The following is a 57,671-nucleotide window of genomic DNA, read 5'->3' as shown; positions in this document are numbered from 1 at the left end:
CACATCCAGGACGAATTGATGAATCGTAAAACAAGGGGTTTCGGCCGGTAGCGCCAGGCTGTCTAGGTCTTCCGCTGGCGCCGCGCTTTGCAAATTGACGTTCGGCGCCTGCAACTGGCGCTGACGCTCTTGCGCCTCGGCCTGGCTGCGACGGCGCTGCTCCTCACTGTCCGGCGTTTGCACAGATTGCGCATGCACGACAGACATAGCGCCAGCCAACAGCAAAATCGGGCTCATGCTTTTGGCATAGCCCAGCAGATCCCCTTTACGAAAGTATTTCCCCATTTTCACTGCTGCCTTATTTTTCTTGCTGTCAGGGAAGCAGTGTAAGCAGATACCTAATTGTTAAGGTTTGTCATACTGTTAAATCCATGTCGGATTTTGCAATGGTTCACAAACCGTAGCTAATTAGCATCGAATCTGGGCGTTGACACTCGTTGCCCAGTATTTGCTGTGATTAGAATTGAGTCTGCACCGTGCCAGCGTCATGGTTGAATGGGCCTACAGTACCGCTCGCTGCCTATTTTGTTTCACAGGCAGCGGACAAAAATGATATCGATGCCCTGGTCGACGAAGGGAATGTTGCGCGGCGCGTCGTTTTATTACCGATTCGATGCACGCGGCGCAAAAGGATGCGGCTCCCCTTATCGCATACCTAAACGAGCGGATTGAAACGGGTAGCAGCCAGAGATTTTTTGGATTGCCACCAAATGCCCGGAACAGCCATACCGCGGCGAGGACTGAACTAAGGGAGGATTAAGTTGACACATCACCGCTGCTTCCGGTTTTCGTAAAGAAGACAGAAATAAAAAAACGCAGCCTTTTCAGGGGCTGCGTTAGGTTTATTTACAAACTTAAAAAAGTATATTTTAGAACGGAATATCGTCATCCATATCCGAGAAATTCGGCGCCGGACGCGAAGCGGGCGCCGGACGGGACGCTGCCGGTGCGCTGCCGCTGTTCTGGCGTGCCGGCGGCGCGCTGTTGTAATCACCGCCACCGTCCATCGGCGCACTGCCGCCCTGGCCTTGGCGGCTGCCGAGCATCTGCATGGTGTCGGCGATGATTTCAGTGGTGTAGCGCTCGGCGCCGTCCTTGTCTTGCCATTTGCGGGTCTGCAGGCGGCCTTCGACGTAGATCTGCGAGCCCTTCTTCAGGTACTGGCCGGCGATTTCCGCCAGCTTGCGGTAGAAGGTGATGCGGTGCCACTCGGTTAATTCTTTTTTCTCGCCGCTGTTCTTGTCTTTCCAGCTTTCCGTGGTGGCAACGGCAATGTTGGTGACTGCTTCGCCGTTTGGCATGTAGCGCGTTTCCGGGTCGCGGCCGAGATTGCCGACGATGATGACTTTATTGACCGATGCCATGATTCTCTCCTGATTACGAATATCTTGATGAATGCGTTGAACAATGCCTTGAAATTTATGCTGCCGCTGAAACGGCCGCCTGGCTGCGGCGTGGCAAATTTTTCATGCTGGATGCGATTATAAGCCAGCACAGGGTCGCGACCCCTCCTAAAATAAACACCGAAGGCGCTCCGGCATGCTGTTTAAGTAGACCGCCTATGGCGCCGCCGGCGAATAGCCCCAGCGCCTGCATGGTGTTATAGACGCCGAGGGCGGCGCCTTTGGCGGCCGGCGGCGCTATGCGCGACACCAGCGAGGGCTGGCTGGCTTCCAGCACGTTGAAGGCAATGAAAAAGCCCAGCAGCAGCACGACCAGCCACTGCCAGCGAATAGTTTCCATCGAGAATGTCGCCAGCAGGCCGAGTTGCACTATGAACAACAAGGCTACCGCCGCCACCATCACTTGTTTCATCTTGCCCTGCTTCTCGCCGACGAACACCGGCGGCAGCATCAGGACAAAAGACGCCAGCACCACCGGCAGATAGATCTTCCAGTGCGAAGCGACCGGCAGGTCGGCGTATTTGACCAGCGCCGCCGGCATCACCACGAACATGGCCATCTGCGTCATGTGCAGGGCGAACACGCCATAGTTGAGGCGCATCAGTTCGCCGTTGCGCAGGATTTCCGACCAGGCCACGCGCCTGGCCTTGACCAGCGGCACGCTCGGCACCAGCCACAGCACCACGACTATAGCCGCCAGCGACAGCACGCCGGTCATGGCGAAGATGCCGCCCATGCCTATCCATTCATACAGCAGCGGTGAAATGATCAGCGACAAGGCGAAAGTCAGGCCGATCGAACCGCCCACCAGGGCCATGGCCTTGGTGCGGTGCTCTTCACGGGTGGAATCGGCGATGAAGGCGGTTACCGCCGCCGAGATCGCACCGGCGCCCTGTATCGCGCGGCCGATGATGACCCAGTAGATATTGCCGGCGGCGGCGGCAATGAAAGATCCCAGCGCAAACAGGATGAGGCCGATGACGATGATTTTCTTGCGGCCGTATTTATCCGAGGCGACGCCAAACGGGATTTGTCCGAACGATTGCGCCAGGCCGTAGATCCCCATCGCCAGGCCGACCAGCGCCGCGCTGTCGCCGCCGGGCAGCGTCTTGGCGTGCACCGAAAAGACCGGCAGGATCAGGAACAGGCCGAGCATGCGCAAGGCAAAGATCGAGGCCAGCGAGGCGCTCGCCTTGACTTCGGCGCGGCTCATGCCGCTGCTGACGTCGCTGTCGGGAAGGGAGGACGGATTATTCATGTTGAGCAGTTACCAGAGGACGGCGCTGAGGCGGCGCCAGGACGAAGATCCAAACCCAATATAGTAGCAGGGAATGGAATGGCCACGATCCGTCGGGATTGCCGGATCGCTGATTGCGCCATGCTGCTTGATGTTTTGCTACGGACTTGAGGGCGGCAAAACACGGCCTTCGCCGGCAATAAAACCGGCGCTAACATTTGCTTACAAATATTAGACAGATCGGTTCAAATATTTCCCAAAAGCATGACCCCTTTTCCCATCTCGATTGGCATAACAAGTAGGACTCCATAAGAGCCGCGACGGTGTTGTTCATCCTCAAGAGGGAAATCCCATGATTTTCACGCAACGATGCATCTCCCTGTTCTTTCCATTGCCGTCAGCGCGCGGCCAGCTTCGCCCTGCGGCAGCACCTCCCCCTTTCCGGCACAGGCAGCGTTGACGCTGCCGCCGACCCCTTAACGGACTGACGTCCGTTATCCCCTGCATCGCCGCCGGCGATGCAGACTCCAGCGCCGGATCAACCTGTGCAGGGCGGATTGCCTTGCAGGGCCGCGGCGTCCTTTATCGGTTCTACTCAAGAGGAATAAGCGTATGAATACGAAAAAAACAGTGGAAACATCAGCGAAAACAGCAGTGGAAAAAACAGCAGCAAGCTTTGCGATTCCCCGTGCTTCGGCATTGTCATTAGCGCTGTCACTGGCGTTTGCATCCTTGTCCGGCCTTGCCCATGCCGCACCCGACGAAACCTGGGTCGCCACCAAGACCAAGGCGTTCCTGCCGCAAGTACAGGCGAAGCAGAAAAGCACGGCAGTCGACGCCGGCGTGCAGACACCGGCAGAAGCCGCGGTACAAATGGCGCAAGGCGAACCGGTGCATGTCACCCTGAGCCTGAACCTGCGCAACGAAGCCAAGCTCGATCAATTCCTGAAGGACCTGCATACCCCAGGCAGCGCAGCTCACCGCAAGTTCCTGACGCCGGCCCAGTTCAAGGCTGAATATGCACCAACGGAAAAAGATGTGGCGACAGTCGTGGCGCACTTGCGCAAGGCCGGCTTCGTCAACATCAAGGTTTCGCCGAACCGCCAGCTGGTATCGGCTTACGGCACCGCGGCTACCGTACAGGCCGGCTTCCATACCTCGCTGAAACGCTTCCAGCAAGACGGCCGCCCGGTGTTCGCCAATACCGACGCCGCCCAGGTGCCGGCTGCCCTCGGCCATATCGTCGGCTCGGTGCTCGGTCTGCAGAACGTCGAGCTGGCCCACACCAACTTTGTCAGGCAGTCGCAGACACAAGCCGGCGTTGCAGTGCAAGCCAAGGCCCGCACCAACGCCACGCCAGTGGCGACTTCGCACAGCCCGGCGGAATTCCCTGGCATCTATAGCGCAGGCAGCACGCCGACCGCGTCGAACACCACCGTCGCCATCATTTCCGAAGGCGACCTGACGCAAACCATTGCCGACTTGAACACCTTCACCGACAGCAATAGTTTTGCCACCGTCAACACCAGCGTAGTGCAAACCGGCCCCTCCGGCAGCGATTACAGCGACACTTCCGGCATCGGCGAATGGAACCTGGACAGCCAGACCATCACCGGCACCAGCGGCGGCGCGGTACAGCAAATGATCTTCTACACATCGCCGGACATGCAGTTCAGCAGCATCACCGCTTCCTACAACCAGGCCGTGTCCGACAACCTGGCCAAGGTCATCAACGTCTCGCTGGGCGCTTGCGAAGCAGCGGCCAACAGCGACGGCACGCAGGCGGCGGACGACAACATCTTCAAGCAGGCAGTTGCGCAAGGCCAGACCTTCTCCGTATCGACCGGCGATGCCGGCGCCTACAACTGCCAGGTCAGCTCGATTTCCGGCTCGCCTGGCGTGCCGGCAAACAAGTCGACCTATGACGTCAGCGAACCGGCCAGCTCACCCTACGTGATCGCCGTCGGCGGCACCACCCTGTACACCAACGGCGGCGCCTACAGCAGCGAAACCGTGTGGAATGAAGGCTTGCGGACGATCGGCCAGTACGACGCTGCCGGCGACGTCGACAACACCAAGCGCATCTGGGCCACCGGCGGCGGCTACAGCAAATACGAAGCGGCGCCGAGCTATCAGTCCGGCGTGATTGCAGCAGGCAAGACGACCCGCGGCTTGCCGGACATCGCCTTCGACGCCGCCAGCGCCAGCGGCGCCAACCTGGTCATCAACGGCAGCACCACCGACCAGAACGGCTACCTCAACACGGTTGGCGGCACCAGCCTGGCGGCGCCGATTTTCACCGGCGTGTGGGCGCGCCTGCAATCGGCCAATTCAAACGGCCTGGGCTTCCCTGCCGCCAGCTTCTACAAGTACTTTCCGCAGGCAGCCAACGCCTCGCTGTTGCATGACGTGACTTCCGGCACCAACGGCTACAGCAGCTCCTACGGCTACAAGGCTGGCAAGGGCTGGGATGCGGTGACCGGCTTCGGCAGCCTGAACATCGGCAACCTGAATGCCTTCGTTGCCAACACCGCGGATTTTGCGCGTTGATCGTCCGTCGTTTTAGCTAGCGTGTTGTACCGCGCCGCCACGGCTCCGTGTGAGCCATGGCGGTGCTGGCATCCGCAGCTATATGCTACGTGTCGGGTTTTTGCAAAGATAGAAAACAAGGATGCTCTCGACGGCTGGATGTAAACGCCAGGGTGACGAGAAGGCCTTGACGCCAAGCCGTCGTGTGTGGACCACTCGGCAGAAACGGACAACAAAGGGCGCACGATTTAACTTCAAAGAAACGCAGCGGCATCGACCATAAAGTGTGCGATAACGTTCAAGCAAAGATTTCTTTTCCATAGATACAAGACGGTGAATGCAATACCGCCGAACCCTGCGACAAGAATATGCGACCAACCCCACGGACCGACGTGGGCCAAGGTAAAAACGATGCAAGTAATGATTGCCGCCGCCATCTTGCTTTTCGTAAGCTCCTGAATGCGTTCAATGGCGTATCCGCGAAACAGCATTTCCTCGGAAGCCGCCGCCCTGACAACAGAAATTACCCTCCACCAGAGTGGCGTATTGTTTATTTTTGACACTTCCTCCCCATTCAACTGCAGCCCGAGTGCAGGTAAGCCAATATGAATGATAGCGATCAACCCGGCCAGCGTAACAATCCCAAAGACAACGGCGATCGGTAAATCTATCCATTTCGGCGCGCACAATCCAATCGAAGCGAGCGGCCGCTTCTCGACAAAATGTACATATGCCAAAACCAGGAAAACAATTCCCCACCAGATCAACTCGTGAAAAACCAAATGGGTCACGCTTTGAAACTCGTCTATCCATTTCCCGTAGGGCAGGCTTCCGGCAATCAGGACGAACAATATTCCGGCGATAAGAACGGCTGCTCGCCGTGATTCCAAAATGTTCATTGTCAGTTTCCCTGTATTTGGCAACCAATTTTGTCAATTTCACGGACTATTAATCAGCCCACATTGCGCTTTTTCGATGACTTCGCAGCCGGCTTGACGGGCTTCCTTCCAGACCGGGCAGTCTTCTTTTCCACGGGATTTTCTTTGACATGCTCCCATTCATGGCGAAGCATTTCAATGAAGTGGTCCAGGGCCTTTGTGGTGCGGCCGACGTCTTCCGTGCTCAACAACTCGATGACAAGGCCTTCAAATACGGCGCCACATAATGTGGCGACTGCCTTCGATCGCATCTCGACTGGCAAATAGCCTTCAATAATTTCCAGCCAGCTAAAGCTGGTGTGATCAAGGAATCGCTGATAGACCTCGCGATTCTGGATCGCGATGAAATGCATTTCGTATAGCAATCTTAAATACGGAAAATTCGATTTTTTTATCGCCCAGTTCCAAAACAGCTTCATTGGAGAAATTTGCTTGGCAGCAGCGTTTTCGAGCGAAATGCTGGTGAGCGAATTGCGTAACCTTGCCTGGACCGCAATCATCACTTCCATGAGCAAATCTTCCTTGGATTTGAAATGAAAAATAATGAGTCTTGCGCTGGTTCCAATGGCGGCCGATAGCGGGCGTAGCGTGAGATCGGCTACGCCATGCTGGGCGAGATAGTCGATTGTGGCATTGAGTAGTTCGTCTTTTCGTGCATTCATGAAACGAACGTTACATGAAACAATCGTTTCAGTCAAACTTCGGTAGAACTGAGATCATTCCAGAACGTTACCGATACGCGGTAAAGAACATTCAAGCAAAAGCTCTCGCGGATGTGGATAAAAAGGGATATGGCTAGCAAGAGCTGAGCGTAGCAGCGGCGCAAGCATTAGCCGGACATGCTTAAAAATCCCGACCCTGATATAGTGTCAGGTTGATCCGTTTGATATGGCATCGCCGCACAGGGCTGACGCCGGGCTATTCGCCCCGCCAGCGAGACGAGCAAGCCTTTCAGGCGTGGAAATTGCAATTCCAATAAGCCAACACGGCCTTAAACTTACGCTGAAAGCTGTAGATGGATAAAAATCGGGAAGAGATCCGCATTCGGGGCGCACGTACGCACAACCTCAAGAACATCAATCTGGACTTACCACGCAACAAACTGATCGTGATTACCGGCTTGTCGGGCTCCGGCAAGTCGTCGCTGGCGTTCGACACCTTGTACGCCGAAGGCCAGCGGCGCTACGTCGAATCGCTGTCGTCCTATGCGCGTCAATTCCTGCAGCTGATGGAAAAGCCGGATGTCGACCTGATCGAAGGCTTGTCGCCGGCGATTTCCATCGAGCAGAAAGCCACCTCGCATAATCCGCGCTCCACCGTCGGCACCGTGACCGAGATCCACGATTACCTGCGCTTGCTGTATGCGCGCGTCGGCACGCCGTATTGCCCGGACCATCCGGAAAAACCGCTGGCGGCGCAATCGGTGTCGCAGATGGTGGATGCGGTGCTGGCCATGCCGGAAGAGACCAAGCTGATGATCCTGGCGCCGGTGGTGGCCAATCGCAAGGGCGAGCATGTCGACCTGTTTGAGCAGATGCAGGCGCAGGGCTTTGTGCGCTTCCGCATCCAGAGCGGCACCGGCACCGCCAAGATTTATGAAGTCGACGACCTGCCCAAGCTGAAGAAAACCGAGAAGCACACCATCGACGTCGTGATCGACCGCCTGAAGGTCAAGGCCGACGTCAAGCAGCGCCTGGCGGAAAGTTTCGAGACCGCGCTGCGGCTGGCGGAAGGCCGCGCGATTGCGCTGGAAATGGATAGCGGCGCCGAGCACGTGTACTCCAACAAGTTCGCCTGCCCGATCTGCGGCTATTCGCTGCAGGAGCTGGAGCCGCGCCTGTTCTCCTTCAACAATCCGATGGGCGCCTGCCCGGAATGCGATGGTCTCGGCCATATCGAATTTTTCGATCCCAAGCGCATCGTCGCCTTCCCTAACCTGTCGCTGGCCAGCGGCGCGGTCAAGGGCTGGGACCGGCGCAACCAGTTTTATTTCCAGATGCTGACCAGCATTGCTGCGCACTACGATTTCGATATCGACGTGCCGTTTGAAAAGCTGCCGGAAAAAGCCCAGCAGGCGGTGCTGTACGGCTCCGGCAAGGAAACCATTCCGTTCAGCTATGTCAACGAGCGCGGCCGCACGGTGATCAAGGAACACACCTTTGAAGGCGTGGTCAACAATCTGCAGCGGCGCTACCGTGAAACCGATTCGATGGCGGTCAAGGAGGAGCTGGCCAAGTTCATCAACGAGAAGGAATGCCCATCCTGCCACGGCGCGCGGCTGCGCGTCGAAGCGCGCTTCGTCAAGGTCGGCAACGGCAAGCAGGAACGCGCCATCTATGAAATCGCGGCGACGCCGCTGCGCGAAACCTTGTCCTTCTTTGAAAAACTGAAGCTGACCGGCGCCAAGAAGGAAATCGCCGACCGCATCATCAAGGAAATCGTCTCGCGCCTGACCTTCCTCAACAATGTCGGCCTCGATTACCTGTCGCTGGAACGCAGCGCCGACACCTTGTCCGGCGGCGAAGCGCAGCGCATCCGGCTGGCGTCGCAGATCGGCTCCGGCCTGACCGGCGTCATGTATGTGCTGGACGAGCCGTCGATCGGCTTGCACCAGCGCGACAACGATCGCCTGATCGAAACCTTGCGCCATCTGCGCGACATCGGCAACAGCGTGCTGGTGGTCGAGCATGACGAAGATGCGATCCGCACCGCCGACTATGTGGTCGACATGGGCCTGGGTGCCGGCGTGCATGGTGGCGAAGTGATCGCCGAAGGCACGCTGGAGCAGATCCTCAAGAACAAGAAATCGCTGACTGCAAAATACCTGAACGGCACCTTGAAAATCGCCGTACCGGAAAAGCGCACGCCGGCCGATCCGGACCGTCAGTTCATCATTACCGGCGCTACCGGCAACAACCTGAAGAACGTCACTATGAACCTGCCGGTCGGCTTGCTGACCTGCGTCACCGGCGTTTCCGGTTCGGGCAAGTCGACGCTGGTCAACGACACGCTGTACCACGCCGCCGCGCGCCATCTGTATGGTTCGCAAGCGGAACCGGCGGCGCATGAATCGATCGGCGGGCTGGAGCATTTCGACAAGGTGATCTCGGTCGACCAGGCCCCTATCGGCCGTACGCCGCGCTCCAATCCCGCGACTTATACCGGCTTGTTCACGCCGATCCGCGACCTGTTCTCGACCGTGCCGATGGCCAAGGAACGCGGCTACAATGCCGGCCGTTTCTCGTTCAACGTCAAGGGCGGCCGCTGCGAAGCCTGCCAGGGCGACGGCGTGATCAAGGTCGAAATGCACTTCCTGCCGGATGTCTACGTGCCGTGCGACGTCTGCCACGGCAAGCGCTACAACCGCGAGACGCTCGAAGTGCATTACAAAGGCAAGAGCATCACCGAAGTGCTGGGCATGACGGTGGAAGAAGCCTATGAATTCTTCAAGCCGGTGCCGGTGATTGCGCGCAAGCTGCATACGCTGCTCGATGTCGGGCTGGGCTACATCCGCCTCGGCCAGAGCGCCACCACGCTGTCGGGCGGCGAGGCGCAGCGCGTCAAGCTGTCGCTGGAACTGTCCAAGCGCGATACCGGCCGCACCCTGTATATCCTGGACGAGCCGACCACCGGCTTGCACTTCCACGACATCGACCTACTATTGAAAGTGATCCATCGCCTGCGCAACCAGGGCAATACCGTGGTCATCATCGAGCACAATCTGGATGTCATCAAGACCGCGGACTGGCTGATCGACCTCGGTCCGGAAGGCGGCGCCGGCGGCGGCCGCATCATCGCTACCGGCACGCCGGAGCAGGTGGCGGCCAATCCGGCCAGCGTCACCGGCAAGTACCTGGGGCCCTTGCTGGAAAAACCCAAGAAAAAATAAAACAGGCATTCCCGGCCCGCGAAGCCGGGAGTGCAATAACGAGATAACGATGTCTACCAACACTACCCCGGCGCTGACTGCAACGCAGATCGACGCTTTCGAAAAAGATGGTTATTTGATTTTGCCGCGCCTGGTCGCGGCCGCCGATTGCGAACTGATGGCGGCCACCACCAACGCCCACCTGGCGCAGGCAGTGGCGCCGCTGGAATACGAATCGGAGGTCGGCTATGCCGGTGCGCCGAAGTCGCTCGACAGCGTCGGCGGCCGCACCGCGCGCCGCCTGCGCAATGCCTACCAGCGCGACGACAGCTATCGGGCCTGGGCCCGCAATCCGCAGCTGGTGGCGATGCTGGAACTGCTGCTGGGCGAAGCGGTTTGCCTGACCTTGTCGCACCACAATTGCGTGATGACCAAGCATCCGCACTTCGGCACCGCGACCGGCTGGCATCGCGATATCCGCTACTGGTCGTTCCCGCGCAACGAATTGATTTCGGTGTGGCTGGCGCTGGATAGCGAGAACGCGAACAATGGCGGGTTGCGCTTCATTCCAGGCTCCCACCGGCTCGACATCAAACCCGAGCAGATGGACCAGCTGGATTTCCTGCGCCCGGAAGTGGCCGCGAACCAGGCCCTGTTCACGCAGGGGAAATCGGTCGAACTGCAACAGGGCGACGTGGTGTTTTTCCACAGCGGCCTGTTCCATGCCGCCGGCCGCAACAATACCGAAACCGTCAAGGAATCGGTGGTGTTCGCCTATCACGGGAAAAGCAATCCGCCCGTGCCCGGCAGCCGGTCGGCCGCCTCAGAAGATATCCTGCTAAGCAGCTAATCACACCTCGGGATATTCCAGCATGCAGCGTATAGCCATCATAGGCGGCGGCACCGCGGGCGCCGCCAGCGCGCTGTTCCTGGCGCGCGCCGGCCACCAGGTCACGCTGTTCGAGCGCGTGGCGCAACCGAGCGCGGTCGGCGCCGGCATCCTGCTGCAGCCCACCGGCATGCATGTGCTGGACGCACTCGGCCTGCTGGAGCCTATCCTGGCCCACGGCGCCCGCAACGACCGCCTGTTCGGCACCACGGCCGGCGGCCGCACTGTGCTGGATGTGCGCTATCGTCATCACGATGTGCAGTCGTTCGGCCTTGGCCTGCATCGCGGCGCTTTGTTCTCCGTATTGTGGGAAGCGCTGAAGACTGCCGCCATCAAGGTCTGCAGCGGCATCAACATCTCCCGCATAGAGCAGCGCGGCGGCCAGGCCCTGCTGTTTTCACGCGATGCGGCGCCCGGCAGCGTCGAGACCGCGGCCGGTGAATTCGACTGCGCCGTGATTGCCGACGGCACCCGCTCGGACTTGCGGGCGGCGCTGGCGATTCCGCAAAAAGTGACGCCCTATCCCTGGGGCGCATTGTGGGCGCTGGTGCCGGACGACGGCCTGACCCAGGGCGGCTTGCGCCAGTGGTTCCGCCATGCGCAGCAGATGCTGGGATTGATGCCGACCGGATTTGCCTATCAGGAAATGACGCAACCTATCCTCAGCATGTTCTGGAGCCTGCGCGCGGATCGCTTGCCGCACTGGCAGGAGCAAGGCCTGACGGCGTGGAAGAAAACCGTGCTGGCGCTGGCGCCGGTAGCGTCGGTCCTGGAACACATACAAAGCCCGGATCAGCTCACCTTTGCGCGCTACGCCGATGTGCAGATGCGCCACTGGCACGACGGCCGGGTGGTCTGCATCGGCGACTGCGCCCATGCCACCAGTCCGCAACTGGGACAAGGCGCCAACCTGGCGCTGGTCGATGCCATGACGCTGGCGCAGTGTTTTGCCGAGAGTTCAGCGGTGACGCCGGCGCTGGCGCTGTATTCGCAACGGCGGCGCCCCCATCTGCGCTACTACCAGGGCGCCAGCAAGCTGCTGACGCCGTTCTTCCAGTCCGACTCGCGCATCGCCAGCACCTTGCGCGATATCGCTCTCGGTCCGGTCTGCCGCCTGCCGATCGCGCGCCAGCAGATGGCGCTGACGCTCAGCGGCAGCAAGACCGGCTGGATCTATGGCCGGTTGCGGCAAAAGAAATAGCCCGGAACCGGTCAGGCTTTGTGCAAATGGCGGGCGCGCACGATCGTTTCCGATTTGCGTTTTTTCAGCCAGATGGCGATGCCGGTAATCGTAAACAACAGCGGCAGCAAACCCAGGAAAGCGATCAGTATCTTGCCCGGCAAGCCCAGCAGCTGGCCGGTATGCAGACCGTACTGGACGCCGATGAAAGCGTCGCCGGCCGAGCCTTTGAGCGGATCGAGCGAACGCAGCACCTGGCCGTCGACGGCATCGACAAAGACCCGCACGCTGCCGCCATCCTGGATGTCGTTATGCCTGAGCATGCGTATCTGATACAGGCTGTGCTTGTCGTCGCGCGCAATGCGCACCGGGGTCGCCAGCGGCATGCTGGCCTGGGCCGAGGCCAGCGCCTGCTGCCAGCTGATCTGCGGTTTGCCTTCATGCGCCGAGGACTGCGGCGGCTTGCTCAGCGGCGATAGGCTGGCGACTACCGGCCGCGCCACATCCGGCAGATTCATCACGGCGCCGGTAAACGCCGATACCACCAGCAGCACGCCGGCTACCAGCCCAACCGAGCGATGCAAGTCATACATCAGGCGGAAACCGCCGGCGCCGCGCTTGACCGAGAGCGCCTTGCGCCAGCCGCTGCGATGCTTGGGCCAGGCCAGCGCGAAGCCGATCAGCAACGTCGCCAGCCACAGCAGGCCGAGGCTGCCGGAAATGATGGCGCCGGGCTTGTCCAGCAGCAGATAGCGATGCAGGCGGAACAGAAAGGGCATCAGGTTTTGCGGCCCCAGGCCGATTGCCTTGGTATTGCGCTCGCCAACCACCGCGGCGGTGACCGGATCGATGAACACAGTGTCGACCGCCAGCGCTTCATCTTCATGGCGCGCGCGCAGCCTTGCCTGCAGCGGCGCATCGGCATCCGCCGCCATCGCGAAGAAGGCCAAGCGCGCCTGCGGATAATCGTGCGCAACCTTGGCGGCCAGCGCATCGACGGGCTGGTGCGGGCCGCTGGCGGCGAGGTGGTAGAACTGCGGATTGAGCCAGGCGTCGATTTCGTCGTTGAATGCCAGCGCGGCGCCGGTCAGGCCCGCCATGACGATGAACAGGGACAGCAGCAAGCCGCTGTAGCGATGCAATTTGACCAACCAGTGACGTAGCGCCTTTTTCACAATCCCACACCTGCTCTTAAATCCTGAAAGATGGGTATTGTAATTGCCGGTTGAATGAGAATGGGTATTATTTAAGTTTTTTTACAAAAGCGAGCCACGGATCGATATCTTCGTTGTCTCGGAGGAAATATCAGGCCTTGATCCCAGCTCTTGAAACCGCACGGAATCATTTCAAAGATCTTCATCGCTGTGCTGGCTGGCGCTGGTCCACGCTTGTAGCAGACGCCCTTCGGCGCGCGAGATCGCCTCGGCGGCGCCGCGCAAGACAACAATGTCTCCTGCCTGCAGCACAGCCTCGGGCGTAATGGCGATGCCGCTGCGGCCGCGCCGCAAAGCGGTGATTTCCGCCCCCATCTCCGGCAGCCCCAGCCAAGCCAGGCTGCGGCCGATGGCCCTGGCGCCCTCCGGTAGCGCCACCGTATGCAGGCGCACCTGCAAATGATCCTCGGCGTCGGGGGCGTCATCGACGCCATGGAAGAATCCGCGCAGGGCGGCGTAGCGTTCGTCGCGCGAGGCCTGCACCCGGTGCACCACGCGCCGCAGCGGCACGCCCAGCATGACCAGCGCGTGCGAAGCCAGCATCAGGCTGCCCTCCATGGCTTCCGGCACCACTTCGGTGGCGCCGGCGGCGCGCAGCTTGTCGAGATCGGTGTCGTCGTAGCTGCGCACGATCACCGGCAGGCTCGGCGCCAGTTCGCTGACGTGATGCAATACTTTCAAGGCTGACGGCGTGCTGGCGTAAGTGATGACCAGGGCGGCGGCGCGGTGCACCCCCGCCGCCACCAGGCTTTCGCGGCGCGAAGCATCGCCGTAGGAAACGTGGGCGCCAGCGGCGCGCGCATCGCGCACCCGGTCCGGGTCGAGATCGAGGGCGTGGTAGCCGATGCCCTCTTCTTCCAGCAGCTTGGCCAGGCTCTGGCCGCTGCGGCCGAAGCCGGCGATGATCACATGCTTCTTGGTCGACATGGTGCGGGTGGCGATCTGCGTCAGCGCCAGCGACTGCATCATCCATTCATTGGCCGACAGCTTCATGACGATGGCGTCGGACTTGGCCAGGATGAAAGGCGCAGCCAGCATCGACAGCACCATCGACGCCAGGATCAGCTGCACCAGCAAGGGATCGACCAGCCGCAGGCCGCCAGCCTGGTTCAGCAGCACGAAGCCGAATTCACCGGCCTGCGCCAGCGCCAGCCCGGTGCGCAGGGCCACTCCGGTGGAGGAGCGGAAGATCTTGGCGAGGCCGGCGATCAGGGCGAACTTGAGGAACACCGGACCGATCAGCAACAGCAATACCAGCCACCAGTGCTCGAACACCAGGCGCAGGTTGAGCAGCATGCCGATGGTGATGAAGAACAGGCCCAGCAACACGTCGCGGAAGGACTTGATGTCTTCTTCCACCTGGTGCTTGTATTCGGTTTCCGAGATCAGCATGCCGGCGATGAAAGCGCCCAGCGCCAGCGACAGCCCGGCGCGCTCGGTAATCCAGGCGGCGGCCAGGGTGATCAGCAGCAGGTTCAGCATGAACAGTTCCTGCGAGCGGCGCCGCACCACGATCTGGAACCAGCGCCGCATCAGTTTCTGGCCGAAAAACAGCAGCAAGGCCAGCACCAGTAGCGCCTTGCCGCTGGCCCAGGCCAGCGTCGCCAGCAGGTTGCCGCTGTGCTCGGCCAGCGCCGGCACCACGATCAGCAGGGGCACCAGCGCCAGGTCCTGGAACAGCAGGATGCCGATGATGCGGCGCCCATGTTCGCTCTCCAGTTCCATTCTTTCCGTCAGCAGTTTGGAGACGATGGCAGTGGACGACATGGTCAGCGCGCCGCCCAGAGCGAACGCCGCCTGCCAGCTGATATTGGCGTATTGCGGCAGGATTAGCGCCATCATCCAGCTGAACAGCATGGTGGCGGCTATGGTCAGCAGCACCTGCGCCATGCCGAGGCCGAACACGATATGGCGCATCGCCGTCAGTTTCGGCAGGGAAAATTCGAGGCCGATCGAAAACATCAGGAACACCACGCCGAATTCCGCCAAGGCGTGGGTGGTAGCGTTGTCTTCGGCAAAACCGAGCGCATGCGGGCCGATCAGGATTCCCACCACCAGATAGCCCAGCATGGGCGGCAGGTGGAAACTACGGAACGCCACCACGCCCAATACCGCCGAGCCCAGCAGCAAAATTGTCAGTTCAAGTCCGGAAAGCATGCGCGCCTAAAAATTAGATTAACTCGATACCAACATTATGTTGCAGCAACGCCAAATGCGGATAGGCTGAACACAGATTAATTGAAGCGGATCTAGACTGGCAAGTTTTTTGCTTTGGGATTTCGTTTATACTTTCGGGATGACTCTACCCGATGCCCCAAATTCGCCCAAAACCTTGTCCGCAGCCTTCGATGCCGGACGTGCGCTGGAACTTGCCCGCAACACCCTGCAAATCGAAGCCGATGCCATCATTGCATTGAAAAACCGGATTTCCGACTCCCCCGATGATCCTTTCGCCAAGGCGATCGCCTTGCTGCTCGGCTGCAGCGGCCGGGTGGTGGTCTCCGGCATAGGAAAATCCGGCCATATCGCGCGCAAGATCGCTGCCACGCTGTCGTCCACCGGCACGCCTGCCCTGTTCATCCATCCGGCCGAAGCGGCCCATGGCGACCTTGGCATGGTGACCGAACACGATGCCTTCATCGCCATCTCCAATTCCGGCGAAACCGCCGAGCTGATGGCGATCGTCCCCATCATCAAGCGCATGGGCGCCACCCTGATCGCCATGACCGGCAAGCCGGAGTCGGCGCTGGCGCAACTCGCCAATGTGCACCTGGACGTGGCGGTGGCCCAGGAAGCCTGTCCTCTGAACCTGGCGCCGACCGCCAGCACCACCGCCACCCTGGCCATGGGCGACGCCCTGGCGGTGGCGCTGCTGGACGCGCGCGGCTTCCGCGAAGAAGACTTCGCCCGCTCGCATCCGGGCGGCGCACTGGGACGGCGCCTGCTGACCCATGTACGCGACGTCATGCGCAGCGGCGAGGCGATTCCGGCGGTGACGGCGGATGTCTCGCTCTCGCTGGCGCTGCTGGAAATCACGCGCAAGGGCATCGCCATGACAGCAGTGGTGGATGAGAATTTCCATGCAGTGGGCGTGTTTACCGACGGCGACCTGCGCCGCCTGATCGAGCAGGTGCAGGATTTCACCAAGCTCACGATTGCCGATGTCATGCACGCCAATCCGCGCACCATCAGCGCCGATCAGCTGGCGGTCGACGCGGTGCAGATGATGGAACAGTACCGCATCAACCAGCTGCTGGTGACCGACGCCAGCGGCAAGCTGGTCGGCGCACTGCATATCCATGACCTGACCCGCGCCAAGGTGATCTGATGACGGCCGCCATGGGGCGCAGCGGCGCCGACACGACTGCAGATGTATCAGGCGTCGATACGCCAGGCGTCGCTACACTGAGCGCTGACGTGAGAGCACGCGCTGCGCGGGTGCGCCTGATGATTTTCGATGTCGACGGCATCCTGACCGACGGCGGCCTGCTGTACGGCGCCGACGGCGAACAGCTCAAGCGCTTCAATGCGCTGGACGGCCACGGCATCAAGCAATTGCAGCAAAGCGGCGTCGCTACCGCCATCATCAGCGCACGGCAGTCGGCCATCGTCAGCCGCCGCGCCGGCGATCTCGGCATCGCCCACGTGCAGCAAGGCGTGCACGACAAGTACGCGGCGTTCATCAAGCTGCTGGAACAGCTGCAGCTGAGCGCCGCCGATTGCGGCTTCATCGGCGACGATGTAATCGACCTGCCTATCCTGTCGCAGGCCGGTTTTGCAGTCAGCGTGCCGAACGGCCATCGCGATGTCCGTTCACGCGTGCATTACGTGACGCAGGCCAGCGGCGGCCACGGCGCCGCGCGCGAAATCTGCGACCTGATCATGCAAGTGCAGAATACCTATGACGCCACGCTGGCGGCCTATCTGCGCAGCAACCAGCCAGGCGCGACTCAGGCATGAAAAATCTCCGCACCACTTACCGCTTTCGCTTCATGCTGCTGCTGGTATTGTTCATCCTGCTGGCCTTGGGCAGCTTCTGGCTGCTGCAGGTCATGCACAAGAATACCGAAGACCTGCTGCCGAAGCCGGCGCGCACCCAGCCGGATTACTATGTCGAGCATTTCAACTATGTGCAGATGGCGCCGAACGGCCAGCCGCGCTACAACATTTCGGGCGACCTGCTGACCCACAATCCGGTCAACGATTCCTTCGATGTGCAAAAGCCGGTGATCCACAGCCTGGACAAGGAAAAGCCGCCGATGAACCTGGTCGCCAACCGCGCCATGATTGAAGACAACAACAGCAAGGTGCATCTGTACGAGAATGTCAACGCCGACCGGCCAAAGACGCCGCTGGCCGACAATTTCCATCTGAAATCCGAATATCTGCTGCTGTTGCCCGACGACGACATCATGGAATCCGACAAGCCTGTGGAAATCACCCTGGGACTGTCGACCTTGAACGGCACCGGCATGCATTTCAATAATTCCACACGCGAACTGAAGCTGTTCAGCAAGGTGCACGGCGTCCTGCGCAACACGCCGCGTGCGGCAGCAAAGTAAGCGGATCAGCAAGACAATTTATGTGTAGGCCTCTATCCATTACCCAGGATTTTTCATGAAACGAATATTTTTTCTCTCTCTGCTGCTGCTTGGCGCCATCGGCGTCGCTCGCGCGGAAAAAGCCGATTCCGAGAAGCCGACCCTGATCGACTCCGACACCCTCACCTATGACGACGTCAAGCAGGTCAACGTCGCTACCGGCAATGTGGTCCTGACCCGCGGCACGCTGATCATGAAAGCCGACCGCGTGGTGGTGACCACCGATCCATCCGGCTATCAGTTCGCCACCTTGTATGCGGCCCCGGGCAAGCTGGCCACTTTCAAGCAAAAGCGCGATGGCGGCCCGGACCTGTGGATCGACGGCCACGCCGAACGCATCGAATACGACGGCAAGACTGAAATCACCAAGCTGTTTTCCAAGGCGCAGATGCGCCGCCTGCAAGGCGACAAGCCGACCGACGAAGTGAACGGCGAGTTCATTTCCTACGACAGCCGCACTGAATTCTATTCCGTCAACAACACCGTCAACGGCGTCAGCCAGCCTGGCGCCGGCCGCATCCGCGCCGTCATCCAGCCACGGCCAAAGGCGGCGCCATGAGCGCCCCTAGCACGCTGATCGCCAGGGGCCTGCAAAAAAGCTATGGCGCGCGCCAGGTGGTGCATGACGTCTCGCTCGAAGTGCGCTGCGGCGAAGTGGTCGGCTTGCTGGGTCCGAACGGCGCCGGCAAGACCACTTCGTTCTACATGATTGTCGGCCTGGTGCCTTCGGACGGCGGCGAGATCGATCTGGACGGCGTCGATATTTCGCGCCTGCCTATCCATCGCCGCGCGGTGCTGGGCCTGTCCTACCTGCCGCAGGAAGCATCGGTATTCCGCAAGCTGACGGTGGAAGACAATATCCGCGCCGTGCTGGAACTGCAGCGTCCCAACGGCAAGGCGCTCGGCAAGGCCGAGATCGATGAACAGCTGCACAAGCTGCTGCACGAGCTGCAGATTGAAAAACTGCGCGAGAGCCAGGCCCTGTCGCTCTCGGGCGGCGAACGGCGGCGCGTCGAGATCGCCCGCGCGCTCGCCACCAATCCGCGCTTCGTGCTGCTGGATGAACCGTTCGCCGGGATCGATCCGATCGCCGTGATCGAGATCCAGCGCATCGTCCGCTTTCTCAAGGAACGCGGCATCGGCGTGCTGATCACCGATCACAATGTGCGCGAAACGCTGGGCATCTGCGACCGCGCCTACATCATCAATCAGGGCAGCGTGCTGGCCAGCGGCAGTCCGGACGACATCATCGCCGACGAGTCGGTGCGGCGGGTCTATCTGGGCGAGCATTTCCGCATGTAGTTTCGCTGATGCGGGAATGAAGTAATTGCATACAGATTAATCCGCCGCGCCAGTGCGGCTCTTAAACTCCGTACAACAAATAACAGAAGTGAATTGTCCGCACGGAAGCCATGAAACAATCACTCCAGCTACGCACCTCTCAACATCTTGCGCTGACTCCTCAGCTGCAGCAGTCGATCCGTCTGCTGCAGCTTTCCACGCTTGAGTTGCATCAGGAACTGGAACAGATCCTGTCTGACAACCCGATGCTGGAGCGGGTCGACGATCCGCTTGATAATTCGGTGCGGCTGCTGGCGGACGGCGCCATCAGCGGCACTGCGTCGACCATGGAGGCGCCGGCCGGCGACAGCGAAGTCAGCAGCTCGCCGACCGAGAGCGAAGCCAGCGCCGAAGCGCCGGCGGCTGAAAGCAGTACCGACAATGCCGACAGCGAATGGAGTTTCGACGACATCTCGCGCAGCGCGAAAACCTCGGACGATGAAGATGCGCGGCCGCAGCTGGAGGCGCATGAAACGACGCTGCGCGAACATCTGCTGCAGCAGATGCGCGAAGCCATGCACGACTTGCGCGACCGCGCGCTGGTCGAGCTGATGATCGATGCGCTGGACGACAACGGCTACCTGGAAGAGTCGCTGGAAGAAATCCTGGAGCGCCTGCCGGCCGAGCTGGAGATCGCCGTCGAAGAATTGTCGATGGCGCTGAAAATGGTGCAGAGCTTCGACCCGGCCGGCGTCGGCGCGCGCAACGCGCCGGAATGCCTGGCCTTGCAGATCAAGCGGTTTGTCAAAGTGCCATTCGTCACCCGCCGCCTGGCATTGGCGATTGTGCAAGATCACCTGGCGCTGTTTGCGCAGCGCGATTTCAATAAAATCAAGAAAGCCCTGGATTGCGACGACGAGGACCTGCGCGAAGCGCAAGCTGTCATCAAGCAGTGCAATCCCCACCCCGGCGCGCCGTTCGCCGCCAACGCTTCCGACTATGTGGTGCCGGACGTGATCGTCAGGCGCAGCAAGCAAGGCTGGCAGGTGATGCTGAACAATGACGTCATGCCAAGACTCCGGGTGAATGTCCTGTATGCCAACATCCTGAAGCAGAGCAAGGGCGATGGCGCACTCACTTCGCAGCTGCAGGAAGCCAAGTGGCTGATCAAGAATATGCGGCAGCGTTTCGACACCATTTTGCGCGTTGCACAAGCGATCGTCGAACGCCAGCGGAACTTCTTTTCCCACGGCGCGGTCGCCATGCGGCCGCTTGTGTTGCGCGAAATAGCTGATACACTGGGTCTACACGAGAGTACTATTTCACGTGTGACCACTCAGAAATACATGCTCACTCCCCACGGGATGTTTGAACTGAAGTATTTCTTCGGCAGCCATGTTGCTACTGAGGCAGGTGGAGAGGCTTCCTCAACAGCAATCAGGGCACTCATTAAGCAACTCATAGGAGCGGAAGATTCAAGAAACCCTTTCTCTGACAGCAAGATTGCCGACATGCTTGCGGAACAAGGTATGGTGGTCGCCCGCCGCACCGTCGCAAAATATCGCGAAGCACTAAAAATTCCGTCTGTTAATCTGCGCAAGGCCTTGTAGTTTTTTCTGGTTTGATTGTTAAGCTTACCCTTGCTATGTTCGGACATTACGGCTGTTTGTTATTTAGCGACTCTTGCCAGAACAGTCCCAGTCTCTTGTAGATTGTTCGCCTAAAGATTCAACGCAGTCTGTTCAGAACCGCCAGCAATATTCTTGATAGGAGCGCTGTATGAACTTCACCATCAGTGGGCATCACCTCGAAGTAACCCCTGCCATTCGCGAATATGTACAAAGCAAACTAGAGCGTATCAAACGCCACTTCGACCAGGTCATCGATATCAACGTGATCTTGAGCGTCGACAAACTCACTGAAAAAGAAAAGCGCCAGAAAGCGGACATCACGCTGCGCGTAAAGGGAAAAGATCTGCATGCCGAAAGCATTGCCCACGATCTTTATGCCGCCATTGATACGCTGATCGACAAGCTCGATCGCCAGGTCATCAAGTACAAGGACAAGATGCAGGATCACCAGCACGATGCGATCAAGCATCTGCCGGAAGAGCTCCCCGCCACGACCTGAACGGCCGCCAATCCGGGCGCTGCAGCTGACTAGCTGGCGCCGATAGAAAGAACAAGGGCGCAGTTAATGCGCCCTTTGTTATTTTCAGACCGTTTTACAAGTAAATCGTATTATTTTTTGCATCGCGCCTATTTGAGAGCGCCGAACACCTTGCCGATGATCGCGCTGCCGGCGCCGACCGGATCCTGGCGTATCGCTTTCTCTTCTTCACCGATGATGGTGTACAGGCCGTCCAGTGCACGTTGCGTGACATAACCTTCCACCGTCGACTGCTGCGCCGGCACCATGCCGGTCTTGCCGACCTGCCCCATGACCGCGTTATATTGGGCCGACAAGCCGTTGCGGTCGGTCACGCCTTTGACGATGGGCAGGAATTTCTGGCCCAGTTGCGCCGACGTCTTTTGCTTGAAAAAATCGGTCACCGAGGTGTCGCCGCCGGTCAGGATATTTTTGGCATCGGTCACCGACATCGACTTGACCGCATTCAGCAGCAAAGGCTTGGCCAGCGGCACCGCCTGTTCCGCGGCGTGGTTCATCGACACCACCAGATCGTCCAGCTTCTGGCCCTGGCCGGTCATGCGCAAAATGGGCATGGCCTTGTCGAGCACGCTGGGCAAGCCGATCTTGACCTTGTCGTTGTTCAGAAAACCATTTTCGACACCCAGCTTGGACACCGCCACATCCGCGCCTTTTTGCAGGGCGGCTTTGAGGCCGCTGCTGGCATCCTGGTTGCTGAGGTCGCCCAGCGACAGGGCAAGCGCCGCGGACGCTGTTGCCGCCAGGCTCAGTGTGATTGCTGTTTGAAATAGAGTCCGCATAATGATCCTTGAAGAAGTTGAATGGATAAGCCAAAGTCTAACTCAATTTATTGCAAACAAATCAAGAAAGAAAATGTCTGCCGGGCGGCGCCTACAGATGCCCTTCATCCACCAGGAACAGGCGCCGGTGCTCGCGGATCGCATAACGGTCGGTCATGCCGGCGATATAGTCGGCAATCGCGCGCGCCTGCTGCTGTTCCGACTCCCGCTGATCGAGCTGATAGTCGGGCGGCAGCAGGGATGGCTCGGCGCTGAAGCAGGCATACAGCTCAGCGACGATGCGGCGGGCCTTGGCCGTCATGCGGTTGACCAGGTAGTGGCGATACAGGTTTTCGCGCAGGAAGCGTTTCAGCAACGCGGCCTGCTGCGCCATGCCGTCGGAGAAGGCAATCAGCGGCGGCGCATTGCGGACATCGTCGACCGTCTGCAGCCTGGCATCCAGGATGCGCTGCTGCGAGGTCTGGATCAGGTCGGTGATCAAGGCATTGATCATGCGCCGGATGGTCTCGTTGATCGCCCGGCGCCCGCCCAGGCCCGGGAACAGCTGTTCGACCTGGCGGCTGTGCTGCGCATAGAAATCGATCTGGTTCATCTGCTCCAGGGTCAGCAGGCCGGAGCGCAAGCCATCGTCGATATCGTGATTGTTGTAGGCGATCTCATCGGCCAGGTTGGCCACCTGCGCTTCCAGCGTCGGCTGCTTGCGCTGGATGAAGCGCTGGCCGATATCGCCCAGTTTCCTGGCATTGGCCAGCGAACAATGCTTGAGGATGCCCTCGCGCGTCTCGAACATCAGGTTCAAGCCGTCAAACGCGCCGTAGCGCTGCTCCAGCTTGTCGACCACCCGCAGGCTCTGCAGATTGTGTTCGAAGCCGCCATGGGCCTCCATGCAGTCATTCAAGGCATCCTGGCCGGCATGGCCGAACGGCGTATGGCCGAGATCGTGGGCCAGCGAGATGGCTTCCACCAGATCTTCGTTCAATTGCAGGCTGCGCGCGATCGAGCGGGCGATTTGCGCGACTTCGATGCTGTGCGTCAGGCGCGTGCGGAACAGGTCGCCTTCGTGGTTGACGAACACCTGGGTCTTGTATTCCAGCCGGCGGAAAGCGGTGCAATGGATGATGCGGTCGCGGTCGCGCTGGAATTCAGTGCGCGAACCGGGCGACTCCTCTTCAAACAAACGTCCTCGCGATTGCGCAGAATGTGCGGCATAGGGAGCGAGAGACGTTTCGTGGTTCATTGCGGCAGGTCTCCGGAGGCAAGTTGCTGAAGCGTCGCCAGCAGCGCCTCTTGCGGCGCGGTGGCGATCAGGTGGCTGCCGAGCGGTTTCATCAGGATGAACCTGATCTGGCCATCTTCGTTTTTCTTATCGACCTGCATCAGCTCCAGCCAGCGCTGGGCGCCGAGATTGGGCGCCTCGGTCGGCAGGCCGGCGGCGCGCACCAGCGCGCACACGCGTTCCTTGTCGATGGCTGTGATGTGGCCGAGCCGATGCGACAAGTCAGCCGCCATCACCATGCCGCAGCCGACCGCTTCGCCGTGCAGCCACTTGCCGTAGCCGAGGCCGGACTCGATCGCGTGGCCGAAGGTATGGCCGAAATTCAGGATGGCGCGCAAACCGCCCTCACGCTCATCCTGGCGCACGACGTCGGCTTTCAGCTCGCAGGAACGGCGGATCGCGTAGGCCAGCGCAGCGTTGTCGCGCGCCATCAGCTTATCGATATTGTTTTCGATCCATTTGAAAAATTCGGCGTCGATCACGGCGCCGTACTTGATCACCTCGGCAAGACCGGCGGACAGCTCGCGCTCCGGCAAGGTATGCAGGGTCATGGTATCGGCGATCACCGCCTGCGGCTGGTAAAAGGCGCCGATCATGTTCTTGCCGAGCGGATGGTTGATGCCGGTCTTGCCGCCAACGGAGGAATCGACCTGCGCCAGCAAGGTGGTCGGAATCTGCACGAAGGGTACGCCGCGCATGTAGGCGGAGGCCGCGAAACCGGTCAGGTCGCCGATCACGCCGCCGCCGAGGGCGATCAGGGTGGTCTTGCGATCGCATTTTGCGCTCAGCAGGCGATCGAAGATCTGCATCAGGCTGGCCCAGTTCTTTTCTTCCTCGCCGTCCGGCAGCACGATTTCCAGCACGCTCTTGCCGGCGTCGCGCAGCGTCTGGCTGACGCGCTCGAGATACAGCGGCGCCACGACGGTGTTGGTCACGATGACCACCTGCTTGCCGGCAATCAGGCGGGCGATGCGTTCGCGGTCAGCCAGCAGAGATGGCCCGATCTCGATCGGATAGCTGCGCTCGCCCAGTTCTACCTGGAGCGTGATGGCCGGCGCGGTTGCCGAAGGTGTGGACTGCTGATTCATAAAATGACTTGGTGATTGAAAAGGCAGATTGCTATTTTGACCGGGATTGCCGTCGCCTGCCTGCAGCGCCTGCCCGGACGCTTGCTCAGGGTCGTCGGCCTGCACATCGAGCTGGCTCAAAATGCTGTGCACCAGGAATTGTACGTTAGGTCGGCCGGTATCGATGACTATGTCGGCAACTTCGCGGTAATACGGCTCGCGCTGGCGCGACAGCTCTTCCAGCCGGCGGCGCGGATCGGCGGTTTGCAGCAGGGGACGGTTCTTGTCGCGGCTGGTGCGCTGGAGGATGTTGTGGATGCTGGCACGCAGGTAGATCACGGTGCCGCGGGTTTTCAGGTATTCGCGATTTTCGGCACGCATGATGGCGCCGCCGCCGGTCGCCAGCACGATGCCGCTGCGGGCGCTCAGGTCACGGATGACTTCAGTCTCGCGCTGACGGAAGCTCTCTTCCCCTTCGATTTCGAAAATCAAGGGAATCGAGACGCCGGTGCGCGCCTCGATTTCGTGGTCGGAATCAATGAAAAGCTTGTTGAGTTTTCTTGCCAGGGCGCGGCCAACCGTAGTCTTGCCCGCGCCCATCAGGCCTACCAGAAAGATATTGCCTGTGTACCTTACCATTTCACTGCTCGACCTTTTGCTCATGTGCGGACACCGGCATCAAGCCGGTGTCCCTGTGCAATCAGTGCGCAGCGATGCGGTCGATGACAACTTTCGGTGTCAGGAAAATCAATAATTCAGTTCGTTTGCTAACAACTGCGGATTGTTTGAAAAGATAACCCAGAACCGGAATATCTCCAAGCAGGGGGATTTTATTGACATCATTTGTAGTTTCCTGAGTATAAATCCCGCCAATCACTACAGTTCCGCCGTTTTCGACCTGGACCTGGGTCTGAACATGCTTGGTATCGATCGAAACACCACCGGGAACGACTTTGCCAACGCTGTCATTCGTAACGTCGACTGTCAAAATCACATTTCCATCCGGTGTAATTTGCGGCGTAACTTCCAGTTTCAGGTTGGCTTTCTTGAACTCAACCGAGGTAGCGCCACTGCTTGTCGCATTTTGGTATGGAATTTCCGTACCCTGCTCAATCAAGGCTTTTTGTTGGTCCGCCGTCACCACACGTGGACTGGAAATGATCTTGCCTTGCCCATCCGCTTCCAGTGCCGACAGCTCAAGGCTAATAAATTTAGATGCAGCGGCATTGAACAGTGTCAATGCTACAGAGCCTGCAGTACCGGTCTGTGGCGATGCCGGCAAATTCACCGAGTTACCGGCAGATCCAGGCACTATTCCGTTGACCGGCGCGGTTTGCGAACCGCCAGAATTGACGTTCCTGCTGTTAAAGCCAAATCCGAGTTTGGCGCCAAGATTACGGCTAAAACCATCCCTCGCTTCAACCATGCGTGCTTCGATCAATACCTGCCTCGATGCGATATCCACTTTTTGCACCAGATTGCGGATGTTTTGCAGTATGGTCGGCGTATCGGTCACGAACAACTGATTGGTGCGCGGATCGATCACGGCGCTGCCGCGCGACGACAAAATACTGTTTTTCTTACCGCCGCCACCGCCGCCGCCGCCGGCGTCGTCAATACCAAAGATCTTCTTGAAGGCATCGGCTTTTTGATAGTTCAACTGGAATGACTCGGTGCGCAACGGCTCCAACTCGGCAATCTGCGAACGCTGTTCAAGTTCCAGCTTCTCTTTCGTCAGCAGCTCATCCTTAGGTGCGATCCAGATAACCGTGCCGTTCTTGCGCATGTCCAGACCCTTGGCCTGCATCACGATATCCAAAGCCTGGTCCCAAGGCACGTCTTTCAGGCGCAGGGTGAGATTGCCGCCGACGGTATCGCTGGTAATGATATTCAAACCGGTAAAATCGGCAATCACTTGCAGCACCGAACGCACTTCGACGTTCTGGAAATTCAGGGACAGCTTGTCGCCGCGATAGCCCTGGGTGCCTTGCGCCAGCTTGTTCGGGTCTTCCTTGAGCGGCTTGACTTCAATCACCAGCTGGCTATCGCTTTGATAGGCGCTTTGCTCCCACAGCCCTTTCGGCTCGATGATCATGCGGACATTCTCACCCTGAGTCACGGTGCTGATGGTCTTGACCGGCGTGCCGAAATCGCCCACATCCAGCTTGCGGCGCAGGACATCGGGCAAGCTGGTCTTAAGGAAATCAACCACGATCGTCTGCCCCTGCTGACGGACATCGACGCCGACCTGCGCGTTCGGCAAGTCGATCACAACCCGGCCTTCACCGGCAGTGCCGCGGCGGAAATCGATATCGCGCAGCGCAGGTTTGCCATTCAACAAAGGCGCGGCGGCGGCAGGCGCCGTAGCGTTTGCCGTCCTGGCCGCCGGCTGCACCGGCATGCCGGCGGCATTTACCGGAGACGCCAGGCTGCCGGAACCGTCGATCGTGACGACCAGCGCATTGCCGTCCATCGCCGTCGCATAGGACAGGGATCGCTTCAGATTGAATACCAGGCGTGAACGGTCGTCAGCTTGCGCCAGCAGTACGTTGCGGACATCGCCCAAGCTGATGTCTTGCGATGTTTTGCCGGTGGCGTTGCCGACACCGATAAAGTCGAAGGCAATCCGCGCCGGGCTGAGGATGGAAAACGCCGTCGGCTGGCTGCTCAGCGGCCGCTTGAAACTGATCTTGACGATCACGTTGGCGCCTTGCTGGTTGGCGCTGATCGACGTGATGGCGTTGTCTTCGGCCGCCGTCGCTGCAGCGCTGAATCCGACCATGCAGATCAATGCCCCCAGCAGCAATGCTTTCTGTCGAATCCTGCTCAGCCGACTCACGCCCAGGCTAACTAATTTTTTTCCTGCTGCAATCATTTTGTGCTCTCCTGCAACGCTAACTTGGCTTCGCGCTCGACCCATTCGCCGGACGCATCTTGTACGATTTCTTTCAGATTTACTTCAGATTCGGTAATGCTGGTGACCATGCCGAAATTCTGCCCGATGTAGTTGCCCACCTTGGCTTGAAACACGGTTTTGTCGACTTGCAGCAAGACATAGCTCAATCCTACCTTCTGCAAGGTACCAACCATCTTGATGGTATCCAGAGGATAGTTTTCCAGCGTTTCACGGCGGCGGTCCATGTTCGGCTTCAGGCCGTTTGACTTGCCCTGCAGCTTGGCCAGCGCCACCAGCAGCTTGTTAGGATTGTAGGGATCGATACTGCTTGCGCCGCCATACACGAAGGGAATGAATTTCTTAGGCTCGGTCAGCTTCGGAATCCCCACCTTGGTGTGACTCTTGACGTCGGCCATCCAGTCCTTCAATTCCTGCACGCCGCTGTCGCCGCAACCTGACAATGTTGAGATGAATACGACAAAAAATGTCACCCGGGTCAGACGCCCAATGCGAAAAAACGTCATTTTTGACCTTTCTGTTTAGCTGAATCGGCGGCCTTGCGCTGTTCCGCCACCTCGTCCTTATCCAGATAACGGAAGGTCTTGGCAATCGCATCCAGGCTCAACGTACCGTCCTTGCCGGTCACCAGATTCATGTTGTTCAAGGTCACGATGCGCGGCAGGTTGGCGATATCGCTGGCGAATGAACCGACGTCATGATAGTTGCCGGCCACCTTGATGTTGATCGGCAGTTCAGCGTAGTAATCTTTCACCACCACCTGGCCAGGCTTGAACAGCTCGAACTGCAAGCCGCGCCCCAGGCCAGCCTGGTTGATATCTGACAGCAGCGCATCCATCTCTGCCTTGCTCGGCAGTTGCTTCTCCAAGGTCGCAACATAGTCGGCGACTTGCAGTTTTTGTTTCTGCAAGGCTTCCAGGTTGATGGCTTGCTGAATCTTCGACTTGTATTGCTCTTTCAGCTGGACTTCCTGTTGCTCGCCGGCGTTGAGTGCGTCCTGCTGATCGCTCCAGTAAAAAAACCAGCCGACCACTAGCACCACCAGAAATACGCCCACGCCCGACAAAATGCGCGGCACGATCGGCCATTGGCCGGGGTGGCGGCCATTCAATCCGCGAAACTGCGCGCTTAGCGAGGCGCTCAAATTATTCATATCCGTCATTGCGCGTCTCTCATTTCAAGGTTGCGGCTGGAGCGCCGGTGCCGGCTACCGCAGCAACTGCATTTTTCGGGGTCGCTGCGCCATCTTTCGCATCCTTGTCAGACGGCCGTTTGATCCCGACATTGACGGTAAACGCGAAGACATGCTTGCTGTCGCGCCCGTTTCCGCCAATATTTGTTGCCCGGATTTCAACCAGATCAGGACGCTCCAGCCAGGCCGAGTTATTGCTCAAATTACGCAATAGCTCCGACACCCGTTCGTTCGACTGCGCATAGCCATTCAATGCGACCCGCTGGCCTTCCTGCTTGAGGGAGTTCAGATAGACCCCTTCCGGCACCTGCTTGACCAACTCGTCCATCAGATAGACAGGCTGGTTGCGGTCGCTCTGCAAGTCCTCAACGGCTTGCTGGCGCGCCTTCAAGGCATCGATTTCCTGTTTAAGCGTGGCGACTTCCTTGATTTCACCGTCTAGCCGGGTGTTTTCGGCAGTGATGAAGCGGTTGCGTTCGGTCTGGTTAGCGATCTGGTTGGCGAAAAAAGCGCCGACCAGCAGCACTGTAATCAAGCCGATCATGGCGGACAGCGCCAGCAAGGCGAAATAAGCGTTCTTGCGCTGCTTACGCTTGGCTTCGCGGTGCGGTAATAGATTAATTTTGATCATCAGCCAAATCTCCGCATGGCCAGGCCGCAAGCAACCAGATAGGACGGCGCATCCATGCGCAATTGTTTTTCACGTACGTTAGGCCCCAGCTGCATGCCGGTAAACGGGCTCACCACCGAGGTGGAAATCTTGGCGCGCCCAGCCACCACCTCGACCAGGCCGGGGATAGTGGCGCAACCGCCAGCCAGGAACAGCTGGTCGAGCCGGGTATACGGCGTCGAGGTAAAGAAGAACTGAATCGCACGCGTGACTTCCAGCGCCGCGCTTTCCAGGAAGGGATTGAGAACTTCCTGCTCGTAACCCTCAGGCAGGTCGCCATTGCGTTTCTTGGTATCGGCTTCCTCGTACGACAGGCCGTAAGCGCGCACGATGTCCTGGGTCAGCTGATTGCCGCCAAACGGCTGCTCACGCTCGTAGATCAGCTGGCCATCCAGCAGCGCCGAGACGTGCGTGGTCTGGGTGCCGATCTGGAACAGGCCAACGATCTGACCCTGTCCGGCTTTCGGCAACTGCCCGATGATGCGGTTGATGGCCGCGCGCGCCGCATACGACTCGATGTCCATCACGGTCGGCTTGAGGCCCGCGGCTTCCGCCACCGCTACCCGATCCTCGACCTTTTCCTTGCGGGTCGCCGCCAGCAGGACTTCGACATCGTCCGGCGAATGCTGGGCCGGCCCGATCACGTCGAAATCGAGACTGACTTCGTCCAGTGCAAACGGAATATATTGGCTGGCCTCGGATTCGACCTGCATCTCCAGCTCTTCTTCCAGCATGCCGCTGGCCAGAATGATTTTCTTGGTGATGACAGATGCCGGCGGCATGCCCAGGGCCACCAGCTTGGTGCTGGAGCCGCTTTTTTTCCACAGCCGGCGGATGACTTCCGTGACTTGCTCGATATTTTCAATATTGCCATCCACCACCGCTCCCCGCGGCAGTGGTTCAGAGGCGTAGCGGTCAAGACGCAGCTGATCCTTGCCGGTTTCCGACAATTCGACCAGCCTGACGCCTGACGTGCTGATATCGATCCCCACCAGCGGCGGGTTCTTTTTACCGATCAGCGATCCTAGATCTAATGCCAAGAGCATTTCTCCCGAGTATGTATTATTTGGGGAACATTCTGCCTGCAAGGCGGTCGCATTAGCGGAATACCGTCTCGAAGTTAGGATAAACCTGTAAAACAGGGCTTACAGCAATGTTAAATTTTATAAGGTGAAATCGTAGCAATAAGAGGGCACTGCTGTAAAGAAATTTTCCTGAGGGCAATTGTTTAACTGTTACGGAATATTGCTTCACAGCGACTCCATTCATACTATTTTGGTTTTGTCCGACAATTTCTGTCTGAATTTCGCAACGTAATTTGCGCTCAAGCAAGAACGCATGATGCAGAGCAAGTTTTGAGCCATGGGCGTGTTGTCACTCTCGCCAGCAGATGAATTGACTCAGCACGACTTGACAATCCCTTATCAAACGCATGCGCTGTGCCGCTATAATGCGTGGCATCATCTTTCACAAAACGCATCGCATGACGCCTCCAGATACAGCCAGCGACACCCCTCAACATCCTCCTGCGCGCCGCCGCATGCCGCTCGTGCTGCGCCTGGCGCTTGGCTTTTTCGGACTGATTGCCGGCCTGGTCGCGATCGGCTGCCTGACTTTTTTCCTGATGCTGGCGATGGCCTATCCGAATCTGCCGGACCTGGATTCGCTGACTGATTACAAACCCAAGATTCCATTGCGTATTTTTTCAGCGGACGGCGTACTGATCGGCGAATTCGGAGAAGAACGGCGCAGTCTGGTGCACATCAATGAAATTCCGGACGTCATGAAGAAGGCCGTGCTGGCGATCGAAGACGACCGCTTCTACCAGCATGGCGGCGTCGATTACCAGGGCATCCTGCGCGCCAGCTTTTCCAACATGACTGGCGGCGGCGGCGGCGCCAGCACCATCACCCAGCAGGTCGCCCGGAATTTTTTCCTGACCAGCAACGAGCCGACCTTCTTCCAGAAGGCCTCGCGCAAATTCCTGTATGAAATCCCGCTGGCCTGGAAGATTGAACGCAACCTGAGCAAGGATCAGATTCTCGAGGTCTACATGAACCAGATCTATCTGGGGCAGCGCGCCTACGGCTTCGCCTCGGCGGCGCAAATCTATTTCGGCAAGCGGCTGCAGGACATCACCACCGCCGAGGCGGCGATGCTGGCAGGCTTGCCCAAGGCGCCGTCGGCCAACAATCCGGTGGTCAATCCGAAACGGGCAACGGTGCGCCAGCAATACATCCTGCTGCGCATGCTGCAGCTCGGCTACATCACGGAAGCGCAATACGAACAGGCCAAGAACGAAACGCTCCATATCAAGACCGGCGCCAGCGAATTCGGCATCCATGCCGAATTCGTGTCGGAAATGGCGCGCCAGCTGGTATATGAGCAGTTCAAGGAAAATACGTACACGCGCGGCCTCAATGTCTTCACCACCATCACCAAGGCCGACCAGGATGCTGCCTATATCGCCCTGCGGCGCGGCGTCATGGATTACGAGAAGCGGCGCGGCTATCGCGGCCCCGAGGGTTTCATGGAAATCCCCGACACCACCAAGGAAGCCGCCGAAGATGCCATCGAGGTAGAGTTAGCCGACCATCCGGACAGCGATGAAATCGTCGCCGCCGTGGTGCTGGAGGCAACGCCCAAGCTGGTGCGCGCCGTGCTGTCTTCCGGCCAGGAAATCAGCATCAGCGGCGCCGGCCTCAGCATCGCCACTAACCTGCTGAGCGACAAGGCGCCGCCACAACGCAAGGTCAAGCGTGGCGCCATCATCCGCGTCATGCTGGAAGGGAAAAACTGGAGCATCACCCAGATGCCGGCGGTGGAATCGGCCTTCATCGCCGCCGACACCAAGGATGGCGCCATCCGCGCCCTGATCGGCGGATTCGATTTCAACCGCAACAAATTCAATCACGTGACCCAGGCCTGGCGCCAGCCGGGATCGTCCTTCAAGCCCTTCATCTATTCAGCCTCGCTGGAAAAAGGCCTGTCGCCGGCCACCGTCATCAACGACGCGCCGCTGACCTATGGCGGCGGCCAGACCGGCGGCCAGATCTGGCAACCCAAGAACTACGGCAACAAGTATGAAGGGCCGATGAGCATGCGCAAGGCCCTGACCAAGTCGAAAAACGTGGTCTCGGTACGCATTCTTGACAAGATCGGTGCCAAGTATGGGCAGGAGTATGTGACGCGTTTTGGCTTTGATGCTGACAAAAATCCGCCATACCTGACCCTTGCCCTCGGCGCCGGCGCGGTCACGCCGCTGCAAATGGTGGGCGGCTACGCTGTTTTTGCCAACGGCGGCTATAAGATCAGCCCTTACATCATCAGCAAGATTACCGACGCAAACGGCAATGTGTTGTCGCAAGTGCATCCCGACACCGCCGGCAACGAAGCCAATCGCATCATCGATCCGCGCAATGCCTACCTGATGGACAGCATGATGCGCGACGTCGTCCGTTACGGCACCGCAGCCAAGGCGATGTCGCTCAACCGCACCGACCTGGCCGGCAAGACAGGCACCACCAACGACTCGCTGGATGCCTGGTTTGCCGGTTACCAGCCGTCGCTGGTAGCGGTCGGCTGGATGGGTTACGACCAGCCGCGCAGCCTGGGCGACAAGGAAACCGGCGGCGGCCTGGCGCTGCCGATCTGGATCAGTTTCATGCAGCAAGCCCTGAAAGGCGTACCGATGGAAGACCGCGTAGTGCCGGATGGCCTGATCCATTCCGGCGGCGAATATTATTACGCGGAATACCCGCCGGGAGTCGCTACCCAAAACCTGGGCGGCGGCGCCACTGCGCCGACGGAAGAAGAAAAAGCCAGGGACGAGGTCAAGAACGAGTTGTTCTGACAGAAAGTGTCAGGCGGGCGCAATTGCCCGCCTTGGCAGCTTTAATTTGAATACAGGTCCAGCAAGCGCCGGGTGTAGATCTCTATATTCTCCGGCAAGCTGACATCCAGCGTGCGCAGCAAGGTCTGCGCATTGCGCCGGTAATCCTCCAGCTGCGCATCATGCGTGGCAAACGCCCGCAATACCGCCTGCCCGCCCTCGTAGGAATCGAATTCCGGATAGTAATAGCCGTAATCCTTGATGAATTCCGAGTTGTGGATCAGCGGATAGCCGCCGTACAAGGCTTCGTAGTACAGGTAATTCTGGCCATTTTCCCAGTGATGGGAAATGATGCAGTCGCCATAGTTGGCCATGAACTCATACACCGCAAAGCGTCCTTCAAATGAAGCCAGGCCATGGTTAACCACATCCAGCGAACGGGCGAAATGCGAAAACTTGAGATGTTCTTTCAGGTGCAAGGTATTGCAAACCCGCAGATATTCAAGGAAGCCCGGTTGCGCGCGGTACGCTTCCTCGCAGGCCAGCATCGGCAGCAGCGAAGTTTTCACCATGCAGACATTCGGCTCGAAACTGCAGACCCGCCAGCGCGGCTTGCCCGGCTGGTAGCCATAACTGAGATGCGCCGGCAGTGTGGCGATGCCCTTGGCGAAAAACAGCGGCGTCCACAGATGCGGCACGATATGCACGGGCGCGCGCGCCATCAGGCCGAAATAATCCTTGCAGCTACGTTCATACTCCGGCAAGGTCCACACGGCATCGTAAGGCTTGTCGCTGCACAGGCCGCCGTGCGGCTTGTTGAACATGGCGCGCTCGATATCTATCACGTAGTCGTTGCCGACCCGCATCCAGGCGTAACGGCCGCCGCGCTCGCGGAATTGACGCACCCACTCTTCGCTCAGCTGGGCGCTCATTTCCACCACCACATCCAGCGTATTCATTGCCTCTTCCAGGCCGATCATCCTTATCCCCAGGTCGCCCAGCATCATGGCGTCGCTGACCTGTTCGGTGGAGCCATCCAGCACCAGCACCGCCTGCTCGACCGCGGGCGACTGATTGAACAGCTGCACCAGGAAGGCACAGTTCTGGAAAATACCGTTTTCCCATATCGATTGCTGCCCCGAACGCACATACAGGGTGACGCCTACGCGTAGCTTACGTTGCGGAAGAGGAGCGCTCATAGCTTGCCCTCCACGCTGAATTGAAGTCTTTTCACAAATGCATCCACGTTATCAGGGTGTGCGGGGTCGAGCTTGCGCAGGTAGGCTGCGCCGGCTTTCTTGTAGTCGTCCCAGAATTCCGGCTCCTGGCGCCAGGCGTCGAGCAGGGCCTGGCCGCCGATGCTGGCCTCGAAATGCGGATAGTAAATGCCGATGCCGTCGGCTGCCAGATACTCCGAATTGTGGATCAGCGGATAGCCGCCGTACAAGGCGTCGTAGTAGAGATAATTCAAGCCGCATTCCCACTGGTGCGACACTACCGCATTCATCTTGTGCTGCGCCATGCATTCGACAAACGCCACGCGCGGTTCGTAAGAAGCCTTGTGATCGCGGGTCAGGTCGAGATTGATGGCGAAGCGGTTGAAGGTAGGATGCTCTTTCATCTGCACCGTATTCATCACCATCATCATGCTTACCGAGCGCTGGTCCAGGCGGTAGGCCTGTTCGCACACCAGCATCGGAATGAAACTGCTTTTGACGACGGAAATATTCGGCTCGAAAATAGCCGTGCGCCAGCCCGGCCGGTCGGCGCCGCTGCCGGGCAGATAGCCGAACTGATGGCCATCCTTTTCAACCACATCGATCTGCTTCTGGACAAACAACGGCGACCAGATGTGCGGCACCGCAAATACCGGCACCCGCGACACCGTGCGCAGCAGCGGTCCGCTGGCCTTCATGTGATGCTGCAGGGTCCAGATTTCGTGCCACGGCGTACCATTGAAAATCTGGCCGCTGGGACCGTCGAACATCGGCGCCTCGGCATTGTCGGCATAAGTATGGCCGACGAAAAACGTAATGATCTTGACGCCCAGGGCACGCACATGGTGCAGCCACGGCAGCGGCAGCTGCGCGCCCATTTCGATGACCACGTCCAGCTCGTGGGTGACATCGGCTGGCTTCACCAGCGGAGCGTTAAGACCTTCCAGCCCCATATCCGCCGGCATCTGGTCAAGGTCGCCGCCGTTCAGCAGGAACACCTTGCCCACCTGTGGACTCTGCTGCAGCAGCATCACCAAGAACGCCAGATTCTGGTTGAGGCCATTCGACCAGATCTGCGCTCCCTGGACGACAAAGACAGAAACGCCTACATTGATTTTTTTCATGGATGAGTAAAAATTAAGAACCGTTTCAGATCACGCGATCGGCTGTTCAAGCAATGCCGTCAACAGCCGTTCATATTCTGCCGTCACCTCAGGGCAACCCGGCAGGTAACGCCCTAGCAGCTGGCGCTGTCGCGCCAGATACTCCTGCCAGCCCTGGTCGTGCGCACTCAATACTTCGAGCAGCTGGCGGCAGCCGTTTTGCACGCTGTTGCCTTCATAGTAGTAACCGAGATCGCTGCACATGTAAGCGTTGTGCACCAGCGGATAACCTTGCCAGCAGACGTCGAAGTAAAAATAATTCAGGGCATTCTCGATCTGGTGGGAAATCACCACATCGGTCATCTCGCTAAGGAATTGCGGGGTATCGTAACGCCCAAGGAACACCGCCTTGTGCTGGCGCACGATATCCAGCTGGTTCATCACCGCGATGAATTCCTTGCTTTCCCGCGCCAGCCGCTCGGCATTGGTCACCTGCAGGATCTCAATGTCTTGCGGCCGCTGCCGATAGGCTTCTTCCGCGATGAAGGCCGGATACATGCAGAATTTCACGATATCGTTATTCGGCTCCATCACAGTTAGGCGCTTGGCGCCGGCGGTGCGCGGGCGATACTCGCCGTGGTTTTCAAATCCCTGGCTGCGCTGATCGACGAAGATCGGATCCCAGACGAACGGCGCCACCTGCGCCGGCCGGCGGCGCAAAGTCTCGAAGTAGGACTGGCTGTTGGTGGCGACCTGCGGCACCATCCAGATGGCATCGTAGCGCTGGTTGACGAACAGGTCGTAACCCCATAGCGGCCGGTTGAACAGGATCGATTGCATCACGTGCACGTATTCGAAACCGCAACAGTAAGATATCAGGCGGCATCCTTGCGTCTTCAGGTAAGCGGTCTGATCGGCGCTGACCTGGCCGCCGAGTTCAATCAGCACATCCAGATTATCCTTGGCCTGCTCGAAGGCCACCGTCGGCCAGCGCGCCTGATCCCAAGGCAAGGCCGCAGTGATGGCGATCGCCGTGGTGTTCACCAGGTGCACCGAGGTCACGCTGGGGCAATGCTTTAATGCTTCGGCCAGGTACACGGCATTCTGCTTGATGCCGTTGTTCCAGAGGGATTCGTTTTCCTGGTGCAAGCCGATAGTGATGCCGATCCGCACAGTGCGAGGTGAAGAGTTCATAGCGCTGATTCAAATAAAAAATTCATACAGGGTAAACAAGGGCGTCATTTGCGTGCCGGCACCGACATTTTCGTCTGCTCGGTCCAGTTGTACTGCACATAGCGCCGGATGATCAGGCAGCCCGGCGGCGAATCCACCAGCGATACCGAGCCGCCCGGTTCGGTAGGCGACACATACACCGTGAAGGTCGGCAGCAACGGCGTGGCGCTGTATCCTTTCAGCTCGGTCTCGGCAATGCTCTTGCATGAGTAGGGGGCGATCGAAATGCGTTCGGCGGAGACCGAACAGGCGCCGCCATCCTGCGGCACCGCCGTGATCGACACTGCCGCCGACGCACCGGCATATTCGATGCCGGTAAGCGAAAAGAACGGCCCCTTGTCAGGATGGGCGCGATCCCAGTCGACCAGCACGTCATGGGCGCCGGTGCCCGTGATGGCCAATGCCGACAGGCGGTTGATCGCCGGCTGGCACTGTTTGACGCCGACGCTGCGGGCGGCTTCCGCCAGCAGGTTTTTCGGTCCGGCGGCGGCGGCCTTGTTGCCCGGCAGGTCGGCGCGCATTTGCCCATGCGCGGCCGGCGTCATCCACAGAACGATGCAAAGCAATGCCAGCCAAGGCTGCCAGCAAGCGGTGCTTAAACGCGTTGAATTACTTAATCTGCTTGTTGCAAGAATATCTGGTGCATACGTCATCAGCTAAATCCGTTTGTAATGAGTCGGACGCCGAAGCCGGCATCCGAAGTGACAGGCGTGGCGGTTTCCGGCTCCACAGCGGGCTTGGCGTCAGGAACGGCCGGAACCGCAGGGTCGCTGGCGGGATCGGCAACCGGGGTTGCCGGTGCTTCCATGGCCGGCTGTTCTGGCGCCGGCACGGTTGCCGCCGGTACTACCATAGGCCCAAGGTCAGGGGCGCCAGGGGCGGGCGCCGGTTCAACGACTGCGGCCGCGGGGGCTGCCGGCTCAGGCAACACCTGCGGAATGGCCGGCTGTTCTGGCGCAGGCGCAGTTGCCGCCGGCACTGCCGCAGGCTCGACGTCAGGGGCGCCGGGTGGAGGCACCGGTTCCGTGGCTGGGGCTGCGGGGGCCGCCGGCGCCGGCAATACCGGCGGCATGAGCGGCTCCATGGCAGGCAACACCGGCACCGGTGTGATAGCAGCTGGCTCGACCGCTGGAGTAGGAATTGAAGTTGGAGTTGCGGGCGGCATCGGCTGTGCCGGCGCTGCGGCCGGATCTGCGGCCGGGGCGGCCGGCGCAGCAGGCGGCGGCGTTGCAGGAGTGCCGGCCTTGGCGGCCGCGGCGGCTTGCTCACGGGTCGTCATGGCGACCACGGCCTTCTCGCACTCCTCTTCGCTGTCGCACGGAATGATGAAGGTTTTCCCTTCCCACCAGCCTCGCAGCACGTAGGTGCCGTTTTCTGCTCTCCTGCCTTTGCCGTCGCGCAGCATCTCCTGGTATTGCGGGTGCGCCGGAGGAAACGTCATGATCCCGTAGCCAAACTGACGGCCGCGGTGCCATTCGCCGTTATAGATTGAGCCGTCGGCGAAGCTGGCCTTGCCTTCGCCCTCCGGCAGGGACTCAATGAACATGCCGTCAAAACGGTTGCCCGGTTCTTCGACGCCGGTAGTATGGCCGCGCAGCTTTCCCCGCACCATGGTGCCAGTCAGTTCCGCCACCTGCTTGGTGTTGCTCAGCCAGCGCACGGTTCCCGGACCTTGCGCCAGATCGTTTTCGCAGGGACCGCTCCAGCGCACCGTGATCTCGCCGCCAATCGGCTCCGGGCTCCATACCTTGCATCCGTTGCTGGTGTCCGCTGCCCAGTGCCTGGGCGCTTCAGGCTGGGCGCCATTTACCCGCTCGCCCTGGCTGGCGGCGCCGACTACGGCGGGCGGGGTGGCTGCCTGAGCCGGACCGATCGCGGCCAGCAATACGCCGGTGAGAAAGACGAGAGCCACCTCTTGCTTCATGAAAGATGGCGATCGATGAGCGCCCGTCCCGCCGCAGGCGGAGCTACTATTGCTTGGTTGTTGCGAATCCCGGGTTATTGTCGTGTTCATAGGTGGCTATCGATAGTTGAGCAGCGTTAAACAACTCTCCTTGACCCAGTTCTTCCAAACCCTGAGCAAGCCATGGCACAGCCGGCAAACGAGCGTAACAAAACAACATGGTATTGTCCGTATCTTACGACAAATGCCCCCTGAGAAATCCCTTGCCCGGTCCGGGAGCAAGAAAAAAATTTACAACACTATCGGTACGCCTCCCTGGGAGCTGATCATAGTCGACAGTGCGGCAAAAAACTCCGAACCGTCGCGCGTATTGAGCCAGACGCCGCCTTTTTGCCTGTAGTGGAAACCGCCGGATTTGGCGGCTATCCACAATTCCTGCATCGGCGCCTGGCTGTTGACGATAATCTTGCTGCCATTATCGATAAATTCGATCTCCAGCACATTGCCGCTGCGCTTGCACTCTACATCCAGGTCAGTATCGTCGGCGGCCCGCTCCAGCGTCATTTCGATCTTGCCCAAAGCCGACTCCGCCGCCGCCAGGAATTCTGATTCTGTCATGCTACACTCCAATCCGTTTCGTTAAACTGTGATTCTAATCCGTGAAGCCCATTTTCGATTTGTCGCGTACTACCATGATGGCGCTGATCGCCATCCCGCTTACCCTGACGGCATGCGGCCAAAAAGGCCCGCTGTTCATGCCGGCGGCGCTGCCGCCTCCGATTGTCAGAACGGCGCCGGCACATCCAAACGTTACTCCACAGACAACTCCTGCGCCTGTCGCTCCGGTTCCGCAGGAAACGCCTGACACGCCAGCCACGCCTGTTGCCAAATAAGCAGCCGCTATGTCGTATTTTTCATACAAAAATGACATCCTGCACGCTGAAAACGTCGCCCTGAACGCTATTGCCCAGCAATTCGGCAGCCCGACCTATGTCTACTCCAAGGCTGCGCTGACGGTGAATTTCTCCGCCTACGCGGATGCCTGCAAGCAGCATAGCCCGGCGCCGGACAGCAGCCTGATCTGCTATTCAGTGAAATCCAACTCCAACCTGGCGGTGCTGCAACTGCTAAGCCGCCTCGGGTCCGGTTTCGATATCGTCTCGGGTGGCGAATTATTGCGCGTAATCGCGGCTGGCGGTGATCCTCGCAAAGTAATTTTCTCCGGCGTCGGCAAGTCGCGCGAGGAAATGCGCCTGGCGCTGTCGCATGACATCCTGTGTTTCAACGTCGAGTCGATTCCGGAACTGCACCGCCTGAATGAAGTAGCGGCGGCCATGGGCAAGCGCGCCGCCATTTCGCTGCGCGTCAATCCCAATGTCGACGCCAAGACCCATCCCTACATTTCCACCGGCCTCAAGGAAAACAAGTTCGGCGTGGCTTACGAGGACGCGCTGGCCTGCTACCGTACTGCCGCCGCCCTGCCGCATATCGAGGTGGCCGGGATCGACTGCCATATCGGCTCGCAGCTGCTGGACGATGCACCGTTGCTGGAAGCGCTCGACAAGCTGATCGACCTGGTCGACCAGCTGGCCGGCGAAGGCATCCACCTGCATCATCTGGATATCGGCGGCGGCATCGGCATCACCTACGACGATGAACAACCGGTCGCCGTCGGCGATTACCTGGGCCGCCTGTTTGCCCGCATCGACGCCTGGCGCCAGGACAAATACCAGGGCGCACCGATCAAGGTGCTGTTTGAACCAGGCCGCTCGATTGTCGGCAACGCCGGCATCCTGCTGACCGAGATCCAGTACCTGAAGCATTCCGAGGCCAAGAATTTCGCCATCGTCGACGCCGCCATGAACGACCTGATGCGGCCGGCCATGTACGAAGCCTGGCACGGCGTGCAGACCGTGGCCCGGCGCAGCAGCGCGGAGCAGGTGTATGACGTGGTCGGACCGGTATGTGAATCCGGCGACTGGCTGGCGCGCTCGCGGCCGCTGGCGGTTGAAGCCGGCGACTTGCTGGCGCTGATGTCGGCCGGCGCTTACGGCATGACCATGTCCTCCAACTACAACACGCGCGGCCGTGCAGCGGAAGTGATGGTCGACGGCGAGCAAGTGCATCTGATACGGCAGCGCGAAAATCCGGCCGATCTGTTTGCGCTGGAATCGTTGCTGGCCTGACCGTGCGCGCCGCCAACGACAGGACGGCGATGCGCAGGCTGACGCTTGCCGCCATCTCGTCCTGCTTCCTGCTGCAGCCGGCCCACGCCAACCATCCGCTGGTGACCGATGACACCAATACCCAGGACAAGGGCCACCAGCAGCTTGAACTGAACACCGACTGGCTGCGCCAGAACGACGTGCACACGCATGTCGCCAACTTTACCTACAGCTATGGCTTGCTGAAAAACCTCGACATCTATGTCAATCCGCCGGCAACGCTGTCGCAGCCGTCGGGCATCAATGACATTGCCGTGGGGATGAAATGGCGGCTGCTGGAACGCGGCGACTTCAGCCTTGGAGTAAAACCGGAAATAACATTTCCAAGCGGCGATCCCAACCGTGGCCTGGGGCGCGGCGCCGCCAGTATGTCGCTGACGCTGATCAGCAGCTATCAAAGCGGCGACTGGGCTTTCAGCGGCAACCTGGCCGCGTATTACAACCGCTTTCGCCTGGCCAGCGATCAGCAGGCCAACCGCACCATGCAGTGGCGTTTGTCGGGCTATGCCTTATATGAACTGAATCCCAAGTGGAGCCTGGTGCTGGATGGCGGCATCCTCAGCAATACCGAACGCGCCAGCGATACCAGCGGCGACCAGCATGCAAGCAGCAATCCCGGCTATATCCTGACCGGCACCGTGTATTCGCCGACGCCGAATCTCGACCTCGACATGGGGCTGAAATTCGGCATCGGCTGCGGCCCTTGCGCGGCCCAGACCCATCGTCAGGTTGGCGTCGGCGTTACCTGGCGGTTCTGAACCGCCGCAGGCGATTTGGCGGCGCCGGCGCTCCGGTTGCGCCAGGCAAAATACACACGCACCAGCAGCAGCGCGCCGACGATACCGCCGAACAGGATCGGCTTTTCAAAATTGTGCTTGCCGGCGCGCATCCACCAGAAATGCAGGATCCCCAGCATCGCAATCGCATACAGGCTGCGATGCAGCCACTGCCAGCGCTTGCCGCCGAGGCGGCGGATCATGCCGTTGGTGCTGGTCAGCGCCAGCGGCAGCAGCAGCACGAAGGCGATGAAGCCGACCGTGATGAACGGGCGCTTGACGACATCCTTGAGCATCTCGCCAAGGTCGAAGAAATGGTCGAACCAGAGGAAAGTCGTGAAGTGCAGGCTGGCGTAGAAAAAGGCAAACAAACCCAGCATGCGGCGCAACTTGACCAGCCAGTTCCAGCCGGTGAAGCGCCGCAACGGCGTCACCGCCAGCGTGATGCAGAGAAAATAGAGCGTCCAGTCGCCGCTGCTGCGGGTGATGAATTCGATCGGATTGGCGCCCAGCTGGCCGGTGAAGCCAGACACCAGCAGGCGCAGCGCGGGCAGCAAAGCCAGCATGAACAGCAAGGCCTTGATGAATTTGAATTGCTTGGGAGAGGGATTGAACATAAGCGGCGTCCCAGCCTTAAAAGTACTTCTTCAGGTCCATGCCCGAATACAGCGAAGCGACCTCGTTATAGCCGTTGAACATCAGCGTCTTGCGCTTCTTCGCGAAGAAACCGTCTTCGCCGATGCGGCGCTCGGTGGCTTGCGACCAGCGCGGATGATCGACGTCCGGATTCACGTTCGAATAAAAGCCATACTCGCGCGCCGCAGCGATATTCCATGCGGTCCGCGGCTGGTCTTTGAGGAAGCGGATCTTGACGATGGACTTGGCCGACTTGAAACCGTATTTCCACGGCAGCGCCATGCGTACCGGCGCCCCGCTCTGGTTCGGCAAGACCTGGCCGTACATGCCGAAGGTCAGCAAGGCCAGCGGATGCATGGCTTCATCCATGCGCAAGCCTTCCACATAGGGCCACTCCAGTACCGGCGCACGCAAACCCGGCATCTGGCGGTTATCGGCCAATGTGGTGAACTCAACATACCTGGCGTTGGCGGTCGGCTCGACTTTCTTGATCAGCGCCGACAAGGAATAACCGATCCAGGGAATCACCATCGACCAGCCTTCGACGCAGCGCAGCCGGTAGATGCGCTCTTCCAGCGGCGCCAGCTTCAGCAGGCTGTCGATATCCAGCGTCAGCGGCTTCTTGACCTCGCCCTCTATCGCGATCGTCCAGGGCCGTGTTTTCAGGCTGCCGGCGTTTTCGGCCGGATCGGATTTGTCAGTGCCGAATTCGTAGAAATTATTGTAGGTGGTGGCATCTTTGTATGAGGTTGCCTTGTCCATGACGACATACGCCGGATTCGGTTTGGCCGCCAGCTTCTGGCCGTCGCCAGCCTGCGCCCAGGCTTCGCCGCCGCTCAATTGCAGCAGCGACCCTGCGCCGGCGGCGCCTACGGCAATCTGCTTGATAAAGCTGCGGCGCGATTCGAATATTTCCCGCGGCGTGATTTCGGAAGCAAACGGCAGATCGATTCCATTGGGGCGGCGATATAGCGGCATGTGATGCTCCTGCAAGGTAATGATGAAGCTTAGTCAGATAAGCTGACGATTCCTTACAGATGCGCAGGAAAACCGCTTATCCCGAAATTTGGATATGGTCGTGCAGCTCCGCCAGCCGGGAAATGATGGTCGCCTGCCGCGGAAGCTGTGCTTCCACCTGCTCCGGCTGCAAGGCGAATACCTGCATGCCGGCAGCAACGCCGGCTTGCACGCCCGGCAGGCTATCTTCGACCACGGCACAGCGGGAAGGGTCGACACCCATGGTCCTGGCGGCATGCAGGAACAGCTCCGGCGCCGGTTTCCAGGAGCCGACTTCGTAGGCGCTGAAGATGCGGCCTTCGAAGTAAGGCCAGAGACCGGTGACGCTGAGCGACACCTTGATCTGGTGCAAAGGCCCGTTGGAGGCCATGCAGAACGGCACTTTCAGCGATTGCACCAGTTCCAGCGCGCCTTCGATGGGCTGCAGGCGCTGGTGCAGCACCGGAGCGATGCGATCGCGCAAGACCTTGGTGAAATCGGCCGGCAGAGAGCGGCCGAACATCTGTTCCAGTTCGGCCACGCAATCGGCCATGCGGCCACCCTTGAAGCGGGCTAACGCCACCTCGGCCGACAGCTGCATGCCGAGCTCGGCCAGATAGTCCACCATCACATCGGTTGCCACCGTTTCACTGTCGACCAGGGTGCCGTCGCAATCGAAAATCACGAGCTCTACCGGCGCACTGCTTGAATCTGTTGCTGGCTTCGTCATCCGTTCACAGCTCTCCGTAAGAATGCAGGCCGGACAGGAACATGTTCACGCCGAGGAAAGCAAAAGTGGTCACCAGCAAACCGATCAGCGCCCACCAGGCCGCAATGTGGCCGCGCAGCCCCTTCATCAGACGCATGTGCAGCCAGGCGGCGTAATTCAGCCAGACGATCAGCGCCCAGGTTTCTTTCGGATCCCAGGACCAGTAGCCGCCCCAGGCTTCCGCCGCCCACAGGGCGCCAAGGATGGTGGCGATGGTGAAGAAGGTGAAGCCGACCGCAATCGCCTTGTACATGACATCGTCCAGCACTTCCAGCGCCGGCAGGCGGTCGACCAGATAGCCATGCGATTTCAGCAGGTAAGCCACCGCCACCATCGCCGACAGCGCGAACGTGCCGTAGCCGATGAAATTGGCCGGCACATGGATTTTCATCCACCAGCTTTGCAGCGCCGGGACCAGCGGCTGGATCTCCGCGGCGTCGCGCGACACCATGTACCACAGCAGGAAGCCGACCGCGGCCGAGATCACCAGCAGGACAAAAGCGCCCAACTGGCGGGTGCGGTAATGCTGTTCGTAGTAGAGATAGAACAGCGCGGTGATCAGGCTGAACAGGATGAACACTTCGTACAGGTTGGAAATCGGGATGTGGCCGATATCGGCGCCGATCAGGTAGGACTCATACCAGCGAACCAGCATGCCGGTAAAGCCCATCACCACCGCCGCCCAGCACAGCTTGGAGCCGATCGAGGCGCCAAAGTCAGAACGCGTGATCAGGCCGCCCCAGAAGAACAGGGTCGAGAGGAAAAACAGCGTGCTCATCCACAGGATCGCCGACTGGCTGGAGAGCATGTATTTGAGGAAGAACTTCTGGTTGGCCATGTCGAGCACGCCGCCGTACATGGCGATGGCCGACAGCGCCAGCACCGCCAGCAGGGCCATCAGCCAGCGCACCGATTTCCAGTGCCAGCCGAGCCAGGCGAAAGTCGGGCCGGCCAGCAGCAGCACGCCCTTCTCGTAGTAATCCATATGGCCGCCGTAGCGGTTCAGGGCGAACAGCGAGGCGGCCACCAGCGCGACGGCAAACAGCCAGTCGACCACGGACAGGCGCTTGAAAAAGCTGCCAGGCGGGGAATAAGTTTGCGTCAGTTCCATCATTTTCTCCATATCGTCCCGCTCTTGCGTGGAAAATCCCAACATCGCAGCGGAACGTCCATCTTTTTATCTGCAGTGCGGCGCCATCATCGGCAAGGCGGCTAGGCCTTCGGCTGCGCTTCCGCCTGCATCAATTGTGTTTTCAACACTTCAAATTCTTTTTCAAAATCCAACGTCTTGCGCTGCGAACTCAGTGCCATCAGCGCATGCGACCGGCCTTCTGCATCCTTGTCCGGACGTATCCACACCCACAGCCTGCGCTCGCGCACGTACAGCATCGAGAATACGCCCAGCACCAGCAGCAGACAGCCGAAATAGACCACCTTCTTGCCTGGCGAGCGGGTGACCTGGAATACCGATGCCTTGATTTCGTCAAAGCCGGTCATCTGCAGATACACAGGTGCATTATAGAAGCTTGCATCCGACAGCGCATTGGTGCTCAGCTGCAGGAAGCGCGCATGCTTGTCGTCGGCCGCCATTTCCTTCAAGCCGTCTTTCTCACGCGCGACCTGCCACAGATCCCACATGCTGCCGTTGAGGATCTTCATGAAGATATCCGCGGCCTTTTCCTGCTCCTGCTGCGGCACCTGCTCCAGGAACCTGGAAATGGCCATGTAGCCGGCTTCCTTGCCGTCGCCTGCGAATAAGGACAAGCCGCGCAATGCCGATTGCTCCAGCTGCACGCGCAGGGTGGCGATGCCGTCCCGGCTCTCCGGAATCGCACGCTGCGCATAGCGATGGGCGGCAGCCGCGCGCAGCTCCGGACTCATCAGGGCGGCGCGCAAGCGCATCCACTCCTGCAGGCTGTCTTCGTCATCGGCCGGCATCCGCAGGTAGCGGAACGGTTCGTCCGGCGCGTCGCGCACGCCGGCCAGGAAGACGTAGGCGTCGTCGACCTTGATCGACTGCATGTAGTTGCTGAATTCGCGCGCCTGGCCAGTCTTGTCGCGCAGCTTGTATTGCACGCTCGGGCCGACATTCCGCAAATCCTTCTTGACCGCGCTTTTTGCCGCATTGCCAAGATGACTGCTCAGATCGTCGCTCAAGCGCTGGTTGAGGCTCTTGGACTTGGTCACGGCACGCAGATCGTCACCCGACTGAGCCATATTCTCCACGTTAAACGGGCGGAAACCAGACCATTCAATCGTATAGTCGTTATTACCGTGGTTCGCTAATGCAGGGTTGGCCAGGGCCGTAGTGCCGTTGACCTCGCCGCTGACCGGGAAAGTGGTCTCGGCAGCCCCCGTCATCGGATAAGCCGTCAGCCTGAGCTTGCTGCCGCCGTCTTCGAAGCTGGACTGGTACACCGCGATGCCCTTGTAGATCAGGGGCTGGTTGACCCTGATGGTAGCGGGGAAAGTATGGCCGTCGGCATTGTCCTTGATCACCACTTCGCTGGCGAACAGCTTGGGCATGCCGGTGCTGTAGAAATCGATGATGAACTTCTTCAGCTGGATGGTGAAGGGCAAGTCCTGGATCATCACGCCATCCTTTTGCGGGATGATGGCGGTGCTGCTGGCGGAACCTTCCGGTATCAGGGTATTGCCGCGGAAAGTCGGATTGCCCAGTCCGAGCCGGTGTTCCGCCGGGATTTCCGCGATGACGCCGTTGCCGTTGAACGGCGTCTTGCCGTAGATCCATTGCTGCGCGCGGATCGGCAGGTCTGAATCCAGCAAACCGCCTATGCAGATGATGACGATGGCGCTGTGGGCAAAGATATAGCCCCATTTGTTGGCGGCGCCTTGCTTGGCGGTGATCAGGGTGGCGTTGTCCTTGGCCACCAGCTTGGTTTTGTAGCCCTTGGCGGCGATGCGCGCCACCAGTTGCTGTGTCAGCACCGCTGGCGCAGTCGCCGAAGTCCACTCTGCCTTGTGATGAAAGTTGCGCAGTGATTGCTCACGCACGTTTTCACGCCAGCTGCGCATGTCTTTCAGCATCTTCGGCGCATTGCGGGCGATGCACAGCGAGGTCGAGATCACCAGGAAAGTCATGATCAGCAGGAACCACCAGGACGAATACACCGCGTACAAACCCAGCTTGCCGAACACTTCGAACCAGAAGGGACCGAACTGGTTGACGTAGTTCGGCATCGGCTCGTTTTGCTTGAGCACTGTGCCGATCACCGAAGCCACCGCAATAATTGTCAGCAAGCTGATGGCAAAACGCATCGATGACAATAATTCAACTGCGTCCGCCAGCCAGCGGCGGCTGGTCTTCAGCTGTATCCCGGCGGTGCTGATATCGTTACTTGCGTTCTCGTTGTTGCTTGTGCTCATAGCCTGTTTGTCTTTTTGAAAAGAAAAAGGGGTGGCCTAGGCCACCCCTGAATGCATTTTTTATTATTATTTTATTACTTCAGGCCGGCAATATAATCGGCAACCGCTTTGATTTCATCGTCAGACATGCGCGTGGCGATGGTCGTCATCATCGGCCCATTCTTGCGCGCGCCGGTACGGAAATTGGTCAACTCGGTCACGGTATAATCCTGGTGCTGGCCGCCGATGCGCGGGAACTGGGCCGGAATGCCAGCGCCGTTCGGGCTGTGGCAGCCTGCGCAGGCCGGCACGCTCTTTTCAGCGATGCCGCCGCGATAGATCTTTTTGCCCAGGGCCAGCGTATCCTTGTCCTTGGCAGCGCCCGGCTTGGCCGGTTGCGCATTCAGGTAGGCGGCGATGTTTTTCATTTCATCGTCGGTCAGCAGCTTGGCCAGCGGCGACATGATCGGATTATTGCGGTCGGCGCCCTGGAAATTGGTCAGTTGCTTATGGATGTATGCATCATGCTGGCCGCCCAGTTTCGGGTTGGTGCTGATGGTCGATGCGCCGGCAGCGCCGTGGCAAGAGATACAGGCGGTGATGTTGCGGGCCGGGTCGCCATTCGTATAGAGTGCTTCGCCCTTGGCTGGATCGGCTTTGGCAGGCGCCGCTTTTGGTTCGTCCGCTGCATGGGCGGAGGTAGAAAGCGCGACAACTGCAATGAAGAAAGCTTTCACTACTGGAAAAAACGCACGGTTCATTCAAACACCCTGACTTGATTTTAGAATTCTGCCCTGATGGGTACCATACTGGGGCGACCCCAGCCATATCAATCGATTGCCCGACTCCCAAAAGCCATTAATTGCACACACACGCCAAGCGAAACAGCAGTACATAACCCCTTATTGTACAATAGCTTTCCGGCATTTTTGCCTCCCCTTACCGCATTTTCTGCTCATTCCATGTCCCTACTTTGGCAAGCCCGCTTCTTTACCACGGTCAATCATCTTCGTGACTTGCCAACCTTGCAAGTACCCGAGATCGCTTTCGCCGGCCGTTCCAACGCCGGCAAGTCGACCGCCATCAATCTTTTATGCAACCAGAAGAAGCTGGCTTTTGCGTCCAAGACGCCCGGCCGCACCCAGCACATCAATTATTTTTCCATAGGCGGCGCCCACGTCGGCCAGCATCGCAAGGATGAAACCAAGATCGACGAGATCCGCGCCCTGCTGGTCGACTTGCCCGGTTACGGCTATGCCGAGGTGTCCGGCTCCGCCAAGCTGCACTGGCAGCAGTTGCTGGGCGACTACGTGCGCCGCCGCGAGCAGCTGGCCGCGCTGGTGCTGATCGTCGACTCGCGCCGCCCCTTCACCGAACTCGACGTCCAGATGGTTGAATGGTTTGCACCTACCGGCAAGCCCATCCATTGCATCTTGAGCAAGTCGGATAAACTTAACCGCAACGACGCCACCAACGCCTTGCGTCAGGCGCGCACCTTCCTGGCAAGCTATGTTAACGAGAACAATGAGCAACTACCGTTCACCGTGCAATTGTTTTCAGCGCTGAACCGCAATGGCCTGGAAGAAGCGAACGACAAGATCGTGGAACTGGCCGGCCTGAATAATCTGACCGAAGGCGGGAATGATTCTGGTGATGCGGCGGGGGAAGAAGACAGCTCTGTTTAGTCTACGCGCTAAACATAAAAAAGCCCTGGAGAAAGGGGAATATCTCCAGGGCACAATGCCTTATCACCAAAAGCGATACGGCCCCGCTCAGGGAGGGAAGCGGGAGGCGAATGATGCACCTATTGCTAGGAGCCGGTAGAGACTGAAAAAGTTCACGAATTTTTTTATTTTCGACGAAAATATTAGCGATGCCTGTATGCAAGGGCCCGCTCCCACTCACCCGATATGTCAGAAACCGCTATGTCACATACTCATAAAACCGCCCAGTTCCCCGCCATCCGCATGCGCCGCATGCGTAAAGATGCGTTTTCGCGCGCCATGATGCGGGAAAACGTCATTACCACCGCGGACCTGATTTATCCGGTCTTCCTTCTGGACGGCAAAAATCAGCGCGAGAAAATCAATTCAATGCCGGGTGTTGAACGGCTGTCAATTGACTTGCTGTTAAATGTGGCGGAAGAGTGCGTAGCGCTGGGCATACCGGTCATGGCGCTGTTCCCGGTAATCAATCCCTCCCTGAAAACACCGGACGGCATCGAAGCCACCAATCCCCAAGGGCTGATCCCGCGCGCGGTGCGCGAGCTGAAACAGCGCTTTCCTGAACTCGGCATCCTCACCGACGTCGCGCTGGATCCCTACACCAGCCACGGCCAGGACGGCGTGCTGAATGCGGACGGCTATGTCTTGAACGACGAAACCTGCGCGATCCTGGTCAAACAGGCGCTGACCCAGGCCGAGGCCGGCGTCGACATCGTGGCGCCGTCCGACATGATGGATGGCCGCATCGGCGCGGTGCGCAATGCGCTGGAAGCGCATCATCATATCTACACCCGCATCATGGCTTATTCGGCCAAGTATGCATCGGCCTTCTACGGTCCGTTCCGCGATGCCGTCGGCTCGTCCGCCACACTGGGCAAGAGCAACAAGAACACCTACCAGATGGATCCGGCCAACAGCAACGAAGCCTTGCACGAAGTCGCGCTGGACCTGGCGGAAGGCGCCGACATGGTGATGGTCAAGCCTGGCATGCCTTACCTGGATATCGTGCGCCGCGTGAAAGATGAATTCAAGGTGCCGACCTTTGCCTATCAGGTCAGCGGCGAGTACGCGATGATCAAGGCCGCCGCGCAGAACGGCTGGCTGGATCACGACAAAACCATGATGGAAGCCATGCTGGCGTTCAAGCGCGCCGGCGCGGATGGCGTGCTGACTTACTTCGCACTGGATATTGCGCGCCACCTGAAAAAAGGCTGAGCGCAAGCGCATGTGATCGTCAGGCTGCTCGGCTGACGATCGCGTGTATTGTTAGCGGCGCACGCCGACAGGGCGACGAGGAGAGCGGCATGCAAGAGAAAGTAATCACCCTGGCGACGCCAGTGTTCTTTCTGTTGATCTTCATCGAGCTGGTGGTCGGCCTGTGGCGCGGACGCAATACCTATCGCCTCAACGATGCCATCAACAGCATCAGCCTTGGCGTCCTCAGCCAGGTTTCGGGCGTCTTCATGCAGGTGCTGCGGATCGGCGTCTACGCCTGGCTGGCGAGCCATATTGCATTGTTCAAGCTGCCGGCCGACAGCATCTGGGTCTGGCTCTCCGGCCTGCTGCTGTACGACCTCTGCTACTACTGGCTGCACCGCTGCGGCCACGAAGTCAACGTCTTGTGGGCCGCGCACGTGGTGCATCATCAGAGCGAGGACTACAATCTTTCCACCGCATTGCGCCAGACCAGCAGCGGACCGATCCTGGGCTGGATTTTCTATGTGCCGATGGCGTTGCTGGGCTATCCGGTGGAAGTATTCGCGGCGCTGGCGCTGATCGACCTGCTGTACCAGTTCTGGGTCCACACGCAGCAGATCGACAAGCTGGGCTGGCTGGACCGGGTGTTTGTGACACCGTCGAATCACCGCGTGCATCATGGCGTCAACGACATCTATCTGGACAAGAATTACGGCGGCATCCTGATCCTGTGGGACCGCCTGTTCGGCAGCTTCATTGAAGAACGCGAGCAGGAGCCGGTGGTGTACGGGACACGCAGTCCGCTGCGCAGCTGGAATCCGTTGTGGGCCAACGTTGAAGTGTATAAGACGCTGTGGCTGGATGCTTGGCGCACGCAGCACTGGCGCGACAAGCTGCACATCTGGCTCGCCGCGCCGGGCTGGCGTCCGGCCGACGTCGCCGCAAACTGGCCCGGTGCGCCATTCGATATCGCCCGGCCGCTGTATCATCCGCAACTAAGTCGCGCCGCGCAGGTCTATTGCCTGCTGCAGTTCGCCATCCTGCTGCTGGTCACCACTCATTTCCTGGCGGCGCAGGTAGCCATGCCATGGCTTGCCGGACTGGGCTATGCCGCCTGGTTGACGGCAGGACTGTGGATAGTCGGCGGCCTGATGGAGATGCGGCCGCGCTACATCGCGCTGGAAGCAATACGCCTGGGCGCCACCAGCCTCGGCGTGTGGCTTGCCAGAGCATGGTTCGGCGCGGTGTCCCTGACACCGCTTATGCTGGGCGCCGTCATCCTGTTATCGCTAGCTTCGATGATTGCGCTCTGGCCCATATTTAAACGCTCATCGATAATGCATGGACATCTTTCTCATCAGTGACAACCAGGTCAGCCAAAGCCAGGAAATCCCGGACGCCATACCGCTCAAGGGTTTTCTCTGGATCGACGCCACCCACGAAGAAGTAGCCGCCGACGCCGAAGCCTGGCGCAGCGCCATCGAGCGCGCCACCGGCGTCCAGATCTACGATCCGCACATGATCGACACGCTCAATCCGAATCATCCTTCGTATTTCGATTCGACCCAGGATTACGGCATGGTGGTGTTCCGCAAGCTGATGCTGAACGGCGCGGCGGGCAACGGCAATTCCCAGGCGCCGGCAGGCAGCGGGGACAAACCTGCGGCAGCCCCGGCAGCAGCAGCCGACGAAGGCGGCAAACGCAAGATTCCGGCGGCCCTGAGCAAGCTGGCTACCCAGCCGGTTACTTTCCTGATCATGGATCATGCCCTGGTCACCGTCCACGAACGCTACAGCCGCACCATCGACGCCACGCGCACGCGCCTGCTGGATCTGTGCAACAAAACGGAAAGGACGCCGCATGCGATACGCCTGCCCGCCTCTCCGGAAGACTTGCTGCTGCGCCTGATCAATGCCATGGTGGACCAGTACCTGGACCTGCGCCAGCCTCTGACCACGCAGCTGGACCGCTGGCAGCGCGCCCTGCTGGATCCGCGCCGGCCGTTCAAAGACTGGATGGCGCTGCTGGATGCGCGGATTGAGTTGCGCAAGCTGGAGAACCTGTGCGAGGAACAGCATGACGCCATGCAGGAGTTGCGCGATTACTTCGTCGACATCGATGACGGCATCGAAATCAGTCGCGCCAAGGACTTGCTGCTGGTGCGCATCAACGACGTCATGGAACACATTACGCGGGTGCTGAACCACGCGCGCCGGCTGGAATCGTCGATCGAATCGGCGGTGCAAATCCACTTTTCCGCGGTCGCCCACCGTACCAATGAAATCATGCGTACGCTGACCGTCATCACTGCGTTGTTCATGCCGTTGACCCTGATCACAGGGATCTTCGGCATGAATTTCGAAGTGATGCCCTTGCTGAAAAACGCGGTCGGGTTCTGGCTGACGATGGGCAGCATGGCCCTGATCGTGGTGCTCATGCTGGTGCTTTTCCAGCGCCGGCGCTATCTGGAAAGCCAGGCGCTGGACCGCCGCTGAACACGCATCAGCCGAGCGCCCAATGAAAAACCCCGCCTGAAATGGGCGGGGCTTTTTTCCATCTCGCCGTTCATACCGGCGACCACAAAATCAATCGCGATTAGGTTGCGGCGTCAGGCGCAGATAAGGACGGATCGCCTTGAAGCCCTTGGGGAATTTCTGCTTGAGAACCTCGGGATCCTGCAGCGATGGAACGATCACCACATCCTCGCCATCTTTCCAGTTGCCGGGCGTGGCCACCGAATAATTGTCGGTCAGCTGCAAGGAATCGATGACACGCAGGATTTCATCGAAGTTGCGGCCGGTGCTGGCGGGATAGGTGATGGTCAGGCGCACTTTCTTGGCCGGATCGATCACGAACAATGAACGCACGGTAGCGGTTGCGCTGGCATTGGGATGGATCAGATCGTACAGTTCCGAGACCTTGCGGTCGGCGTCCGCAATGATCGGAAAACCCACCACGGTGTTTTGCGTTTCGTTGATATCCTTGATCCATTCCTGATGTTTATCGACTGGGTCGACAGATAGCGCGATCACTTTGACGCCGCGCTCTTCAAACTGGGATTTCAGTTTGGAAGTCAGGCCGAGTTCAGTGGTGCAAACCGGCGTGAAGTCGGCCGGATGTGAAAACAGCACTACCCACGAATCGCCGGCCCAATCATAGAAATTGATCTTGCCGAGCGAAGAATCTTGTTCAAAATCCGGGGCGGCGTCGCCAAGGCGTAAAGTCATTTCAGTCTCCTTTAGATTGCACAGGGTTAGCAGCTTGCGTAGAACTAAAACTATAGCGTTGCAGCCGCCATAGCTTAAAGAATTTTATCGACTATCTACATAACCAGCGGTTAGAAGCATTCAGGTTCACACACCGGCTTAGCGATTATTTTTTTGTATCCAGAACCGCCAGCGATTGCAGGAACTTATCAGCATTCTGATAACCGATCACGCGGCCATGTTGTGCTTCCTGGCCCTGGCCGTCAAAGAAGATGATGCCAGGCGGCCCGAACAGATTGAAGCGCTTGAGCATCGCCTTGTCGTCTTCGTTATTGGCGGTGACGTCGATTTGCAGCAAAACCATCTCGCCGAAGCGCGCTTGCACGCGTGGGTCGGTAAACGTGAATTTCTCCATCTCCTTGCAGGATACGCACCAGTCGGCATAGAAATCCAGCAGGGCAGCCTTGCCGTTGGTCTGGGTCAATGCCGCATCCAGTTCCGACACCGACTTGACCCGGATGAACTGGGTATGGGCGCTTTCCTGTTTGCCGCTCAGATGCGCCAGCGGCGCCAGTACGTCACGTCCGCCGGTCATGCCGCCGACCAGCTGCACCACGCCTGCCACCATGAATACCACGCCGAAGGCCTTGGCGAACCACGCGGTAGAGGATTTATCCCACAGCAGATAGGCGCCGTAGCCGATACCTAAAGCCGCCCAGCACAGTATCTGCGCCAGCGCGGGAATCACCGGCGACACCATCCACACCGCCACTGCCAGCATCAGCACGCCAAAGAAGCGTTTGACCGATTCCATCCAGGCGCCGGCGCGCGGCAGCAGCGAACCGGCCGAGAGCCCTACCAGCATCAACGGCACGCTCATGCCGACCGCCATCGCAAACAATGCACTGCCGCCGACCGTGACATCGCGTGTCTGGCTGATGTACACCAGCGCCCCGGCCAGCGGCGCCGCCACGCAAGGTCCGACGATCAATGCCGAAATCGCGCCCATCACAAACACACCGAGCGTCTTGCCGGCAGACTGCTGATCGGACGCCTTGCTCAGCTTGGTCTGGAACGCTGCCGGCAGCTGCAGCTGGTAAAAGCCGAACATCGAGAATGACATCAGCGCCATCAGCAAGCCAAATGCCGACAATACCCAGGGATTCTGCAAGGTAGCGGCCAAGCCTTCGCCAGCCAGCCCGGCAGCCACGCCCAGCGCCGTATAGACCACCGCCATGCCGAGCGAATAGTCAAGAGAGAGCAGGAAACCGCGCTTGCGGCTGACTTGCGTGCCTTCGCCGACGATGATCGAAGACAGGATAGGCACCATCGGCAGCACGCATGGCGTAAACGCCAGGCCCAGACCTAGCAGCAGGAACAAGGGCATGATCACCAGCAGCTTGCCGCCCTTCAGCGAGGATTCGATGCGGCCGCTTTCCGAGTCAGGCGCAGCCGATTGCAGCGCACTGGCCGCCTGAGTGGCGTTGGCAGCCGGGCTGGCATCGCTGGCCGCCGGTGCTTGCGGCGTATCCATCGCCGCATTGGCGCCTTTGGCGATGCCGATGGCGCTCAGCAAGCCACCGCCGCTGTTGCCGCCGGTGGTCGACAGGCTGATGCGGGAATCCATGGGAGGATAGCAAAGGCCCTTGTCAGCGCAGCCCTGGCCGGTGGAAATCAGCGTGAAGCTGCCGTTGGCTTCGACCGGCAGGCGGATAGTGACACTGTGGTGATAGGTTTCGACATTCTTGTTGAAAGTCTGATCGAACTTGACTGTGCCGGCCGGAATCTGCGGCTCGCCTAAAGCAGCGCCTTCGGCCTTGAAGTGGAAGCGCTCGCGGTACATATAGTAGCCGTCGGCGATAGCGTAGGTCACTTCGGCGGTCTTGGCGTCGGCCATGCGGGCGGAAAACTTGAACGCCACTTCCGGCGCCAGGTAATCGTCTTCATCGGCATGCGCCAGGGTGAAGGCGAACAGCATGACAAACAGCACTGACAATTGCTTGAGAGACTTAAACATTCACGTCCTTTTGGGTTTCTGCGGTAATCCAGTCCAGGTAGGCCGGCAAACCGGCCACAATCGGTAAGGCAATAATTTCCGGCACAGCATACGGATGCACAGCCCTGATCGCGCTTTCCAGCTCCGCGTAGCGATGCGCCGCGGTCTTGATCAGTAGGGGCGTTTCGACCGCTTGTTCGACCTGGCCTTGCCAGCGATACACGGATTGCACCGCCGGCAGGATATTGACACAGGCTGCCAGCTTGCGTTCCACCAGTTGCTGCGCCAAGGCTTGCGCGCTGGCAAGATCGGGCAAGCTAGTGAGTATAAGCAAGGCTTCTGACATAGTCGAACTCTTTGATCTATCCTTACAGCGCACACCATGCACGCCACATGACTGGGCAACAAGCACGCAGAATGCAAAAAAGCCAGGCTAGGCCTGGCTTTTGATTTTAACGCAGCTTGGGTACTTAAGCTTAGTCAGCTGTCGGTACTTCAGCGTCGTCGCTGATTTCCGGACGGTCCATCAGTTCGATGTAAGCCATAGGCGCGTTATCGCCAACGCGGAAACCCATTTTCAGGATGCGCAGGTAGCCGCCGTTACGGTTAGCGTAGCGTGGGCCCAGTTCAGCGAACAGCTTCAGGACCATTTCGCGGTCGCGCAGCCGGGCGAATGCCAGGCGCTTGTTTGCCAGGGTATCGGTCTTGCCCAGTGTCAGGATCGGTTCGATCACGCGACGCAGTTCTTTTGCCTTAGGCAATGTGGTCTTGATTGCTTCGTGACGCAGCAGCGAAACAGTCATGTTGCGCAACATGGCCAGACGGTGGGAAGAAGTACGATTTAATTTACGGAGGCCGTGACGGTGACGCATGGTAATTCCTTTCAGTTTTTGAGTTTACATCCAGCTCTTCGATCGACTTTGGCGTTGCCAGGTCGCGGGCCGGTTGAAATTAATGCAACAATGGATACAACGGGCTTAAAACAAACCCAAGGGCGAGATTCTATCTCACCCCCGGGCTAACAACAAATATTACTTTTCCAGGCCGGCAGGCGGCCAGTTTTCCAGCTTCATGCCCAGCGTCAAACCACGGGATGCCAGAACTTCCTTGATTTCGTTCAAGGACTTGCGGCCCAGGTTTGGCGTCTTCAGCAGTTCATTTTCGCTACGCTGGATCAGATCGCCAATGTAGTAAATGTTTTCTGCTTTCAGGCAGTTGGCCGAACGTACTGTCAGCTCCAGGTCGTCGACCGGACGCAACAGGATAGGATCGACTTGCGGTGCGCGGGATGGTGCTTCAGCAGCAGCTTCAGTGCCTTCCAGTGCAGCGAACACGTTCAGCTGATCGACCAGCACGCGCGCCGATTGGCGAATCGCTTCTTCCGGAGTGATCACGCCATTGGTTTCAATGTTGATGACCAGCTTGTCCAGGTCGGTACGCTGTTCCACACGCGCCGATTCAACGGCGTAGGAAACACGGCGCACTGGCGAAAACGATGCGTCCAGAATGATGCGGCCAATGGTCTTGTTGGCATCTTCAGTCAGGCGACGTACGTTGCCTGGCACATAGCCACGGCCTTTTTCAACCTTGATCTGCATGTCCAACGCGCCGCCGGCGGTCAGGTGGGCAATCACGTGCTCTGGATTGACCAGTTCAACGTCATGCGGCAGATCGATGTCGGAAGCCAGCACAGCGCCTTCGCCATCTTTTTTCAATGTCAGTGTTACTTCGTCGCGGTTATGCAGCTTGAACACAACACCCTTCAGGTTCAACAGGATATCGACTACATCTTCCTGCACGCCGTCGAGTGACGAGTATTCATGAACCACACCGGCGATGGTCACCTCAGTCGGCGCATAGCCAACCATCGATGACAGCAGGACGCGGCGCAGTGCGTTGCCCAGCGTGTGGCCGTAGCCACGTTCAAACGGTTCCATCACGACTTTAGCGTGGCCGGCACCCAGTGCTTCTACTTCGATAATACGTGGCTTCAACAAGCTGTTTTGCATGAAATGTCCTCTTCAATACCCTCGGCTCGTTACACCGATAAGGCTGATGGCATTAAGGGCGCCGCCGACCATCGCTAGGATAGTCAGAGGCACCCTGATGAAACGGCCGCAGCTGAAACCAGCTGCGGCCGAAAAACTAAAATTAACGCGAATACAGTTCGACGATCAGCGATTCGTTGACGTCGTTAGCGATTTCGTTGCGGTCTGGCAGGGACTTGAAAGTACCTTCCATCTTCTTCGCATCAACCGAAACCCACGATGGCATGCCACCTTGT

General features: G+C 59.2%; 52 protein-coding genes (2 of these 52 cut by a window edge). 19 read left to right on the top strand and 33 right to left on the bottom strand.

What is annotated here, in order from left to right:
- From AC07V8_RS12955 to AC07V8_RS12945, 3 genes are all read right to left on the bottom strand, one after another.
- Window positions 1-237 carry the 5' end (the start) of a ShlB/FhaC/HecB family hemolysin secretion/activation protein gene (locus AC07V8_RS12955; protein ID WP_494678625.1) on the bottom strand. The gene continues 1,524 nt to the left of window position 1, outside the view, so 237 of the gene's 1,761 nt are visible here — the first part of the coding sequence; its start codon is at window positions 235-237; its stop codon lies beyond the left edge, outside the window.
- A gap of 632 nt (window positions 238-869) precedes the next feature.
- Complete coding sequence (ssb, locus tag AC07V8_RS12950) at window positions 870-1,364, bottom strand: single-stranded DNA-binding protein (RefSeq protein ID WP_494678626.1); 495 nt, start codon at window positions 1,362-1,364, stop codon at window positions 870-872.
- A 55-nt stretch (window positions 1,365-1,419) separates the two neighbouring features.
- A complete protein-coding gene (locus AC07V8_RS12945) occupies window positions 1,420-2,616 on the bottom strand; it encodes an MFS transporter (protein ID WP_494678695.1) in 1,197 nt (398 codons plus the stop codon).
- Between the two features lie 636 nt (window positions 2,617-3,252).
- Here AC07V8_RS12945 and AC07V8_RS12940 point away from each other — a divergent pair.
- Window positions 3,253-5,190, top strand: a complete 1,938-nt coding sequence (locus tag AC07V8_RS12940; RefSeq protein WP_494678627.1) for a S53 family peptidase — start codon at window positions 3,253-3,255, stop codon at window positions 5,188-5,190.
- Between the two features lie 233 nt (window positions 5,191-5,423).
- Here the strand turns inward: AC07V8_RS12940 and AC07V8_RS12935 are convergent, their stop codons facing one another.
- Complete coding sequence (locus tag AC07V8_RS12935; protein ID WP_494678628.1) at window positions 5,424-6,068, bottom strand: CPBP family intramembrane glutamic endopeptidase; 645 nt, start codon at window positions 6,066-6,068, stop codon at window positions 5,424-5,426.
- Between the two features lie 53 nt (window positions 6,069-6,121).
- Complete coding sequence (locus AC07V8_RS12930) at window positions 6,122-6,769, bottom strand: TetR/AcrR family transcriptional regulator (protein ID WP_494678629.1); 648 nt, start codon at window positions 6,767-6,769, stop codon at window positions 6,122-6,124.
- 353 nt (window positions 6,770-7,122) lie between these two features.
- Here AC07V8_RS12930 and uvrA point away from each other — a divergent pair, with 353 nt between their 5' ends.
- The 3 genes from uvrA to AC07V8_RS12915 are packed head-to-tail and all read left to right on the top strand — an operon-like array spanning window position 7,123 to window position 12,065.
- The gene (gene uvrA / locus AC07V8_RS12925) at window positions 7,123-9,996 is read left to right on the top strand and encodes an excinuclease ABC subunit UvrA (RefSeq protein WP_494678630.1); all 2,874 of its coding nucleotides are present in this window, start codon (window positions 7,123-7,125) and stop codon (window positions 9,994-9,996) included.
- Between the two features lie 49 nt (window positions 9,997-10,045).
- Window positions 10,046-10,825, top strand: coding sequence for a phytanoyl-CoA dioxygenase family protein (locus tag AC07V8_RS12920; protein ID WP_494678631.1), 780 nt, complete (start codon window positions 10,046-10,048; stop codon window positions 10,823-10,825).
- Window positions 10,826-10,847: 22 nt separating this feature from the next.
- Window positions 10,848-12,065 (top strand): FAD-dependent oxidoreductase, encoded by a 1,218-nt coding sequence (locus AC07V8_RS12915; protein ID WP_494678632.1) that lies wholly within the window; start codon window positions 10,848-10,850, stop codon window positions 12,063-12,065.
- A gap of 11 nt (window positions 12,066-12,076) precedes the next feature.
- Here AC07V8_RS12915 and AC07V8_RS12910 read toward each other — a convergent pair whose 3' ends face one another.
- The gene (locus AC07V8_RS12910) at window positions 12,077-13,219 is read right to left on the bottom strand and encodes a PepSY-associated TM helix domain-containing protein (RefSeq protein ID WP_494678633.1); all 1,143 of its coding nucleotides are present in this window, start codon (window positions 13,217-13,219) and stop codon (window positions 12,077-12,079) included.
- 171 nt (window positions 13,220-13,390) lie between these two features.
- Window positions 13,391-15,415 (bottom strand): monovalent cation:proton antiporter family protein, encoded by a 2,025-nt coding sequence (locus tag AC07V8_RS12905; RefSeq protein ID WP_494678634.1) that lies wholly within the window; start codon window positions 15,413-15,415, stop codon window positions 13,391-13,393.
- A gap of 139 nt (window positions 15,416-15,554) precedes the next feature.
- On the opposite strand from AC07V8_RS12905, the gene AC07V8_RS12900 reads away from it, so the two are divergent.
- From AC07V8_RS12900 to hpf, 7 genes are all read left to right on the top strand, one after another.
- Entirely contained in the window at window positions 15,555-16,586 is a 1,032-nt protein-coding gene (locus AC07V8_RS12900) for a KpsF/GutQ family sugar-phosphate isomerase (RefSeq protein ID WP_494678635.1), read from the top strand.
- Window positions 16,587-16,705: 119 nt separating this feature from the next.
- Window positions 16,706-17,218 (top strand): KdsC family phosphatase, encoded by a 513-nt coding sequence (locus AC07V8_RS12895; protein WP_494678696.1) that lies wholly within the window; start codon window positions 16,706-16,708, stop codon window positions 17,216-17,218.
- On the top strand, window positions 17,215-17,820 hold the full coding sequence (lptC, locus tag AC07V8_RS12890) for an LPS export ABC transporter periplasmic protein LptC (protein WP_494678636.1): 606 nt from the start codon (window positions 17,215-17,217) through the stop codon (window positions 17,818-17,820). The genes AC07V8_RS12895 and lptC overlap by 4 nt, the downstream gene beginning before the upstream one ends.
- Before the next feature lie 55 nt (window positions 17,821-17,875).
- Window positions 17,876-18,418 (top strand): lipopolysaccharide transport periplasmic protein LptA, encoded by a 543-nt coding sequence (gene lptA, locus AC07V8_RS12885; RefSeq protein ID WP_494678637.1) that lies wholly within the window; start codon window positions 17,876-17,878, stop codon window positions 18,416-18,418.
- Window positions 18,415-19,161: an LPS export ABC transporter ATP-binding protein gene (lptB, locus tag AC07V8_RS12880; protein WP_211474601.1), complete on the top strand. Its 747-nt coding sequence runs from the start codon at window positions 18,415-18,417 to the stop codon at window positions 19,159-19,161. The genes lptA and lptB overlap by 4 nt, the downstream gene beginning before the upstream one ends.
- Before the next feature lie 110 nt (window positions 19,162-19,271).
- Window positions 19,272-20,750, top strand: a complete 1,479-nt coding sequence (locus tag AC07V8_RS12875) for an RNA polymerase factor sigma-54 (protein ID WP_098495111.1) — start codon at window positions 19,272-19,274, stop codon at window positions 20,748-20,750.
- 169 nt (window positions 20,751-20,919) lie between these two features.
- Window positions 20,920-21,270 (top strand): ribosome hibernation-promoting factor, HPF/YfiA family, encoded by a 351-nt coding sequence (gene hpf / locus AC07V8_RS12870; protein WP_494678638.1) that lies wholly within the window; start codon window positions 20,920-20,922, stop codon window positions 21,268-21,270.
- Window positions 21,271-21,398: 128 nt separating this feature from the next.
- Here hpf and AC07V8_RS12865 read toward each other — a convergent pair whose 3' ends face one another.
- The 8 genes from AC07V8_RS12865 to AC07V8_RS12830 form a co-directional block, all read right to left on the bottom strand.
- The gene (locus AC07V8_RS12865) at window positions 21,399-22,088 is read right to left on the bottom strand and encodes a DUF4197 domain-containing protein (protein ID WP_494678639.1); all 690 of its coding nucleotides are present in this window, start codon (window positions 22,086-22,088) and stop codon (window positions 21,399-21,401) included.
- Window positions 22,089-22,179: 91 nt separating this feature from the next.
- Window positions 22,180-23,325 (bottom strand): deoxyguanosinetriphosphate triphosphohydrolase, encoded by a 1,146-nt coding sequence (locus tag AC07V8_RS12860; RefSeq protein ID WP_494678640.1) that lies wholly within the window; start codon window positions 23,323-23,325, stop codon window positions 22,180-22,182.
- Window positions 23,322-25,070, bottom strand: coding sequence for a bifunctional shikimate kinase/3-dehydroquinate synthase AroKB (aroKB, locus tag AC07V8_RS12855; protein WP_494721467.1), 1,749 nt, complete (start codon window positions 25,068-25,070; stop codon window positions 23,322-23,324). Before aroKB ends, AC07V8_RS12860 begins: the two co-directional genes overlap by 4 nt.
- Window positions 25,071-25,131: 61 nt before the next feature.
- Complete coding sequence (locus AC07V8_RS12850) at window positions 25,132-27,306, bottom strand: type IV pilus secretin PilQ (protein ID WP_494678642.1); 2,175 nt, start codon at window positions 27,304-27,306, stop codon at window positions 25,132-25,134.
- Entirely contained in the window at window positions 27,303-27,851 is a 549-nt protein-coding gene (locus AC07V8_RS12845) for a pilus assembly protein PilP (RefSeq protein ID WP_098495106.1), read from the bottom strand. Before AC07V8_RS12845 ends, AC07V8_RS12850 begins: the two co-directional genes overlap by 4 nt.
- Window positions 27,848-28,507, bottom strand: a complete 660-nt coding sequence (locus AC07V8_RS12840) for a type IV pilus inner membrane component PilO (RefSeq protein WP_494678643.1) — start codon at window positions 28,505-28,507, stop codon at window positions 27,848-27,850. The genes AC07V8_RS12845 and AC07V8_RS12840 overlap by 4 nt, the downstream gene beginning before the upstream one ends.
- A 10-nt stretch (window positions 28,508-28,517) precedes the next feature.
- The gene (locus tag AC07V8_RS12835) at window positions 28,518-29,168 is read right to left on the bottom strand and encodes a PilN domain-containing protein (protein ID WP_494678644.1); all 651 of its coding nucleotides are present in this window, start codon (window positions 29,166-29,168) and stop codon (window positions 28,518-28,520) included.
- On the bottom strand, window positions 29,168-30,247 hold the full coding sequence (locus tag AC07V8_RS12830) for a pilus assembly protein PilM (RefSeq protein ID WP_230411577.1): 1,080 nt from the start codon (window positions 30,245-30,247) through the stop codon (window positions 29,168-29,170). Before AC07V8_RS12830 ends, AC07V8_RS12835 begins: the two co-directional genes overlap by 1 nt.
- A 443-nt stretch (window positions 30,248-30,690) precedes the next feature.
- Between AC07V8_RS12830 and AC07V8_RS12825 the strand changes: the two genes are divergently transcribed.
- Window positions 30,691-33,060, top strand: coding sequence for a penicillin-binding protein 1A (locus AC07V8_RS12825; protein WP_494678645.1), 2,370 nt, complete (start codon window positions 30,691-30,693; stop codon window positions 33,058-33,060).
- 41 nt (window positions 33,061-33,101) lie between these two features.
- On the opposite strand, the gene AC07V8_RS12820 is transcribed toward AC07V8_RS12825, so the two are convergent.
- The 6 genes from AC07V8_RS12820 to cyaY form a co-directional block, all read right to left on the bottom strand.
- Window positions 33,102-34,238, bottom strand: a complete 1,137-nt coding sequence (locus AC07V8_RS12820) for a DUF2827 domain-containing protein (protein WP_494678646.1) — start codon at window positions 34,236-34,238, stop codon at window positions 33,102-33,104.
- A complete protein-coding gene (locus tag AC07V8_RS12815) occupies window positions 34,235-35,380 on the bottom strand; it encodes a DUF2827 domain-containing protein (protein WP_494678647.1) in 1,146 nt (381 codons plus the stop codon). Before AC07V8_RS12815 ends, AC07V8_RS12820 begins: the two co-directional genes overlap by 4 nt.
- A 30-nt stretch (window positions 35,381-35,410) precedes the next feature.
- A complete protein-coding gene (locus tag AC07V8_RS12810; protein WP_494678648.1) occupies window positions 35,411-36,553 on the bottom strand; it encodes a DUF2827 domain-containing protein in 1,143 nt (380 codons plus the stop codon).
- Between the two features lie 44 nt (window positions 36,554-36,597).
- Window positions 36,598-37,113: a hypothetical protein gene (locus AC07V8_RS12805; protein WP_494678649.1), complete on the bottom strand. Its 516-nt coding sequence runs from the start codon at window positions 37,111-37,113 to the stop codon at window positions 36,598-36,600.
- A gap of 131 nt (window positions 37,114-37,244) precedes the next feature.
- Window positions 37,245-38,504: an MORN repeat-containing protein gene (locus AC07V8_RS12800; RefSeq protein WP_494678650.1), complete on the bottom strand. Its 1,260-nt coding sequence runs from the start codon at window positions 38,502-38,504 to the stop codon at window positions 37,245-37,247.
- Between the two features lie 282 nt (window positions 38,505-38,786).
- Window positions 38,787-39,113, bottom strand: coding sequence for an iron donor protein CyaY (cyaY, locus tag AC07V8_RS12795; protein WP_494678651.1), 327 nt, complete (start codon window positions 39,111-39,113; stop codon window positions 38,787-38,789).
- A gap of 74 nt (window positions 39,114-39,187) precedes the next feature.
- Between cyaY and lptM the strand changes: the two genes are divergently transcribed.
- Genes lptM through AC07V8_RS12780 form a run of 3 tightly spaced genes read left to right on the top strand, consistent with a single transcriptional unit; the run spans window position 39,188 to window position 41,478 of the window.
- The gene (gene lptM / locus AC07V8_RS12790) at window positions 39,188-39,388 is read left to right on the top strand and encodes an LPS translocon maturation chaperone LptM (RefSeq protein ID WP_494721468.1); all 201 of its coding nucleotides are present in this window, start codon (window positions 39,188-39,190) and stop codon (window positions 39,386-39,388) included.
- A 9-nt stretch (window positions 39,389-39,397) separates the two neighbouring features.
- A complete protein-coding gene (lysA, locus tag AC07V8_RS12785; protein WP_494678652.1) occupies window positions 39,398-40,681 on the top strand; it encodes a diaminopimelate decarboxylase in 1,284 nt (427 codons plus the stop codon).
- Between the two features lie 2 nt (window positions 40,682-40,683).
- Entirely contained in the window at window positions 40,684-41,478 is a 795-nt protein-coding gene (locus AC07V8_RS12780; protein ID WP_494678653.1) for a transporter, read from the top strand.
- Here the strand turns inward: AC07V8_RS12780 and msrQ are convergent.
- The 6 genes from msrQ to AC07V8_RS12750 all read right to left on the bottom strand — a co-directional run bounded on the left by msrQ (window position 41,445) and on the right by AC07V8_RS12750 (window position 48,024).
- The gene (gene msrQ / locus AC07V8_RS12775; RefSeq protein ID WP_494678654.1) at window positions 41,445-42,113 is read right to left on the bottom strand and encodes a protein-methionine-sulfoxide reductase heme-binding subunit MsrQ; all 669 of its coding nucleotides are present in this window, start codon (window positions 42,111-42,113) and stop codon (window positions 41,445-41,447) included. The two genes, AC07V8_RS12780 and msrQ, sit on opposite strands and share 34 nt — an antisense overlap.
- Window positions 42,114-42,129: 16 nt before the next feature.
- Window positions 42,130-43,110, bottom strand: coding sequence for a protein-methionine-sulfoxide reductase catalytic subunit MsrP (gene msrP / locus AC07V8_RS12770; protein ID WP_494678655.1), 981 nt, complete (start codon window positions 43,108-43,110; stop codon window positions 42,130-42,132).
- Window positions 43,111-43,186: 76 nt separating this feature from the next.
- Entirely contained in the window at window positions 43,187-43,858 is a 672-nt protein-coding gene (locus AC07V8_RS12765) for an HAD family hydrolase (RefSeq protein WP_494678656.1), read from the bottom strand.
- Between the two features lie 4 nt (window positions 43,859-43,862).
- A complete protein-coding gene (gene ccsB, locus AC07V8_RS12760; RefSeq protein ID WP_494678657.1) occupies window positions 43,863-45,008 on the bottom strand; it encodes a c-type cytochrome biogenesis protein CcsB in 1,146 nt (381 codons plus the stop codon).
- A 101-nt stretch (window positions 45,009-45,109) separates the two neighbouring features.
- Window positions 45,110-47,284, bottom strand: a complete 2,175-nt coding sequence (locus tag AC07V8_RS12755; RefSeq protein WP_494678658.1) for a cytochrome c biogenesis protein ResB — start codon at window positions 47,282-47,284, stop codon at window positions 45,110-45,112.
- 74 nt (window positions 47,285-47,358) lie between these two features.
- Window positions 47,359-48,024 carry a c-type cytochrome gene (locus AC07V8_RS12750; RefSeq protein WP_494678659.1) on the bottom strand — a complete coding sequence of 222 codons (666 nt, stop codon included), beginning with the start codon at window positions 48,022-48,024 and terminating at the stop codon, window positions 47,359-47,361.
- Window positions 48,025-48,225: 201 nt separating this feature from the next.
- Here AC07V8_RS12750 and yihA point away from each other — a divergent pair, with 201 nt between their 5' ends.
- The 4 genes from yihA (at window position 48,226) to AC07V8_RS12730 (ending at window position 52,680) form a co-directional block, all read left to right on the top strand.
- Window positions 48,226-48,948: a ribosome biogenesis GTP-binding protein YihA/YsxC gene (yihA, locus tag AC07V8_RS12745; RefSeq protein WP_494678660.1), complete on the top strand. Its 723-nt coding sequence runs from the start codon at window positions 48,226-48,228 to the stop codon at window positions 48,946-48,948.
- Between the two features lie 240 nt (window positions 48,949-49,188).
- Window positions 49,189-50,202 (top strand): porphobilinogen synthase, encoded by a 1,014-nt coding sequence (gene hemB, locus AC07V8_RS12740; protein ID WP_494678661.1) that lies wholly within the window; start codon window positions 49,189-49,191, stop codon window positions 50,200-50,202.
- 89 nt (window positions 50,203-50,291) lie between these two features.
- Complete coding sequence (locus AC07V8_RS12735) at window positions 50,292-51,548, top strand: sterol desaturase family protein (protein WP_494678662.1); 1,257 nt, start codon at window positions 50,292-50,294, stop codon at window positions 51,546-51,548.
- On the top strand, window positions 51,526-52,680 hold the full coding sequence (locus AC07V8_RS12730; RefSeq protein WP_494678663.1) for a magnesium transporter CorA family protein: 1,155 nt from the start codon (window positions 51,526-51,528) through the stop codon (window positions 52,678-52,680). Before AC07V8_RS12735 ends, AC07V8_RS12730 begins: the two co-directional genes overlap by 23 nt.
- 90 nt (window positions 52,681-52,770) lie before the next feature.
- Here AC07V8_RS12730 and AC07V8_RS12725 read toward each other — a convergent pair whose 3' ends face one another.
- From AC07V8_RS12725 to rpsD, 6 genes are all read right to left on the bottom strand, one after another.
- A complete protein-coding gene (locus AC07V8_RS12725) occupies window positions 52,771-53,412 on the bottom strand; it encodes a peroxiredoxin (RefSeq protein ID WP_494678664.1) in 642 nt (213 codons plus the stop codon).
- Between the two features lie 145 nt (window positions 53,413-53,557).
- On the bottom strand, window positions 53,558-55,408 hold the full coding sequence (dsbD, locus tag AC07V8_RS12720; protein WP_494678665.1) for a protein-disulfide reductase DsbD: 1,851 nt from the start codon (window positions 55,406-55,408) through the stop codon (window positions 53,558-53,560).
- Window positions 55,401-55,733 (bottom strand): divalent-cation tolerance protein CutA, encoded by a 333-nt coding sequence (gene cutA / locus AC07V8_RS12715; RefSeq protein ID WP_494678666.1) that lies wholly within the window; start codon window positions 55,731-55,733, stop codon window positions 55,401-55,403. Before cutA ends, dsbD begins: the two co-directional genes overlap by 8 nt.
- Before the next feature lie 130 nt (window positions 55,734-55,863).
- Window positions 55,864-56,259, bottom strand: a complete 396-nt coding sequence (gene rplQ / locus AC07V8_RS12710; RefSeq protein ID WP_038484690.1) for a 50S ribosomal protein L17 — start codon at window positions 56,257-56,259, stop codon at window positions 55,864-55,866.
- 159 nt (window positions 56,260-56,418) lie between these two features.
- Complete coding sequence (locus AC07V8_RS12705; RefSeq protein ID WP_061532025.1) at window positions 56,419-57,396, bottom strand: DNA-directed RNA polymerase subunit alpha; 978 nt, start codon at window positions 57,394-57,396, stop codon at window positions 56,419-56,421.
- A 142-nt stretch (window positions 57,397-57,538) separates the two neighbouring features.
- Window positions 57,539-57,671: the final stretch of a 30S ribosomal protein S4 gene (gene rpsD, locus AC07V8_RS12700; protein WP_061936397.1), read on the bottom strand. The gene runs 491 nt beyond the window's last position; 133 of the gene's 624 nt are visible here — the last part of the coding sequence; its start codon lies beyond the right edge, outside the window — the gene reads right to left on this strand; the stop codon is at window positions 57,539-57,541.

The organism is Collimonas sp. GW821-FHT02H07, from assembly GCF_059421505.1.
This window is presented reverse-complemented; position numbering and strand designations above follow the sequence as displayed.

Excerpts from the sequence above, each read along its gene's own strand:
- ssb (WP_494678626.1), bottom strand. The coding sequence starts at position 1,364 with ATGGCATCGGTCAATAAAGTCATCATCGTCGGCAATCTCGGCCGCGAC.
- AC07V8_RS12945 (WP_494678695.1), bottom strand. The coding sequence starts at position 2,616 with ATGAGCCGCGCCGAAGTCAAGGCGAGCGCCTCGCTGGCCTCGATCTTT.
- AC07V8_RS12940 (WP_494678627.1), top strand. The coding sequence starts at position 3,253 with ATGAATACGAAAAAAACAGTGGAAACATCAGCGAAAACAGCAGTGGAA.
- AC07V8_RS12935 (WP_494678628.1), bottom strand. The coding sequence starts at position 6,068 with ATGAACATTTTGGAATCACGGCGAGCAGCCGTTCTTATCGCCGGAATA.
- AC07V8_RS12930 (WP_494678629.1), bottom strand. The coding sequence starts at position 6,769 with ATGAATGCACGAAAAGACGAACTACTCAATGCCACAATCGACTATCTC.
- uvrA (WP_494678630.1), top strand. The coding sequence starts at position 7,123 with ATGGATAAAAATCGGGAAGAGATCCGCATTCGGGGCGCACGTACGCAC.
- AC07V8_RS12920 (WP_494678631.1), top strand. The coding sequence starts at position 10,046 with ATGTCTACCAACACTACCCCGGCGCTGACTGCAACGCAGATCGACGCT.
- AC07V8_RS12915 (WP_494678632.1), top strand. The coding sequence starts at position 10,848 with ATGCAGCGTATAGCCATCATAGGCGGCGGCACCGCGGGCGCCGCCAGC.
- AC07V8_RS12905 (WP_494678634.1), bottom strand. The coding sequence starts at position 15,415 with ATGCTTTCCGGACTTGAACTGACAATTTTGCTGCTGGGCTCGGCGGTA.
- AC07V8_RS12900 (WP_494678635.1), top strand. The coding sequence starts at position 15,555 with ATGACTCTACCCGATGCCCCAAATTCGCCCAAAACCTTGTCCGCAGCC.
- AC07V8_RS12895 (WP_494678696.1), top strand. The coding sequence starts at position 16,706 with ATGATTTTCGATGTCGACGGCATCCTGACCGACGGCGGCCTGCTGTAC.
- lptC (WP_494678636.1), top strand. The coding sequence starts at position 17,215 with ATGAAAAATCTCCGCACCACTTACCGCTTTCGCTTCATGCTGCTGCTG.
- lptA (WP_494678637.1), top strand. The coding sequence starts at position 17,876 with ATGAAACGAATATTTTTTCTCTCTCTGCTGCTGCTTGGCGCCATCGGC.
- lptB (WP_211474601.1), top strand. The coding sequence starts at position 18,415 with ATGAGCGCCCCTAGCACGCTGATCGCCAGGGGCCTGCAAAAAAGCTAT.
- AC07V8_RS12875 (WP_098495111.1), top strand. The coding sequence starts at position 19,272 with ATGAAACAATCACTCCAGCTACGCACCTCTCAACATCTTGCGCTGACT.
- hpf (WP_494678638.1), top strand. The coding sequence starts at position 20,920 with ATGAACTTCACCATCAGTGGGCATCACCTCGAAGTAACCCCTGCCATT.
- AC07V8_RS12865 (WP_494678639.1), bottom strand. The coding sequence starts at position 22,088 with ATGCGGACTCTATTTCAAACAGCAATCACACTGAGCCTGGCGGCAACA.
- AC07V8_RS12860 (WP_494678640.1), bottom strand. The coding sequence starts at position 23,325 with ATGAACCACGAAACGTCTCTCGCTCCCTATGCCGCACATTCTGCGCAA.
- aroKB (WP_494721467.1), bottom strand. The coding sequence starts at position 25,070 with ATGGTAAGGTACACAGGCAATATCTTTCTGGTAGGCCTGATGGGCGCG.
- AC07V8_RS12850 (WP_494678642.1), bottom strand. The coding sequence starts at position 27,306 with ATGATTGCAGCAGGAAAAAAATTAGTTAGCCTGGGCGTGAGTCGGCTG.
- AC07V8_RS12845 (WP_098495106.1), bottom strand. The coding sequence starts at position 27,851 with ATGACGTTTTTTCGCATTGGGCGTCTGACCCGGGTGACATTTTTTGTC.
- AC07V8_RS12840 (WP_494678643.1), bottom strand. The coding sequence starts at position 28,507 with ATGACGGATATGAATAATTTGAGCGCCTCGCTAAGCGCGCAGTTTCGC.
- AC07V8_RS12835 (WP_494678644.1), bottom strand. The coding sequence starts at position 29,168 with ATGATCAAAATTAATCTATTACCGCACCGCGAAGCCAAGCGTAAGCAG.
- AC07V8_RS12825 (WP_494678645.1), top strand. The coding sequence starts at position 30,691 with ATGACGCCTCCAGATACAGCCAGCGACACCCCTCAACATCCTCCTGCG.
- AC07V8_RS12820 (WP_494678646.1), bottom strand. The coding sequence starts at position 34,238 with ATGAGCGCTCCTCTTCCGCAACGTAAGCTACGCGTAGGCGTCACCCTG.
- AC07V8_RS12815 (WP_494678647.1), bottom strand. The coding sequence starts at position 35,380 with ATGAAAAAAATCAATGTAGGCGTTTCTGTCTTTGTCGTCCAGGGAGCG.
- AC07V8_RS12810 (WP_494678648.1), bottom strand. The coding sequence starts at position 36,553 with ATGAACTCTTCACCTCGCACTGTGCGGATCGGCATCACTATCGGCTTG.
- AC07V8_RS12805 (WP_494678649.1), bottom strand. The coding sequence starts at position 37,113 with ATGCGCGCCGACCTGCCGGGCAACAAGGCCGCCGCCGCCGGACCGAAA.
- cyaY (WP_494678651.1), bottom strand. The coding sequence starts at position 39,113 with ATGACAGAATCAGAATTCCTGGCGGCGGCGGAGTCGGCTTTGGGCAAG.
- lptM (WP_494721468.1), top strand. The coding sequence starts at position 39,188 with ATGATGGCGCTGATCGCCATCCCGCTTACCCTGACGGCATGCGGCCAA.
- lysA (WP_494678652.1), top strand. The coding sequence starts at position 39,398 with ATGTCGTATTTTTCATACAAAAATGACATCCTGCACGCTGAAAACGTC.
- msrQ (WP_494678654.1), bottom strand. The coding sequence starts at position 42,113 with ATGTTCAATCCCTCTCCCAAGCAATTCAAATTCATCAAGGCCTTGCTG.
- msrP (WP_494678655.1), bottom strand. The coding sequence starts at position 43,110 with ATGCCGCTATATCGCCGCCCCAATGGAATCGATCTGCCGTTTGCTTCC.
- AC07V8_RS12765 (WP_494678656.1), bottom strand. The coding sequence starts at position 43,858 with ATGACGAAGCCAGCAACAGATTCAAGCAGTGCGCCGGTAGAGCTCGTG.
- ccsB (WP_494678657.1), bottom strand. The coding sequence starts at position 45,008 with ATGGAACTGACGCAAACTTATTCCCCGCCTGGCAGCTTTTTCAAGCGC.
- AC07V8_RS12755 (WP_494678658.1), bottom strand. The coding sequence starts at position 47,284 with ATGAGCACAAGCAACAACGAGAACGCAAGTAACGATATCAGCACCGCC.
- AC07V8_RS12750 (WP_494678659.1), bottom strand. The coding sequence starts at position 48,024 with ATGAACCGTGCGTTTTTTCCAGTAGTGAAAGCTTTCTTCATTGCAGTT.
- yihA (WP_494678660.1), top strand. The coding sequence starts at position 48,226 with ATGTCCCTACTTTGGCAAGCCCGCTTCTTTACCACGGTCAATCATCTT.
- hemB (WP_494678661.1), top strand. The coding sequence starts at position 49,189 with ATGTCACATACTCATAAAACCGCCCAGTTCCCCGCCATCCGCATGCGC.
- AC07V8_RS12735 (WP_494678662.1), top strand. The coding sequence starts at position 50,292 with ATGCAAGAGAAAGTAATCACCCTGGCGACGCCAGTGTTCTTTCTGTTG.
- AC07V8_RS12730 (WP_494678663.1), top strand. The coding sequence starts at position 51,526 with ATGGACATCTTTCTCATCAGTGACAACCAGGTCAGCCAAAGCCAGGAA.
- AC07V8_RS12725 (WP_494678664.1), bottom strand. The coding sequence starts at position 53,412 with ATGACTTTACGCCTTGGCGACGCCGCCCCGGATTTTGAACAAGATTCT.
- dsbD (WP_494678665.1), bottom strand. The coding sequence starts at position 55,408 with ATGTTTAAGTCTCTCAAGCAATTGTCAGTGCTGTTTGTCATGCTGTTC.
- cutA (WP_494678666.1), bottom strand. The coding sequence starts at position 55,733 with ATGTCAGAAGCCTTGCTTATACTCACTAGCTTGCCCGATCTTGCCAGC.
- rplQ (WP_038484690.1), bottom strand. The coding sequence starts at position 56,259 with ATGCGTCACCGTCACGGCCTCCGTAAATTAAATCGTACTTCTTCCCAC.
- AC07V8_RS12705 (WP_061532025.1), bottom strand. The coding sequence starts at position 57,396 with ATGCAAAACAGCTTGTTGAAGCCACGTATTATCGAAGTAGAAGCACTG.